The organism is Rhodoferax ferrireducens, from assembly GCF_003347515.1.
Taxonomy (GTDB): Bacteria; Pseudomonadota; Gammaproteobacteria; order Burkholderiales; family Burkholderiaceae_C; genus Rhodoferax.
The window spans coordinates 1-56,029 of the sequence record NZ_QEII01000303.1 but is presented as its reverse complement, the minus strand read 5'-3'; the positions used below and the strand labels follow the sequence as shown (position 1 = coordinate 56,029).

Annotated in this window: 54 protein-coding genes and 1 tRNA gene (1 of these 55 cut by a window edge); 39 read left to right on the top strand and 16 right to left on the bottom strand. The window is 58.0% G+C overall.

Annotated elements, in window-relative coordinates; translation table 11 throughout:
• The 4 genes in view from C5P05_RS23455 to C5P05_RS23440 are tightly spaced (at most 19 nt apart) and all read left to right on the top strand, a layout consistent with a single transcriptional unit that may run on beyond the window.
• Positions 1-911 carry the 3' portion of a PQQ-dependent catabolism-associated beta-propeller protein gene (locus C5P05_RS23455; protein ID WP_114972276.1) on the top strand. 76 nt of this gene lie to the left of the window's left edge, so only the last 911 of its 987 coding nucleotides appear in the window; the start codon falls outside the window, past its left edge; it ends in the stop codon at positions 909-911.
• 8 nt (positions 912-919) lie between these two features.
• Positions 920-2,110 (top strand): branched-chain amino acid ABC transporter substrate-binding protein, encoded by a 1,191-nt coding sequence (locus C5P05_RS23450; protein WP_114972275.1) that lies wholly within the window; start codon positions 920-922, stop codon positions 2,108-2,110.
• The gene (locus C5P05_RS23445) at positions 2,107-2,979 is read left to right on the top strand and encodes an ABC transporter permease (protein ID WP_114972274.1); all 873 of its coding nucleotides are present in this window, start codon (positions 2,107-2,109) and stop codon (positions 2,977-2,979) included. The genes C5P05_RS23450 and C5P05_RS23445 overlap by 4 nt, the downstream gene beginning before the upstream one ends.
• A 19-nt stretch (positions 2,980-2,998) precedes the next feature.
• Positions 2,999-4,000, top strand: coding sequence for a tripartite tricarboxylate transporter substrate binding protein (locus C5P05_RS23440; protein ID WP_114972273.1), 1,002 nt, complete (start codon positions 2,999-3,001; stop codon positions 3,998-4,000).
• Positions 4,001-4,081: 81 nt separating this feature from the next.
• On the opposite strand, the gene C5P05_RS23435 is transcribed toward C5P05_RS23440, so the two are convergent.
• A complete protein-coding gene (locus tag C5P05_RS23435) occupies positions 4,082-5,821 on the bottom strand; it encodes a PQQ-dependent methanol/ethanol family dehydrogenase (protein ID WP_114972272.1) in 1,740 nt (579 codons plus the stop codon).
• Between the two features lie 462 nt (positions 5,822-6,283).
• Here C5P05_RS23435 and C5P05_RS23430 point away from each other — a divergent pair, with 462 nt between their 5' ends.
• From C5P05_RS23430 to pqqE, 9 genes are all read left to right on the top strand, one after another.
• A complete protein-coding gene (locus C5P05_RS23430) occupies positions 6,284-8,359 on the top strand; it encodes a TonB-dependent receptor family protein (RefSeq protein ID WP_198674840.1) in 2,076 nt (691 codons plus the stop codon).
• 44 nt (positions 8,360-8,403) lie between these two features.
• On the top strand, positions 8,404-8,781 hold the full coding sequence (locus tag C5P05_RS23425) for a c-type cytochrome (RefSeq protein ID WP_114972384.1): 378 nt from the start codon (positions 8,404-8,406) through the stop codon (positions 8,779-8,781).
• Between the two features lie 41 nt (positions 8,782-8,822).
• Complete coding sequence (locus C5P05_RS23420) at positions 8,823-10,967, top strand: 4Fe-4S binding protein (RefSeq protein WP_114972270.1); 2,145 nt, start codon at positions 8,823-8,825, stop codon at positions 10,965-10,967.
• On the top strand, positions 10,967-11,956 hold the full coding sequence (locus C5P05_RS23415; protein WP_114972269.1) for an FAD:protein FMN transferase: 990 nt from the start codon (positions 10,967-10,969) through the stop codon (positions 11,954-11,956). The genes C5P05_RS23420 and C5P05_RS23415 overlap by 1 nt, the downstream gene beginning before the upstream one ends.
• Positions 11,957-12,236: 280 nt before the next feature.
• Positions 12,237-12,311: a pyrroloquinoline quinone precursor peptide PqqA gene (gene pqqA, locus C5P05_RS23410; RefSeq protein ID WP_068167214.1), complete on the top strand. Its 75-nt coding sequence runs from the start codon at positions 12,237-12,239 to the stop codon at positions 12,309-12,311.
• 64 nt (positions 12,312-12,375) lie between these two features.
• Positions 12,376-13,308, top strand: coding sequence for a pyrroloquinoline quinone biosynthesis protein PqqB (gene pqqB / locus C5P05_RS23405; RefSeq protein ID WP_114972268.1), 933 nt, complete (start codon positions 12,376-12,378; stop codon positions 13,306-13,308).
• On the top strand, positions 13,301-14,011 hold the full coding sequence (pqqC, locus tag C5P05_RS23400; RefSeq protein WP_198674839.1) for a pyrroloquinoline-quinone synthase PqqC: 711 nt from the start codon (positions 13,301-13,303) through the stop codon (positions 14,009-14,011). The genes pqqB and pqqC overlap by 8 nt, the downstream gene beginning before the upstream one ends.
• A 29-nt stretch (positions 14,012-14,040) precedes the next feature.
• The gene (gene pqqD / locus C5P05_RS23395) at positions 14,041-14,337 is read left to right on the top strand and encodes a pyrroloquinoline quinone biosynthesis peptide chaperone PqqD (protein WP_114972266.1); all 297 of its coding nucleotides are present in this window, start codon (positions 14,041-14,043) and stop codon (positions 14,335-14,337) included.
• Positions 14,338-14,339: 2 nt separating this feature from the next.
• Positions 14,340-15,527, top strand: coding sequence for a pyrroloquinoline quinone biosynthesis protein PqqE (gene pqqE, locus C5P05_RS23390; protein WP_114972265.1), 1,188 nt, complete (start codon positions 14,340-14,342; stop codon positions 15,525-15,527).
• On the opposite strand, the gene C5P05_RS23385 is transcribed toward pqqE, so the two are convergent.
• Together C5P05_RS23385 and C5P05_RS23380 are read right to left on the bottom strand one after the other, a co-directional pair.
• Positions 15,493-16,431, bottom strand: a complete 939-nt coding sequence (locus C5P05_RS23385; protein WP_114972264.1) for an alpha/beta fold hydrolase — start codon at positions 16,429-16,431, stop codon at positions 15,493-15,495. The genes pqqE and C5P05_RS23385 overlap by 35 nt on opposite strands.
• A 4-nt stretch (positions 16,432-16,435) precedes the next feature.
• Positions 16,436-16,918, bottom strand: coding sequence for a hypothetical protein (locus C5P05_RS23380; RefSeq protein ID WP_157979439.1), 483 nt, complete (start codon positions 16,916-16,918; stop codon positions 16,436-16,438).
• 591 nt (positions 16,919-17,509) lie between these two features.
• Here C5P05_RS23380 and C5P05_RS23375 point away from each other — a divergent pair.
• Positions 17,510-18,235 carry a DUF4395 domain-containing protein gene (locus C5P05_RS23375; protein WP_114972262.1) on the top strand — a complete coding sequence of 242 codons (726 nt, stop codon included), beginning with the start codon at positions 17,510-17,512 and terminating at the stop codon, positions 18,233-18,235.
• Between the two features lie 263 nt (positions 18,236-18,498).
• Positions 18,499-19,185: a class I SAM-dependent methyltransferase gene (locus C5P05_RS23370; RefSeq protein ID WP_332871364.1), complete on the top strand. Its 687-nt coding sequence runs from the start codon at positions 18,499-18,501 to the stop codon at positions 19,183-19,185.
• A gap of 285 nt (positions 19,186-19,470) precedes the next feature.
• Here C5P05_RS23370 and C5P05_RS23365 read toward each other — a convergent pair whose 3' ends face one another.
• From C5P05_RS23365 to C5P05_RS23345, 5 genes are read right to left on the bottom strand one after another with little or no spacing between them, the layout of a single operon-like run.
• The gene (locus C5P05_RS23365; protein ID WP_332871363.1) at positions 19,471-22,935 is read right to left on the bottom strand and encodes a DEAD/DEAH box helicase; all 3,465 of its coding nucleotides are present in this window, start codon (positions 22,933-22,935) and stop codon (positions 19,471-19,473) included.
• Positions 22,936-22,991: 56 nt separating this feature from the next.
• Entirely contained in the window at positions 22,992-24,005 is a 1,014-nt protein-coding gene (lipA, locus tag C5P05_RS23360; RefSeq protein WP_114972260.1) for a lipoyl synthase, read from the bottom strand.
• 26 nt (positions 24,006-24,031) lie between these two features.
• A complete protein-coding gene (gene lipB, locus C5P05_RS23355; protein WP_114972259.1) occupies positions 24,032-24,724 on the bottom strand; it encodes a lipoyl(octanoyl) transferase LipB in 693 nt (230 codons plus the stop codon).
• Between the two features lie 6 nt (positions 24,725-24,730).
• Positions 24,731-25,021, bottom strand: a complete 291-nt coding sequence (locus tag C5P05_RS23350; protein WP_114972258.1) for a YbeD family protein — start codon at positions 25,019-25,021, stop codon at positions 24,731-24,733.
• Positions 25,022-25,060: 39 nt separating this feature from the next.
• Positions 25,061-25,987, bottom strand: a complete 927-nt coding sequence (locus tag C5P05_RS23345; protein ID WP_114972257.1) for a D-amino acid aminotransferase — start codon at positions 25,985-25,987, stop codon at positions 25,061-25,063.
• A gap of 199 nt (positions 25,988-26,186) precedes the next feature.
• On the opposite strand from C5P05_RS23345, the gene C5P05_RS23340 reads away from it, so the two are divergent.
• The 9 genes from C5P05_RS23340 (at position 26,187) to C5P05_RS23300 (ending at position 33,277) form a co-directional block, all read left to right on the top strand.
• Complete coding sequence (locus tag C5P05_RS23340; RefSeq protein ID WP_332871362.1) at positions 26,187-26,576, top strand: ATP synthase subunit I; 390 nt, start codon at positions 26,187-26,189, stop codon at positions 26,574-26,576.
• 25 nt (positions 26,577-26,601) lie between these two features.
• Complete coding sequence (gene atpB, locus C5P05_RS23335; protein ID WP_114972382.1) at positions 26,602-27,486, top strand: F0F1 ATP synthase subunit A; 885 nt, start codon at positions 26,602-26,604, stop codon at positions 27,484-27,486.
• A 74-nt stretch (positions 27,487-27,560) separates the two neighbouring features.
• Positions 27,561-27,824 (top strand): F0F1 ATP synthase subunit C, encoded by a 264-nt coding sequence (atpE, locus tag C5P05_RS23330; RefSeq protein ID WP_114972255.1) that lies wholly within the window; start codon positions 27,561-27,563, stop codon positions 27,822-27,824.
• 36 nt (positions 27,825-27,860) lie between these two features.
• Positions 27,861-28,331 carry a F0F1 ATP synthase subunit B gene (locus C5P05_RS23325; protein WP_114972254.1) on the top strand — a complete coding sequence of 157 codons (471 nt, stop codon included), beginning with the start codon at positions 27,861-27,863 and terminating at the stop codon, positions 28,329-28,331.
• A gap of 10 nt (positions 28,332-28,341) precedes the next feature.
• Positions 28,342-28,872, top strand: a complete 531-nt coding sequence (locus tag C5P05_RS23320) for a F0F1 ATP synthase subunit delta (RefSeq protein ID WP_114972253.1) — start codon at positions 28,342-28,344, stop codon at positions 28,870-28,872.
• A 49-nt stretch (positions 28,873-28,921) separates the two neighbouring features.
• Positions 28,922-30,475, top strand: coding sequence for a F0F1 ATP synthase subunit alpha (gene atpA / locus C5P05_RS23315; RefSeq protein ID WP_114972252.1), 1,554 nt, complete (start codon positions 28,922-28,924; stop codon positions 30,473-30,475).
• A gap of 29 nt (positions 30,476-30,504) precedes the next feature.
• Positions 30,505-31,395, top strand: a complete 891-nt coding sequence (gene atpG, locus C5P05_RS23310) for a F0F1 ATP synthase subunit gamma (RefSeq protein ID WP_114972251.1) — start codon at positions 30,505-30,507, stop codon at positions 31,393-31,395.
• 50 nt (positions 31,396-31,445) lie between these two features.
• Positions 31,446-32,849 carry a F0F1 ATP synthase subunit beta gene (atpD, locus tag C5P05_RS23305; RefSeq protein ID WP_114972250.1) on the top strand — a complete coding sequence of 468 codons (1,404 nt, stop codon included), beginning with the start codon at positions 31,446-31,448 and terminating at the stop codon, positions 32,847-32,849.
• Between the two features lie 11 nt (positions 32,850-32,860).
• Positions 32,861-33,277 carry a F0F1 ATP synthase subunit epsilon gene (locus C5P05_RS23300; protein WP_114972249.1) on the top strand — a complete coding sequence of 139 codons (417 nt, stop codon included), beginning with the start codon at positions 32,861-32,863 and terminating at the stop codon, positions 33,275-33,277.
• A 127-nt stretch (positions 33,278-33,404) separates the two neighbouring features.
• Here C5P05_RS23300 and C5P05_RS23295 read toward each other — a convergent pair whose 3' ends face one another.
• From C5P05_RS23295 to C5P05_RS23285, 3 genes are read right to left on the bottom strand one after another with little or no spacing between them, the layout of a single operon-like run.
• Positions 33,405-33,926 carry a TPM domain-containing protein gene (locus C5P05_RS23295; protein ID WP_114972248.1) on the bottom strand — a complete coding sequence of 174 codons (522 nt, stop codon included), beginning with the start codon at positions 33,924-33,926 and terminating at the stop codon, positions 33,405-33,407.
• Positions 33,926-34,852 (bottom strand): TPM domain-containing protein, encoded by a 927-nt coding sequence (locus tag C5P05_RS23290; protein ID WP_420130770.1) that lies wholly within the window; start codon positions 34,850-34,852, stop codon positions 33,926-33,928. The genes C5P05_RS23295 and C5P05_RS23290 overlap by 1 nt, the downstream gene beginning before the upstream one ends.
• A 22-nt stretch (positions 34,853-34,874) precedes the next feature.
• The gene (locus tag C5P05_RS23285; RefSeq protein WP_114972247.1) at positions 34,875-35,462 is read right to left on the bottom strand and encodes a LemA family protein; all 588 of its coding nucleotides are present in this window, start codon (positions 35,460-35,462) and stop codon (positions 34,875-34,877) included.
• Positions 35,463-35,602: 140 nt separating this feature from the next.
• On the opposite strand from C5P05_RS23285, the gene C5P05_RS23280 reads away from it, so the two are divergent.
• The 3 genes from C5P05_RS23280 to C5P05_RS23270 are packed head-to-tail and all read left to right on the top strand — an operon-like array spanning position 35,603 to position 37,622.
• Positions 35,603-36,052, top strand: coding sequence for a YybH family protein (locus C5P05_RS23280; protein ID WP_114972246.1), 450 nt, complete (start codon positions 35,603-35,605; stop codon positions 36,050-36,052).
• Positions 36,053-36,094: 42 nt separating this feature from the next.
• Positions 36,095-37,066 (top strand): YheT family hydrolase, encoded by a 972-nt coding sequence (locus C5P05_RS23275; protein ID WP_114972245.1) that lies wholly within the window; start codon positions 36,095-36,097, stop codon positions 37,064-37,066.
• Between the two features lie 16 nt (positions 37,067-37,082).
• Positions 37,083-37,622, top strand: coding sequence for a DUF2946 family protein (locus tag C5P05_RS23270; protein WP_114972244.1), 540 nt, complete (start codon positions 37,083-37,085; stop codon positions 37,620-37,622).
• Between the two features lie 92 nt (positions 37,623-37,714).
• Here the strand turns inward: C5P05_RS23270 and C5P05_RS23265 are convergent, their stop codons facing one another.
• The gene (locus tag C5P05_RS23265) at positions 37,715-38,257 is read right to left on the bottom strand and encodes a c-type cytochrome (protein WP_114972243.1); all 543 of its coding nucleotides are present in this window, start codon (positions 38,255-38,257) and stop codon (positions 37,715-37,717) included.
• Between the two features lie 88 nt (positions 38,258-38,345).
• Between C5P05_RS23265 and C5P05_RS23260 the strand changes: the two genes are divergently transcribed.
• From C5P05_RS23260 to C5P05_RS23235, 5 genes are all read left to right on the top strand, one after another.
• Positions 38,346-38,421, top strand: a tRNA-Arg gene (locus tag C5P05_RS23260).
• Between the two features lie 177 nt (positions 38,422-38,598).
• Positions 38,599-39,825: a tyrosine-type recombinase/integrase gene (locus C5P05_RS23255; RefSeq protein ID WP_114972242.1), complete on the top strand. Its 1,227-nt coding sequence runs from the start codon at positions 38,599-38,601 to the stop codon at positions 39,823-39,825.
• Positions 39,826-40,088: 263 nt separating this feature from the next.
• A complete protein-coding gene (locus C5P05_RS33820; RefSeq protein WP_157979438.1) occupies positions 40,089-41,120 on the top strand; it encodes a hypothetical protein in 1,032 nt (343 codons plus the stop codon).
• A 387-nt stretch (positions 41,121-41,507) separates the two neighbouring features.
• On the top strand, positions 41,508-43,034 hold the full coding sequence (locus tag C5P05_RS23240) for an AAA family ATPase (protein WP_114972240.1): 1,527 nt from the start codon (positions 41,508-41,510) through the stop codon (positions 43,032-43,034).
• A 316-nt stretch (positions 43,035-43,350) separates the two neighbouring features.
• Positions 43,351-44,496, top strand: a complete 1,146-nt coding sequence (locus tag C5P05_RS23235) for a YagK/YfjJ domain-containing protein (RefSeq protein WP_114972239.1) — start codon at positions 43,351-43,353, stop codon at positions 44,494-44,496.
• A 108-nt stretch (positions 44,497-44,604) separates the two neighbouring features.
• On the opposite strand, the gene hsdR is transcribed toward C5P05_RS23235, so the two are convergent.
• The 4 genes from hsdR to C5P05_RS23215 form a co-directional block, all read right to left on the bottom strand.
• Complete coding sequence (gene hsdR / locus C5P05_RS23230) at positions 44,605-46,974, bottom strand: EcoAI/FtnUII family type I restriction enzme subunit R (RefSeq protein ID WP_114972238.1); 2,370 nt, start codon at positions 46,972-46,974, stop codon at positions 44,605-44,607.
• Between the two features lie 15 nt (positions 46,975-46,989).
• Entirely contained in the window at positions 46,990-48,072 is a 1,083-nt protein-coding gene (locus C5P05_RS23225; RefSeq protein ID WP_114972237.1) for a hypothetical protein, read from the bottom strand.
• A gap of 34 nt (positions 48,073-48,106) precedes the next feature.
• Positions 48,107-49,300, bottom strand: coding sequence for a restriction endonuclease subunit S (locus C5P05_RS23220; RefSeq protein ID WP_114972236.1), 1,194 nt, complete (start codon positions 49,298-49,300; stop codon positions 48,107-48,109).
• A gap of 109 nt (positions 49,301-49,409) precedes the next feature.
• Complete coding sequence (locus tag C5P05_RS23215; RefSeq protein ID WP_114972235.1) at positions 49,410-50,864, bottom strand: N-6 DNA methylase; 1,455 nt, start codon at positions 50,862-50,864, stop codon at positions 49,410-49,412.
• Between the two features lie 151 nt (positions 50,865-51,015).
• Between C5P05_RS23215 and C5P05_RS23210 the strand changes: the two genes are divergently transcribed.
• The 7 genes from C5P05_RS23210 (at position 51,016) to C5P05_RS23185 (ending at position 55,820) form a co-directional block, all read left to right on the top strand.
• Positions 51,016-51,399 carry a hypothetical protein gene (locus C5P05_RS23210; protein ID WP_114972234.1) on the top strand — a complete coding sequence of 128 codons (384 nt, stop codon included), beginning with the start codon at positions 51,016-51,018 and terminating at the stop codon, positions 51,397-51,399.
• Entirely contained in the window at positions 51,396-52,478 is a 1,083-nt protein-coding gene (locus C5P05_RS23205) for an ATP-binding protein (protein ID WP_114972233.1), read from the top strand. Before C5P05_RS23210 ends, C5P05_RS23205 begins: the two co-directional genes overlap by 4 nt.
• A 27-nt stretch (positions 52,479-52,505) precedes the next feature.
• Positions 52,506-53,057, top strand: a complete 552-nt coding sequence (locus C5P05_RS23200; protein ID WP_114972232.1) for a winged helix-turn-helix domain-containing protein — start codon at positions 52,506-52,508, stop codon at positions 53,055-53,057.
• A 124-nt stretch (positions 53,058-53,181) separates the two neighbouring features.
• Positions 53,182-53,478 carry a multiubiquitin domain-containing protein gene (locus C5P05_RS23195; RefSeq protein ID WP_114972231.1) on the top strand — a complete coding sequence of 99 codons (297 nt, stop codon included), beginning with the start codon at positions 53,182-53,184 and terminating at the stop codon, positions 53,476-53,478.
• The gene (locus tag C5P05_RS23190) at positions 53,453-54,628 is read left to right on the top strand and encodes a ThiF family adenylyltransferase (protein WP_114972230.1); all 1,176 of its coding nucleotides are present in this window, start codon (positions 53,453-53,455) and stop codon (positions 54,626-54,628) included. Before C5P05_RS23195 ends, C5P05_RS23190 begins: the two co-directional genes overlap by 26 nt.
• Positions 54,625-55,020, top strand: a complete 396-nt coding sequence (locus C5P05_RS35330; RefSeq protein WP_420130769.1) for a DUF6527 family protein — start codon at positions 54,625-54,627, stop codon at positions 55,018-55,020. Before C5P05_RS23190 ends, C5P05_RS35330 begins: the two co-directional genes overlap by 4 nt.
• A 131-nt stretch (positions 55,021-55,151) precedes the next feature.
• Entirely contained in the window at positions 55,152-55,820 is a 669-nt protein-coding gene (locus C5P05_RS23185; RefSeq protein WP_114972229.1) for a hypothetical protein, read from the top strand.
• The last annotated feature ends 209 nt before the right edge of the window (positions 55,821-56,029 follow it).

The following is a 56,029-nucleotide window of genomic DNA, read 5'->3' as shown; positions in this document are numbered from 1 at the left end:
ACGCGCAAAGCCTGGCCTGGGTGTCCAGTGAGAAAAGCAATTCCATCGCACTGGTGGATTTGGCTCAGGGCAAGGTGACGGGCACGGTGCCCACCTGCAAGCGTCCGCGTCACATGCAGCTCAGTCCTGATCGCAAACAGTTGCTGGTGGCCTGCAGTGACTCCAATGCCGCCGACGTGATTGACCTGGCCACGCGCAAGTCGGTGCGTCGCGTTCCGATGGGCGACGCCCCTGAAATCTTTGACATGTCACCCGACGGCAAGACCTTCTTTGTATCCAATGAAGACGATGCCGAACTGAGCTTCGTCAATGCGAGCGACGGCAAGATAACCGGCCAGGTCAAGGTCGGGCAGGAGCCCGAAGGCGTCAAGGTTTCGTCGGACGGTTCGACTGTATTTGTGACCTCAGAAGTCGCCAACATGGTTCATGTGGTGGATGTCGCCAGCAAAACCATCAAGAAAAACATTGCCGTTGGCAAACGTCCGCGCCGGTTTGCCATCACGCCCAACGGACTGGAGTTGTGGGTCACAAATGAGCTGGGTGCAAGCGTGAGCGTAATTTCGCTCAAGGACTACAGCGTGATTGCAACCATCGCGCTGAAGCTCAAGGGCGCACGTTCGACCGACATCACGCCCGTGGGCCTGCTCATGACCAAGGACGGCAAGCGGGCCTACGTCACCATGGGCCGGGCCAACCATATTGCTTTCATCGATGTCGCAAGTCGTCAGATAACGGACCAGGTTCTTGTGGGCAAGCGCCCCTGGAGTCTGGCGCTGAGCGCGGATGAATCGAAGCTCTATGTGGTCAACGGCCTGTCCGACGACATGACGGTGATCGATACCGGCAAGGCCAAGGCCCTGGTCAGTGTGCCGGTGGGGCGTGTGCCGCATACTGTGGTGTTGACGGATTGAAGCGCTCAATGGCTTTTTCGTCGCCTGATCAATTGACCGGATCAGCCGGCCGCCTCCTGGCGGCCAGCGTATTGACGCTGGCCGGAGCCATCGCGCAGGCGGCGAGCTGGAATGTGACCTTGCTGGAAGAGCAGAACTCCCCCGCACTTGAAAGACAACGCCTGGATCGCGCTTATCTGGGCCACCCGGGAGGCCCCGCTGCCGACGGCTGGACGCAGGCGCTGGACGATGCCCGGTTCGAGCTTGAGGCGGCCCGCACGCAGATCAACTGGAAGGCCCAAAGCGTGGCCACTCTTGAATCCGCGCGCGCGGCAGCCCAGCAGGCCGAGAAGGCCGGTCACCAAGCCCTCGTGGTGAACTTGCCGGCGAGCTGGGTCAATGCCATCGCGGCGGCTGTCAAAGTACCGGTTATCAATGTCGGCTCGGGCGCTGACAGTCTGCGCGAAGCGCAATGCCGGCGTAACCTCTTGCACACCTTGCCCAGCGATCGCATGCGCGCCGACGCGCTGTCGCAGACGCTGGTGTCGCGTAAATGGTCCCAGGTGTTGGTGCTGGCCGGACCGTCCGACGATGACCGGGCCAGGGCCGCCACGGTACAGGCCAGCCTGCGCCGCTATGGACTCAAGGTGGTGGTTGAGCGACCCTTCAAACTGTCAACCGATCCTCGCGAACGTGAGCTGGCCAATCCGAAATTGCTTACTGGCGGCGTCAGCTATGACGTCGTCTGGGTGGTCGACGCCGATGGCGAATTCGCCCGCACACTGCCCTACAACACCATGGCCGCCAGACCGGTCGTCGGCGACGCCGGTCTGGTGGCACTGGGCTGGCATGCACAATTTGAACGCTATGGCGCACCCCAGGTCTCACGGCGCATGGCCAAGACCTTTAAACGCGCCATGACCCAGCAAGACTGGGCCAGCTGGATGGCTGGCAAGGCCATCAGCCTGGCGGCGACCGGCCTCAACAAGGCCGGAGGCGCCGAGCTGCTGGCGGCGCTGAACCAGCTGAGTCTGGACGGCTCCAAAGGCGTGTCCATGCAATTCAGGCCCTGGGATGGCCAGTTGCAGCAGACCATGCTGCTCACCGATGGGCAGGGCGTGATCGGCACCGCGCCCGTGGACGGCGTTCTTCACCCGCGCAACGCGCTCGATACCCTGGGGACGGACAGCACGGAAAAACGCTGCCCGAACCGCCCATGAAAACCGCGCCACCGTCCTCGGACCAGCCACCTCGCGCCATGGTGGGGTGGCAGCATGCGCTGCTCGCGCTGCAGGCCATCGTGGGACGCGAGCTGTTCAAGTTTTCGCGCCAATACGGCCGTCTGTTGTCGGCACTGGTCCGGCCCCTGCTGTGGTTGGTCGTTTTCGCAGCCGGCTTTCGCAATGTCTTTGGCGTGGCCGTGGTCGATCCTTATGACACCTACATCACCTACGACGAGTACATTGCGCCGGGTCTGATCGGCATGGTGTTGCTGTTCAACGGCATGCAATCCTCACTCGCCATGGTGTATGACCGCGAGATGGGGCTGATGCGGCTGCTGCTGACGGCACCGCTGCCGCGCTGGTGGGTGCTGGCCTGCAAGCTCATCGCCACGACGGTGCTCTCGCTGATTCAGGTGCTGGCATTCCTCATCGTCGCCGCCCTGCTGGGCACGCAGCTGCCGCTGCTGGGCACGCAGCTGGCGCATTTTCTGTTGGCGCTGATCTGCGGCGCCTTGATGTTGGGCTCGATTGGCCTGCTGCTGAGCGTGCATATTCGCCAACTGGAGAATTTTGCCGGCACCATGAACTTTGTCATTTTCCCCATGTACTTCATCTCCACCGCGCTGTACCCGCTGTGGAAGCTGCAGGAGTCGGGCGCCGAGTGGGTGTACCAGCTGGCAGGCCTGAACCCCTTCAGTTTTGCGATTGAGTGGATGCGTTTTGCCCTCTACGGCAAGGACCCCGGCAGTGCGCCCTGGGTGGTCTTGGGCACCTTGCTGCTGTGCTTTGGCCTGGCGTGCTGGGGCTACGACCCGCAGCGTGGCTTTGGCGCCCTGGCAAAGCGCGGTCCGGGCGGTGCGCAATGATGACAACGGAATCTAAAGAATGAAAACGGGAAACACATCCAATCGACGCCAGTGCCTGGGCACCTTGGCAGGCATGTTCGGTCTGGGCGTCACGATGTCGGCGATGTCGAGCGTGGCGGAAGAGCCGCCTTATCCGCAACGCCCCATCACACTGGTTGTGCCATGGCCTGCGGGGGGCTCCACGGATATTTCAATGCGCATCCTGGCCGAGGAGGCCGGCAAATACTTGCACCAGCCCGTGGTGGTGGAAAACCGTCCTGGCGCCGGCGGAACCATGGCCATGTCCACCCTGCAGACGGCCAAGCCCGACGGCTACACGCTGGCGCAAATGCCGCAGCCCGTGTTTCGCATCGTGCACACGCAGAATGTGTTGTGGGACCCCATTCGCGACACCACCCCCATTCTTCAGATATCAGGCTACACCTTTGGCATCGTCGTGCCGGCAGGCAGCGCGTTCCGCTCGGTGGCGGACCTGCTGAACTGGGGCCGCGCTCACCCGGGTGAGCTGACGGTCGGCTCCAATGGGATTGGGACGACGCCGCACACGGCCATGCAAGAACTGATGGATCGACAGGGCATCACCTATGTGCATGTGCCCTACAAGGGGACCGTCGAGCAAATGGTGGCGGTGGCCTCGGGTCAGTTGATGGTGGGGGTCAATTCAACCGGTTTTGCGCCCTATGTGGAGTCAGGCAAGCTGCGGCTGCTGGCCACCTTCGGCGAGGGCCGCAGCAAACGATGGCCCGAGACCCCGACCATGAAGGAGTTGGGCCTGGGCGTGGTTGCCATGTCACCCTACGGCATCGTCGGGCCACGCGGGCTTTCTGCGTCGGTTGTCCGCACCTTGCATGAAGCCTTCAAGGCCGCCATGCACGAGCCGAGTCATCGCAAGGAAATTGCTAAATACGACCAGGAACTCAACTACCTGGGGCCTGAGGAGTATGGCCGCTTCATGCGCGAAACCTATGCCGCCGAGAAACGCTCGGTCGAACGACTCGGTCAAACCCGCGTACCCAATTGATCCGTACGAACCGGCCGCTTCGGCGGTCTGTAAAAAGCAGAATGCCGCCCGAAGGCGGCATTCTTCAGTTCAAACCGGTACTTATTTCACGAGCTTGAACACCCACACCGAACCACCCTGTTCGAGGAAGCTGACCTTCTTGGCGACGTCGCCACCCCACAGCGGAACGGCGCCGCCCCAACCGGACACAACGGCGACATACTGCTCGCCATCAATATCGTAAGTGACGGGAGGCGCTACAACGCCAGAGCCAGTCTGGAATTCCCAGACGACCTTGCCGGTCGTCGCATCAGCCGCCTTTAGGAAGCCCTCAGGCGTGCCCCAAAACACCAGGTTGCCAGCGGTCGTCAGCACACCACCCCACAGCGGCGCATTGTTGGGTACTTCCCATACGATCTTGCCAGTTTTCGGATTCACAGCGCGCAGTGCGCCGATAGGGCCTTCGCCCGGCGTCTTGATGGTGAAGCCGGCGCCCATGTATGCCGCACCTTTTTTGTAGGTCACAGGCTCGTTCCAGATGTCCATACCCCATTCATTGGACGGTACATAAAACAGCTTGGTGGCGGGGCTGTAAGCCATCGGCATCTGGTTCTTGCCGCCCAGGAAACTTGGCGCGGTAAACACAGACTTGCCTTTGCTATGGTCGGCACTGGCGGTGGGGTCCCCCGCGCGGTTCTCGGCCACAAAGTTGGGACGGCCTGTTTTCAGGTCAATGCCCGTGGCCCAGGTGATTTTCTTGACGAACGGAAAGGCATTGAGAAGCTTGCCGGTTTCGGCGTCGTTCACATAGAAAAAGCCATTGCGGTCAGCCTTGCCGCCCACGCGTTTGCCGTCCATGTCGAAGGTCACGAACTCGTTTGCGCCATCGAAATCCCAAGCATCGTTGGGCGTGTTCTGGTAGTGCCACTTGATCTGGCCTGTCTTGATATCAATCGCCACAGTGGAGCAGGAGAACAGGTTGTCGCCTTTGCGCAAATGGCTGTTCCACGGCGCCGGGTTGCCGGTGCCGAAATACGCCAGTCCGGTCTTGGCGTCGTAAGTGCCGCCCAGCCAGGTGGTTGCGCCACCGGTTTTCCACAGATCGCCGGCCCAGGATTTGTTCAAAGTGCCCGAGATCCCGTTCTCTTTTTTGTTGCCATCCGCGTCATAGGTGTAACCCATGTGGCCTTCCACGGTGGGACGGCTCCATACCAGCTGGCCGGTCTTGGGGTTGCGCGCCTCAACGCGTCCGACCACGCCAAACTCGCCGCCGGAAATGCCGGTCAACAGCAAGCCACCTGCAATCAGTGGTGCCGCGGAAGCGGATGCGCCCGAAGCGTAGTCTTCAATTTTTTCCTTCCAGACGACATCACCGGTGGTCTGGTCGAGGGCCACAATCTGCGCATCCAGCGTCATGAAAATGACCAGGTTGTCGAACAGCGCCGCGCCGCGGTTGATCACGTCACAGCAGGGCATGATGCCTTCGGGCAGACGGTGCTCATATTTCCACAGCTTGGCACCGGTCTTGATGTCGAGTGCAAAAATTCGGGAGTAGGAACCCGTCACGAACATCTTGCCGTTGTGAATCACGGGCTGTGATTCCTGGCCACGCTGTTTTTCTCCACCAAAAGAGAAGCTCCAGGCCGGTACCAATTTTTTGATGCTCTGGGCGTTGACCTGTTTGAGCGGCGAGAAGCGCTGGCCCTGGCTCCCCATACCCCACGAGAGAACGTCTTTGGTTTCGCCCGCGTCGTCGTCAATCATCTTCTGCGTGACAACGGCTTGAGCCGTCCCTGCCGCAAATCCGAAAGCCATCAGGGTGGCCAATAATTTCAAGCGCATGTGTGTCTCCTTGTTGTGTCAATACTGAAACGGGGTTGAAGGAATTTGAAACTCCAAGCCATCGGATTGCAAAGATCGTGCCGATCTATCTCGCGACTCTTAACCAAGCTTAAGTTTCCTGCGCCAACCCACATCGAGACTGCATTTCGCGTTTGTCGTATTCGCGTTAACCCTGCAGACTGTGTCAATCGTGAACACGTGTTCTGAACACAAGTGGCACGCGAACAGGAACAACGCCCGCACGCCTGTCCCAAGGTGATCCATGCGCACGAAGAAGCCTGACTCCGGGTAGAGGAATGCCACGCCAGCGTCCTATTTGATTTGGCCTGAATATTGCTGTGAAAAGGAAGATTGCCGTCTTCTTCAATTTGAATGGCAGTCAGGAGTAGTCCTATTCAGTGGGTATGTGATCAAGTGATTGATCGAGAAAGTGATATGCGTCAAGTCAGTAAGAAAAAGCAAATGGCTTTGCTTGTCAAAACAACGTTCACGCTGGCCGTGACCTCCGCCGGTCATGCGGGGCTGCATGCCCAGACCCTGGCGGATGTCGTGGTGTCCGCCTCGCGTGCCGAGCAACGCAGCTTTGATGCGCCGGCCGCCATCCAGTCGATCGATCGGGACACGATCGAGAATGCCGGCCCTCAAGTCAACCTGTCGGAGTCGCTGAACCGGGTGCCCGGCCTGACGATTCTGAACCGGCAAAACTACGCGCAGGATCTGCAGGTGTCCATCCGCGGCTTTGGTGCCCGCTCGGCTTTCGGCATCCGCGGCATCCGCTTGCTGGTGGACGGCATTCCCGCCACCACGCCGGACGGCCAGGGCCAAGGCTCCTCCATCAGCCTGACCTCCACCGATCGCATCGAAGTGTTGCGCGGCCCGCTGGCGCAGCTGTACGGCAACTCGGCCGGCGGCGTGATCCAGGCCTTCACGCGAGACGCACCCGCACAGCCGGAATTCGACGCGCAGTACTACACCGGCTCCTTCGGCCTGCGCCGCGCCGACTGGCAATACGCCGGGCGTGTCGGTGACTACGGTCTGGTGGCCGACTACAGCACCTTTGACACCGATGGCTACCGCGACCATAGCAAGACCGAGCGCAAACAGTTCAATGGAAAACTGAGCTTTGACGCCGGCGAGAAAACCCACGTGAACGTGGTGTTCAACCAGTTCGACATGCCCCTGGCACAAGACCCGCTTGGGCTTACCGCCGCGCAGGTGGCTGCCAATCCGGCGCAGGCGGGGAACAACGCCGTCAGCCGTGGTGTGCGCAAGGTCGTGCTGCAGAATCAGCTCGGCAGCTCGCTGGTCCACACCATTGACAGCGATCGCTCCGTGACGGCTCGCCTTTACTATGGCACGCGGGACAATCTTCAATACCAGAGCCTGGGCGCAACCGGCGCCTGGGTAGGACTGGCGCGGGCCTACTATGGCACCGGCCTGCAGTACAACGCACAGACCCACATCAGCGGCACACCGGTGATATGGGTGGCGGGCTACGAGTTTGACCGTTCCCGGGAAACGCGCCAGGGCGGCGTTGCGGCATTGGGCGAGAAAAGGTCCACCACCCGCAACGAGGACAACCAGGCCGAAAACAGCGATCTGTTTGTCCAGGCGACCGCCTTGATGTCGGACAAGATCTCGGTGGTGGCCGGTCTGCGCTACAGCACCGTCCGCTTCACGAGCGATGACAATTACCTGAGCGATGGCGACGGTTCCGGCGCGACGCGCTACCAGGCCGGCAGCCCGGTGCTGGGGCTCACCTACCACCCCACGGACAGCCTCAACCTGTATGCCAATTACGGCAAGGGTTTCGAGAGCCCGACCCTGGCCGAGGTGGCCTACAGTGGCGGTGGCACGCCGGGCTTCAACAGCACCTTGAATGCTTCCAGCAGCCAGCATTACGAGCTGGGTGCGAAGTGGGCGCCAGGTCCTCAATCCCGGCTGGATTTCACGTTGTTCCAGATCGATTCAAGCGATGAGTTGGTGGTGGCCAGCAGCAACGGCGGAAACTCCACGTTCAAGAACGCGCCCGGGACCCGACGAACCGGCTGGGAGCTCTCCGGCAGCACCTTGTTGACACCGCATGTGCGAGCCACCTTGGCGGCCTCGCGGATTGACGCGAGCTTCTCGCAGACCTTCACCAGTGGTAGCACCACGGTGGCGTCCGGCAACAAGATTCCCGGCATTCCCCAGAGCTTTCTTTTCTCGGAACTGTTGTGGACGGGCCAGCCTATGACCGGCAGCAAAAAAGACAGGGGTTTGGGCACCCAGGCCGGTCTTGAGTTCACCCAGGCCGGCCGGCTGTATGCCAACGACACCAATACCGCATCGGCCGATGGTTACTACACCGTGAATTTGAAGGCCAGTCACGGCTGGGCCGTGGGCGCCGGCAGCCTGACGGCCTATGCCCGCATCGACAACCTGAGCGACGAGCGCTATGTCGGCTCGGTGATTGTCAACCAGGCCTTGTCCCAGTTCTATGAGCCGGCGCCGGGTCGGAACTGGACGCTAGGAATGCGCCTGGTCTTGCCGCTGTGAATGAGCAGGGCCTACATTTTTTTCATCAATCGGAGAACATCACCATGATCCATCGCACTCTACTCGCAGGCCTCACCGGCCTTGTCATGCTCACTTCGGTCTCTGCCATGGCAGACCAGGCCAACGATGAGAAAGCCAAGAAGATGGCATCCAATGCCGGTTGCTTCACCTGCCACACCTTGAAGCACCTGGACGCCAAGGATGGCAGCAAGCCCGTCGGCCCGGCGTGGGAAGACGTTGCTGTTCAGTACAAAGGCAAGCCCGGCGCCGCTGAATTCCTGACCCGCATCGTCCTGGAAGGCTCCAACCCCTACGCCAGCCACTGGAAGAACAAGGCTGCCGGCATCGCCATGCCGCCCAACGCGGTGGCCATCTCGGAAGGCGATGCCCGCCAGCTGGTGTTCTGGATTCTTTCCCATTAGCCAGCAAGCGCATCGCCCCCAGTCCGAGGCCGCCTGTATCAATGCGCCTTTCAATTGACTTCTGCAAGGTCATCGCATTGTGGGTGGCTGCACTGCTGGTCTGCGGGCCGGCCCATGCGGGCGTGATGACACGGGAGTCGATGTTGAAGGCCTTCCCGTCGCCCTTGATCGTCGGCGAGAAAGAGCAGGGGGTTCCGGTCTGGCCGCTCCTGAAGCAGGATGGCACGGCGACCCCCATCGTTGCCTATGTTTTCGAGTCGATCGATCTGGCACCGATTCCCGGCTTTTCGGGAACACCGTTCAATCTGCTGGTCATGCTCAGTGCCAAAGGCGAATTCATGAACGTCAAGGTGCTGTCGCAACACGAGCCGGTGTTTCTGGACGGCCTGGGCGAAGGGCCGATGCTGCGCTTCGTGGAGCAGTACCAGGGTCTCTCGCTGATGCAGAACATCAAGATCGGCTCCAACCTGAACAGTGCCAATAAAGTTGGCAGCGCCAACGTCTACATCGATGGCGTGTCGAAAGCCACGGCCTCGGTGCGCATTCTCAATCAGAGCCTGCTGTCATCAGCGCTCAAGGTGGCGCGGGCCAAACTGGGCTACGCCGAAGGTCGTGACCCCGACTTGGTGGCGCGCATCAAACCCGATGTGTTCGCACCCATGGACTGGGAGGCCCTGGTCAACGCCGGTCTCATCACCAGGAAGACGTTCCGGAACCGGGACATTGATCAGGCCTTTGTCGGCACCGTGGGAGAGGGGCTGGACGCCGAGGCCAGACTGGCGCCGGACGCGAATTTCATCGACCTCTATGTCGCTTACCTGAACGTTCCGTCGGTCGGGCGTAACCTCATGACACCAGACGCCTGGCAATATCTGCAGCGACGCCTGGAGCCGGGCGAGCAGGCCTTGCTGGTGCTCGGCAGTGGTCGTTATTCCCTATTGGGCGAGGACTTTGTCCGCGGCGCCGTGCCGGACCGCGTGACCCTGCACCAGCAGAGCTTGCCGCTGGAAATCCGCGACCTCGATCTCGACACCCGCCTGAAGCTGCCGCCGCCCCTGCGAGCCGCGCCGTGGCGGGTGTTTCGCGTGATTGCACCGGCGGGGCTGGACCCGGCCCAGGCGCTGGATTTCGAGCTGCACGTCACGCGCAGCAAGGGCATGATTTATCCCGAACGCGTGCGAAAGAGCTTTGCCTTCGGCGCGCAGTTGCCTGAGCCCTATTTCGAAGCGGCGAGCGCCGACAACAAGACCTGGCACTCGATCTGGACCGGGCGCCGCGGCGAATTGGTGGTGCTGGTCCTGGCGCTCGCGGCGCTGACGTGGGCCTTGCGCCAACAGATCGGGCTGTCTCACAGCCCACGCCGACTGGCTTATTTCCGCACCGGCTATCTCCTGTTCACCCTCGGCTTCATCGGCTGGTACGCCCAGGGCCAGTTGTCCATCGTCAACATCACGGCGCTGCTGCAGGCTGTGATTGCCGGGCGCAGTTTGAGCTTCTTTCTTTATGACCCGATGACGGTGCTGTTGTGGGCTTTCGTCATCGTCACTTTTTTCCTTTGGGGTCGTGGCACCTTCTGTGGCTGGCTCTGCCCGTTCGGCGCCCTTCAGGAGCTGGTGAGCAAGCTGGCCTGGCGCCTGGGCATCCGTCCGATGCAGGTTCCGGACCGCGTCGACGCCAGGCTCAAACGGGTCAAGTACGCCGTGCTGGCCGGCATTCTGGTGCTTGCCTGTTTTTCCGTGCCCTGGACGGACCGCGTGGTGGAAGTCGAACCATTCAAAACCAGCATCACCCTGGTGTTCGACCGGGCCTGGCCTTTTGTGGTGTGGGCGGGCGTCATGGTGTTGCTCAGTGCTTTTGTTTACAAGAGCTACTGCCGTTACCTGTGCCCCTTGGGTGCGGGCATGGCCCTGCTGGGGCGCTTGCGCCGCATCGACTGGCTACCGCGACGCAGCGAGTGCGGGCAACCGTGCCAGCGCTGCCGCAACGATTGCAGCTACCAGGCAATCGACAAAAAAGGCGCGATCGACTATGACGAATGCTTCCAGTGTCTGGACTGTGTCGCCATCTACCAGAGCGAGCAGCTGTGCGTGCCCCTGATCGCCAAAAGCCGCAAATCGAATCGCCCGCCTGTCATTCCTATCGTGCCGGTACGTGAAGCCCGTCCCGCGGTTCAAGGAGAGTTCTGATGAAGCGTCGTGTCTTCCTGCAAACCAGCTTGGGCGTGGCCGCCGCCCATGCGGTCGGCGCGACATCCCGAGCGGGCGCTGCGCTGCCATGGCATGAGCGCACCCTGACCGGACTGGGAACGGTGTTGTCCTTGCGCGTGGCCCATGCCGAGGGCGCGCGGGCCGAACGGGCGCTGGATGCGGCGGTGAGCACCGTCCGCCATGTCGAAGCCCACATGAGCTTGTTCGACCCGGGCAGCGCGATCAGCCGACTCAACCGGGATGGCGTGTTGACTTCCCCCCACCCGGATCTGGTCAAGATTTTCCAGCTCGCGCAAACCGTTTCCGCGCGCAGCGCAGGCGCGTTCGACGTAACCGTGCAACCGCTGTGGAGTGTCTTTGAAACCGCCCGGCGCCAGGGCACCCTGCCGTCGGCCACGGCCGTGGCGAAGGCCCGTGCCGCCGTCGGCTGGCAAGGGCTGGAAATTTCAAACGACCAGATCCGCCTGCGCCGGCCCGGCATGGGCGTGACCCTCAACGGCATCGCCCAGGGCTTCGCTGCCGATCTGGTGCGAGCCCAACTGCAGGCCCACGGCATGCGCCAGGCGCTGGTCAATACCGGGGAGTGGACGGCCTTGGGACGCCCCGAACCGCAACGTGACTGGTTGCTGGGGATCGCCGATCCGCGCCATGAACAGATGCTTCTGACCCGGCTGGCGATGGACGGGCGCAGCATGGCCACCTCCGCAGACAACGAATGCACTTTCAGCCCGGACCGGCGACACCACCATATTTTTGATCCACACACGGGCTATTCGCCGAGCGAACTGGCGGGCGTCACCGTCGCGGCGCCCAGTTGCGCCCTGGCCGATGCGTTGACCAAAGTCATGTTCGTCGCCGGCTTCCATGGCGCCTTGCGTTTGGCGCGGGCGTGGCAGGTGGACGTGCTGGTGGTGGACAAGGCCGGGCATTGGCAGGCAACGCCCGGGCTGCAATTGAAAGCGGCCTGACTTGGGTTTGCACGCTCCGTATTAACCCGGTGTTCGATGTCTCAGGATTGAACACTGCTCTCCCAGAGCGGATGGCAGGCGAAGGCCGTTCACGAGCGTGACCTTGTCCAAAGGGGGCGCAAGGTGCCTGGACGTCCTGAATTCCTGGTGGGGGCGTCGATTTCAGCGGGTACTTGCTATGGCCCAAAAATTGCTGTTGAATAACAGACCGTATTCCTTTTTCTTTCATTCAATTCGGGAATGCGGTTTGATTCACTTAACCACGACAAGGAGCACTCTCATGCAATGGACCACACCCGCTTTCACCGATCTGCGTTTCGGTTTTGAAATCACGATGTACATCGCCAACCGATGATTCGACTGAGCGAGGCCTGCACCCTGGGCGCAAGCCTCGCTCTTCCTAATCCAAGATTGACTATATGCACATACGCGTTTTGGGGTCGGCCGCCGGCGGCGGCTTTCCCCAATGGAATTGCAATTGCAGCAACTGTGCTGCGGTGCGCCAAGGTGACCCGGCGTTGACAGCGCGCACCCAGTCTTCGATTGCGGTGTCACGCAACGGCCAGGACTGGTTGCTGGTCAATGCTTCCCCCGATATTCTGGCCCAGGTGCGCGCCATGCCCGAGCTGCAACCGGCACGGGCTTTGCGCGACAGTGGCATCGTTGCAGTCCTGCTCATGGACGCGCAAATCGACCATGTCACCGGTTTGCTGATGCTGCGTGAACGCCGCACGGCGCTCCCCCTGTACGCCACGCCCCAGGTGCTGGACGAGCTCAACACCAGCCTGCCCCTGGTTCGCGTGCTGTCGCACTATGCGGGTGTGGAGGCGCACCTGCTCTCGCTGACCGAGCCTGACTTCGCGGTGCCCGGGCTGGAGGACATCCGGTTTACCGTGATACCCCTGTCCAGCAACGCGCCACCGTTTTCGCCGCGCCGGGATGCCCCGCTGCCGGGCGACAACATCGGCGTGGTGATTGAAGACATCCAAAGCGGCCAGCGCCTGCTTTATGCCCCGGGACTGGGCCGCATGGAGCCGGCCGTGGCGCAGGCCATGGCCACGGCCGATGTGGTGCTGGTCGACGGGACCTGCTGGCGCAACGACGAAATGCAGGCCCTGGGGCTGTCGGACAAAACGGCCGCGGACATGGGTCACCTGGCCCAGTCCGGACCGGGCGGCATGATCGAAGTGCTGGCGGCCCTGCCCAAGCGCACCCGAAAAATTCTCATCCACATCAACAACACCAACCCCATTCTGCGCAGCGATTCACCCGAGCGTGCGGCCCTGACGGCGGCCGGCATCGAGGTGGCCTGGGATGGCATGGCAATTACCCTTGGAAGTTCAAATGGCTGATCACACCCTGGCTTGGGACCACGCAGAGTTCGAAAATCGCCTGCGCGACAAAGGCACGGCCTATCACATCCACCATGCGTTCAACGTGCGACTCAACAGCGGTGAATGCTCGCCTGAGCAGGTGCGCGGCTGGGTCGCCAACCGCTTCTATTACCAGTGGTGCATACCGATCAAGGACGCCGCCGTCATGTCCAACATGCCGGACCGGGCGCACCGCCGGCTCTGGATTCAGCGCATGCTGGACCACGATGGGCACGACGATTTTCAGGGGGCCAATGCCGGCGGCATGGAAGCCTGGACCCGACTGGGGGAGGCGGTGGGCATTGCCCGCGATGATTTGTGGTCGCTCAAGGCCGTGGTGCCCGGCGTTCGCTTTGCCTGCGATGCCTATGTCAATTTCGCGCGCCACGCCCCATGGCAAGAAGGCGTGTGTTCATCGCTCACGGAAATGTTTGCACCGCAGATCCACAAGGATCGTCTGGTCACCTGGCCGGTTCATTACCCCTGGATCGAGTCCAGCGGGCTGGACTACTTCCGCAGCCGCATCCCGCTGGCCTCGCGCGACGTGGAGCATGGCCTGAAGGTCACGCTGGAACATTTCACCACCCGCGCGCAACAACAGCGCGCGCTTGATATTCTTCAATTCAAACTGGACCTTCTGTGGTCCATGCTTGACGCGATAGAGAAGGCCTACCCGGCATGAGCCCGGTCTGAAACCTGTTGGAGACTCTGATGGACGTACCGCCCCCGACCCAAGAACTCCCCGTGCCCTCCGGCGCGGCGCGGCCGAAGCTCAACCGGATGTTTCGCCTCCAGTGGGAAGAAGTGCAGCAGGCCCATGTGCTGCTGTATCCCGAGGGCATGGTGCAACTGAACGCATCGGCCGCCGAAATCATCCGGCGCTGCGATGGGCAGACCACGGTGGATGTGCTGGTAGCGGATCTTGAAGCGGCGTTCCAGCAGCCAGGCCTTCGCAGCCAGATCGAGCAGCTGCTGGCGCAGGCCTATGCGCGCCGTTGGCTGGTCTAGCCATGATGCCGATCCAAGCCCCTGATGCGGCGATCGTCAACGCCGTCAAGCCGCCGTTTTGGTTGCTGGCCGAGCTGACCTACCGCTGCCCGCTGCACTGCGTGTTTTGTTACAACCCGACGCAGCACGCCGCCGTGCAGGACGAGCTGAGCACCGATGAATGGATCCGGGTGATGCGCGAAGCGCGCGCCATGGGTGCCGCGCAACTGGGCTTTTCCGGCGGTGAACCCCTGGTGCGCGACGACCTTGAAGTGCTGGTCCAAGAGGCCCACCGCCTGGGCTTCTACACCAACCTGCTGACCTCGGGCGTGGGGCTGACGGAGCCGCGCATCAAGGCCCTCAAGGAAGCCGGGCTGGACCACATCCAACTCTCCTTCCAGGACTCCACGCGCGAACTCAACGATTTTTTGAGCAGCACCAAAACCTTCGAGCTCAAGCGCCGGGTCGCCGCCCTCATCAAGGCCTATGACTACCCGATGGTCATGAACGTCGTGCTGCACCGGCACAACCTGCCGCATGTGGGCACCATCATTGACCTGGCGCTGGAGATTGGCGCGGAGTACCTGGAGCTGGCCAACACCCAGTACTACGGCTGGGCCATGCTCAACCGTGACCATCTGTTGCCCACGCACGAGCAACTGCGCGAGGCCGAAGCCGTGGTGAACGACTACCGCACGCGCATCGGCTCCCAATGCCAATTGCTGTTCGTGGTGCCTGACTACTTTGAAGAGCGGCCCAAGGCCTGCATGAACGGCTGGGGCAGCGTCTTCCTGACGATTGCGCCCGACGGCCTGGCCTTGCCCTGCCATAACGCGCGGGACTTGCCGGGGCTGAAATTTCCCTCGGTGCGTGAGCAGTCGATTGCCGACATCTGGCACATCAGCCCCGGCTTTAACGCCTTTCGTGGCGAGACTTGGATGAAGGACCCCTGCCGCACCTGCGACGAGCGGCACAAGGACTTTGGCGGCTGTCGCTGCCAGGCCTATTTGCTGACGGGCGACGCCGCCGCCGCCGATCCGGTTTGTTCCAAGTCACCCGATCATGAAAAAGTGGTGTCGATTGTGCGGGCTGCTGCGGTGCGGACGGCGGACGAGCCTGCCCGTAGCGCCGACTGGCAACCCCTCGTCTTTCGCACGGACCGGAACTCGCGCGCGCTCAGCGCCGCGCTGACGCTGCCGGATATTGGCTGAAGCGTCCGGTCCTGGCGAAACGGTCCAGGGCTGCGCGCATGGCCTGCGCCATGGCCGGGTGAAACGGATCATGACCGGCGCCGTCCACTGTGAGCCAGCCACTGCCTGCCAGCCATTCCTGCACGCGTCGCGCGTGGACTGGTGAACACACCTGGTCTTCCCGGCCGTGCAAAAACTGGATTGGCAAATCCGACAGTTCGGGCGCATCCCGGCCCAGACTTGCTTCATTCAACCAGCATTCATGCTGCAGGTACCAGGCTTGCACGCGGTAGCGGTCACACAAGGCGTCCAGCTGCGCCGCAGAGGGCTCGGACAGACCTTGCCCGGCGTCTTGAGCCGGGGCCGAGGCCGGCGCGGAGCGGGAGGACTCCCACTCCCACCACGCACGCGCGGCCGCATGCCGTTCTGATACCGAGGCATCCTCCAGCTGCGACGCCCATTGCCGCCACGGCCGACCCGCAAAAAACGCTTCGATGTGCGATGCCGCAGGCCAAAAAAAACCGCGCAGCAACAAGCCCGTGACCTGCGCCCGATGTCGGGTGGCGTAGGCCAGGCCCAGCGTGGCGCCCCAGGAGCCGCCGACCAGCAGCCACTGCGCCACGCCCAGCGCGTGACGCAGGCGTTCCATGTCCGCCAGCAGGTGCGCCGTGGTGTTGTGGCGGCATTCCCCGCGCGGCGTGCTGCGGCCGCAGCCGCGCTGGTCAAAGGCAATGATGCGAAATTGTTCGGGGTCGAAAAAAGAGCGCAGGCGCTCGCTAAAGCCCGAGCCGGGCCCGCCGTGCAAGACCAACGCCACCGGGCCGTCTTGTCGGCCCCACTGCTCGTAATAGAGGCGGTGACCGTCACAGGCCGGCAGCCAGCCCTGGTCCCAGGCCGGGGGTGAAGAAGGTGAGCGCGAGTTCATGCCGTCAATGGACTGGCCTCAGACTCAGGGCTTCATAGCGGGGGTACAGATGCGCCACATGCGCGTGAATTCGGTCGCAAATGCGGCCCAGCCAGGTCAGGTACTCGCGGGTCTGCTGCAGGGCCGACGCGTTGGCGCGCACCGGCCCATGGCTTGGCACGACCTGGCGCAGCCGGTTCCCCGGCAGCACGGCACGCAAATCGGCTTCCAGCTGGCCGAGGCTGTCAAGCCATTGCGGGATGTTGGCATGCGGGGTGGTGGGAATGCGCTCGGCAAAGGCCAGGCTGCCGACAAAAGCCACGCCGCTGTCCAGATCCAGTAACACCAGATCCGAGCCCGTGTGTCCCCGGTAAGGGTCAGCGGCACTAGTGACCGGCAAGTTGGCGACCAGGGGGCTGACCGCCGGCGGCGTCTGCGCCCAAGCGGCCAATGGCCCGAGCCCGGCCATAAGCCCGGCGAACAAAGAGATGAACTGGCGTTGTGTCATGCGGGAACAATCAAAGCACTATCCACGGGAATAAGCAAGTGACGTGCCGCCGACTCAGCCCGCCTTGCGGGGTCCGCCGCGTTGCCGCCCCTGCTGGTGTTTGGCGGTGACTACAACATGATCCGCCACGGTGTGACGGTTCAGTCGTGGAAGCAGATCGACCTAGAAAATTGAGTGCAGCGCTTATGTAATCTGCGCAAGTAGCCAGCAAATAAATAGTGAATCCAATTTCTCTGAAATGCATATTCACCGCAAATCAGGCGAGTGGATTAGTTTTTTTAAGGGCTGGGAGACGTCGGAAACGGGCGTAGCTCACGGTGTGGGCTAGTGGCCCGCGAAGGACTATTCCCTTTCAGGTGATTCACCTGGGTGTTGAGCCATTGGGTTCCGATACATGTATATTAGCGGGAACTAATTTATTCGGCTGTGGTCACATTGCGGGATGTGATGCCGCCGGGTTAACGGGTCCGCCGCCCTCTCTTCAGATGTAGCTGGATTGGGTTCATTGGTCTTTGCGGACATTTAATTGGAAAAAGCGGTTGGACAAATCGCAGCTCACCCAGCTCCCTTTCAAGCTCAAAGCAATACGACATGCCAGCAAATAGAACGTTCGGAAATATTGTGGAAGTTTTCAGAAAACTGTGGTTTCTTGACCCGCGCTCAGACACGCTCTTCATCAACGATATTGCAGTTCGCATTCGTGCCGGCTTGCTGCTAATTATTCCCTTGTACATGGGTTTTACGTTGTACGAGGCCATTTATGGATCTCATTGGATCGTCACTGGTAATGCGATCAAGGATACGTTCGATACGGATTTTGACGGCCACACTCTTTACAGCGTCGAAGCCATCCGGCGTACCTTGGATTATTCGAAGCAGACGATGCTGCTTTGCTTCGCACTGTTCGAAATGCTTTCGGGAATGTTCGCCTTCACCGCCCGATTTTCCCCCACCGTTCTAATCAGCAGCTTTCTTGCCAAAGGTCGTGCGCCCGTTTGGAAGCCCCTGACACCTAAGCGTTTCGCCTGGTCCATCGGTGCCAGCTTTATCTCGGTGTGCCTGGTCTTTTTCAATCCGGAGGTGTTTGCCGGCTGGGTCAACTGGGCGCTGGCGCATGAGGTGCTCCCGACCACCCAAAACTACCTGCCCAAATGGATTCCTCTGGTTCTCGTGTGGGTGTGCGTCGGGTTTATGTGGATGGAAACAGTGCTGGGGTTTTGCGTTGGCTGCAAAGTTCATTCCCTGCTGGTCAAAGTCGGCCTGATGAGAGATGAGTGTGAGGCTTGCAACAACCTGACCTGGAATGCCAAGGCCTGAGATGCTCACTTTCAAGATTGGCAAAACCGCATGCCCCTTCAAGCTCGACATTCAGATTAAGAAACGTTCAGGTTTTCAGGAAATAACCTTTCTTGTCGATCTGCGCTAGATCGGAGGAGAACAACTTGGGCTTCCCCCGTTTCCGGGACGGTTGGCTGCGGTCGTCCAGGAAATGGGCAGAAGTCTTCTCTTCGTTGGCGTAGATCTTTAGTGTCTCTTGCCATATTGGATTAATCTATTTTGAAGGACTGGACTCGATGAGCATGCCGCTGATAATCGACGAACTTGATTTCCTGCAATCGCTGGTCGGCCTGGATCAGCACCCGCGGATCATCGAATTGGGCTGCGGTGCCGCACAACTGTCGCGCCAGTTACTAGCTCGGTGCCCAGCCTGCGAAGTAACCGGGCTGGATGTGGACGAACGTCAAAACGCCAAGAACCTGCTCAATCCGCAGGGGCGGCTGAACTTCGTGCAGGCCGGTGCGCAATCGATCCCGTTTGAGGCAGCGCGTTTCGACCTGGCGCTGATGCTGAAGTCTTTGCATCATGTGCCTCTGGATCAGTTGAGCCAGGCGCTGGCGGAGGTGCGCCGTGTACTGCGACCCAAAGGTCTCCTTTATGTTTCGGAGCCCGTGTTTGCCGGAGCGCTGAATGAGGTGATGCGCCTGTTCCACGACGAGGAGGTTGTGCGTGCTGCAGCCTTGCGCGGGGTGCAGGAAGCGGTGTCTTCGGGCGCTTGGGATCAGATAGCCGAGATGTTCTTCGACATGCCGGTGCACTACCGCGATTTTGCGGAGTTCGAGCAGCGCATGATCGGCGTAACGTTTGTCAATCATCGGCTTGATGCCACCACTTTGCAGGCGGTGCGTGCGCGCTTTGAAGCGCACATGAGGGCAGACGGGGCACACTTTGTGCGACCCATGCGTGTCAACTTGCTACGTAAGCGCTAAGCAGATTTCAGGCTGCAATCGGGAACTGAAAGCGGAAGTCCGCTTCATACGGCAGGAGCGGTCATCGCGACGTACCCCACTGAGTGAGCGCCATGGAGCCACCAGTTCGAGAATCTCTACAGCCGCAGACAGTCTTTATGTTGTCCTTCATCCGCGCCCTTTTCACCCCTCCAGCGGCAGCCTGTCGACACACCAAAGCCCAGCCGGTGCAGGCAGGGCGGATCAGTGGAGCGTTTTGTAAATAAAATCCGCCTCTAGCCCCCGTGTAATAAGCGCAAGCAGCTATCAAATAGAGAGTGGCTTCAGCAGTTCCGCCAGATCGCCTTCGCTGAACAGCGGCTGCTTGCGCGCGGTGGCGCCGCTGTACATGCTCTCGCTCAGCGCCGCCTTGCGTTCCTGCAAGGCCAGAATGCGCTCCTCGATCGTGCCCTGCGCCACCATCTTGTAGACAAACACGCTTTGCGTCTGGCCGATGCGGTGGGCGCGGTCGGTGGCTTGGGCCTCGACGGCCGGGTTCCACCATGGGTCGTAGTGGATCACGGTGTCGGCCTGCGGCAGGTTCAGACCGACGCCGCCGGCTTTCAGGCTGATCAGGAACAGCGGCACCTGGCCGCTGGTGAACTGCTCGATCAGGGCATCGCGCTTCTGGCTCTGGCCGGTCAGCTTGACCCAGGGGAGATTGCGTTTTTTCAGCTCGGCCTCGATCAGGGTGAGCATGCTGGTGAACTGCGAGAACAGCAGGATGCGGCGGCCTTCCGCCAGCATCTCGGGCAGCATTTCCATCAGCTGCTCTAGCTTGGCCGAAGTCTTGACTGTTTTCGCCGCCTCCAGCTTCAGCAGCTGCGGGTCGCAGCAGACCTGGCGCAGCTTCAGCAGCGCGTCCAGGATGGTGATTTGCGATTTGGCCAGGCCCTTGGTGGTCAGGGCCTCGCGCACGGTTTTTTCCATGCCGAGGCGAATGGTTTCGTACAGGTCGGCCTGCTTGCCCGACAGCTCGACGCGCATCACGGTCTCCACCTTGGGCGGCAGTTCGTTCGCCACCACGGCCTTGGTGCGGCGCAGCATGAAGGGTGTGATGCGGGCGCGCAGCTGGGTCAGGCGATCCGGGTCGCCCTGCTTCTCGATGGGGGTGCGAAACAATTCCTTGAAGCGGGTCTGGCTGCCCAGAAAACCCGGCATCAAGAAGTGGAACAGGCTCCAGATTTCGCCCAGGTGGTTTTCCATCGGCGTGCCCGATAGACACAGGCGATGCCGGGTCTGCAGCTGACCCACCACCTGTGCGGCGTGGGTGCTGGCGTTCTTGATGTTTTGCGCCTCGTCCAGCACCACCAGATGCCACTGGGCCTCCAGCCAGCGTTCGCGGTCGCGTTGCAGCAGCGAGTAGGGCGCAATCACGACATCAAACTGGCCCATGCTGTCGGCCACGGCGTGGCGTTCCTTGCCGTGCAGCACCAGGCAGCGCAGCTGCGGGCAGAAGCGCTCGGTCTCGCGCTGCCAGTTGCCCATCAGGCTGACCGGCGCGATGATCAGGGCCGGGTGCGTCAGGCGGCCGGCATCTTTTTCGATCTGGATGTGGACCAGGGTTTGCAGGGTTTTGCCCAGACCCATGTCGTCCGCCAGAATGCCGCCCAGGCTGTGTTCGCGCAAAAACTGCAGCCAATTCACGCCTTGTTGCTGATACGGGCGCAGGCTGGCTTGCACGCTGGCGGGCACCGGCACCTCGGGCAATTCGCTGTGGCCGCTGAGCTGTTGCACCATGTCGCGCAGCGCCTGCGCGCCTTCCCACACCGCGCCTTCGCCCAGGGCGGCGCCGGTGCGCAGCGCATCCAGCCGCGAGAGTTTCAGGCTGTCGCCGGTGAAGTCATGGGATCGGTCACCGACCAGGTCCAAGAGCGCGGCCATCCAGGGTTTGAGGGCATCCGTGGGCAGGCGGATAAAGCCTTTGCCCTGCAGCGACGGCAGGTAGACAAAGGGCGGAATTGTCGGCAGGCCGGTGTCCGGGTCCAGCGGGCTGGCGGCGGCGGCGGCGATCAGCTCCGGTAGCCAGGGCAGGATGTTGTGGCGCTGGCCGTTGATCTCCATGCCCAGCGACAGGTCAAACCACGGCGAGGTGGCGCCTTCATCCCCGTCTTCGCCTTCGGGCCGCAGCTGCACGTCGAGCGTGTCGGCGTGGGTGATCCAGTCTTTCAGCGCGTCGTCCAGCGTCACCTCAAAACCGGCCTCGCGCAGCACCGAAAAGCCGTTGTCGGCCCAGTGCAGCCAGTCCTGCTGCGGGCCGTCGCCGGGGATGCCGAACAGGTCTTTGGTGGCGGACATCAGGCCCAGGTCATACAGGCGGGTGATAGCGTCGAGCTCGGCTTCGGCGTCGCGCTGCAGCAGCAAGCGACCGTCTTTACTCTCGATCAGCACCGTGCTGCCCTGGCCGGCCCACCAGCCGCGGTGTCCGGCGTAGTCAAAACACAAGCGGGCCTGGATCAGGCCCAGGTCCGGCGCGTCTTGCGGCGGCGTCAGAGACAGCTGCAGGCAGGCGGTGGGCGTGATACCTTGCAGGGTAGTCAGGGATTGCAGCACCGGCGGCAAGGGCAGCGCGCCCAGGCGCTGCACCAGCGCCGCCTGGTGTTTTTGCAGGGCCGAGGGTTTGAGCGGCGGGGCTTTCAGCAGCACTTCCAGTTGCGCCGCCGGGATGTTATCGGCCTGCACCGGGCCGCACAGGCCGAGCGTGGCGTCCAGGTACAGCGGGGGACTGTTCAGGCACAGCTTGGCGGACGAGTCGGCCAGTTTGGCGCGCAAGGACCAGCCGGGCTCGCTGGCTTGGGCGCTGCTGACCTCCTGCCATTCCCAGCGCAGCGCCTGCGCCGGACCCCATTGCACGGCGTTGCCGGGGCCGCCGTTGCCATCGTCCAGAAACAGGCGCCCGGTGCTGGCGGCCTGCTGCAGCACCATCAGTCCCGCCTGGCCGCCCGGAATGACGCTGGCGCTGAAAGAGTAGGTATAGCGGTAGGTGTCGGGCATGGCGCGCAGCAGTTGCAGCACTTGCCGGTCCACGTCCGTGGCCTGGTCGTACACCGCCTGGCCCTTGTAAGGCGCGGTTTTGACGGCCTTGGGTTTGGCCCAGCCGCCGGTGACCTTGCGGTAGGACACGACGGCTTCAATTTGCAGCCGGGGCGTCGGGCCGTGCGCGCCTATCACGGTGAGCAGATAGAGGAATTGCTCGGGCCGGGGATTGTCGGTTTCACTGCGCACGCCGCTGGCCTTGTCCAGCTCCTGCAGCCAGCGAAGCAACTCGCCCTCGGCCTGCACCCGGGCTTTTTCCTGGGCCTGGGCCAGCGCGGACTGGCGGGCGGCCTCGACTTGTTCCGGTGTAGGCGGGGCGAGTCGGCTGGTTGACGCGCCGTGGTGAGTCGCGCTGCCGCCGAGCAGGTGCAGGCCCTGGTAAGCGGCTTTCAGCATCAGCGCGACGCCGTGTTTGCACTGGCTGCCGACCGGGCATTCGCAGTCGCTGTCCCAGTAATCCACCTGGCCGTCCGGCATCAGCGCCATCTCGATCGACACCTCGTAGGGCTCGCGCAGGCTGCCCTGCACCTCGCCCAGCAGCAGCCAGTGGTCGTGCAGCGGCTCGATGTCCAGGCTCAGCACCTTCTGGCTGCGGTACAGCATCAGGCCGCGCGTCCAAGGGCCGGCCTCGGTCAGGGCCTGCAGCGATTGGGGTTGGAACCAGAGACCTGGAGCCAAGGGAGAATTTATAGTCAAATAAGGCTCCAGCCCTTATCTAATATGCGCAAGCAGCTATTGAAAGCGTAGCGTTTTTAGGCGATGGGCGTGCCCAGCGCGTGGCCGGCCTGCTGGTCGGCGTGGTAGCTGGAGCGCACCATGGCGCCGACGGCCGCATGCTTGAAGCCCATTGCGTAAGCCTCGGTTTCGAACATCTTGAAGGTGTCGGGGTGCACATAGCGTTTGACGGTCAGGTGCGACATCGAGGGCGCCAGGTACTGGCCGATGGTCAGCATCTCGATGTTGTGGGCGCGCATGTCACGCATGACTTCCAGCACTTCTTCGTCCGTCTCGCCCAGGCCGACCATGATGCCGCTCTTGGTGGGCACGTTCGGGTGCAGCGCCTTGAATTTCTTCAGCAGGTTCAAGGAGAACTGGTAGTCGCTGCCGGGGCGCGCTTCCTTGTACAGGCGCGGCGCGGTTTCCAGGTTGTGGTTCATCACGTCCGGCGGTGCGGCCTGCAAGATCTTGAGCGCGCGGTCGTCGCGGCCGCGGAAGTCGGGTACCAGCACCTCGATCTGGGTGCTGGGCGAGAGCTCGCGGATGCGCGTGATGCAATCGACAAAGTGCTGGGCGCCGCCGTCGCGCAAGTCGTCGCGGTCGACGCTGGTGATCACCACGTATTTGAGCTTGAGCTGGGCCACGGTCTTGGCCAGGTTTTCGGGCTCGTTCACATCCAGCGGGTCGGGCCGGCCGTGGCCGACATCGCAAAACGGGCAGCGCCGCGTGCACTTGTCGCCCATGATCATGAAGGTCGCCGTGCCCTTGCCGAAGCACTCACCGATATTGGGACAGGACGCTTCCTCGCACACCGTGACCAGCTTGTTACTCCGCAGCACGTCCTTGATTTCATAAAAGCGGGTGGTCGGCGAGCCGGCCTTGACGCGAATCCACTCGGGCTTTTTCAGCACCTCGCCCTGCACCACCTTGACCGGGATGCGCGACAGCTTGGCCGCCGCCTTCTGTTTGACCAAGGGGTCGTAGCCGGCTTGCGGCTGGGCATCGCGCACCGTGGGATTGGCGGCTAGATCGTCGTGGCTGTGGCTCATGGTGCGTAGCTTCTTGTAGGGCGGCGTCAGGGCGCCAGGTAGTTTGCGAGCTTGTGGCTCAGGACGTCGGCCGCTTCAGTCCAGCCGACGGAGACACCAATTGTAGAAAGGTCTACCGTTTGCAGCCCGGAGTAGCCGCAAGGGTTGATGCGCGAGAAGGGTTCCAGGTCCATCGCCACATTCAGCGCCACGCCGTGGTAGGTGCAGTTGCGGCTGACTTTGATGCCCAAAGCGGCGATTTTGCCCAGGCCAGTGAAGTCAGGACTCGTGGCTGAATGATGGTCCTTGCTGGGGCGCTGGGGCAGCATGGCGTGCGAACCCGGATCCTCCAGGCGCACGTAAATGCCGGGCGCACCGCCGACGCGATGCCCCGTGACGCCAAAAGCGGCCAGCGTGCGGATGACGGCCTCCTCGATGCGGTACACATATTCCTTGACGAAATAGCCGGCGCGCTTGAGGTCGAGCAGCGGATACGCCACCACCTGGCCGGGGCCGTGGTAGGTGACCTGGCCACCTCGGTTGGTTTGCACCACCGGAATATCGGCCGGGTTGAAAATATGTTCCGCTTTACCGGCCAGCCCCTGTGTATAAACCGGTGGATGCTCGCAAATCCATAGCGCATCAGGCGTCTCAGCCGTGCGCGTGGCGGTGAAGGCCTGCATGGCTTCATAAGTCGGCAGGTAGTCGACCCGGCCGAGGTTTTGGGTTGCAAGGCCCACGGCGGTTTACAGAACGACCTTCACCATCGGGTGCGTCGATAGCGTCCGGTACAGCTCATCGAGCTGCTCGCGGCTGGTGGCGGTGACGGTAATGGTCACGCCCAGGTACTTGCCGCCCTTGCTCTCGCGCAACTCGATCGTGCTGGCATCGAACGTGGGATCGAACTGGTGGGCGATCATGGAGATGGCATGCACCAGACCATCGACCTTGACGCCCATGACCTTGATGGGAAACTGCGAAGGGTACTCAATGAGCGACTCATTGCGCGGGATGTCGGGATTGATGGGTGTAGACACGGGCGTTAAAAGTAGTAAGAGTGAATGAGGCGGGCGGTGTCAAGGCAGGAGAGCGTCTGCGGAGCCCAGATCGGCGGGTGCAAGCCGCGTCTGCTCTTTGGCCTGCTGGTAAGCCGCATACAGCCGGGCGTAGACCGGACCGGGCTGGCCGTTACCGATGGGGCGGCCATCCAGCGTGGTGATGGCCAGCACTTCTTTGGTGGCGGACGACAGGAGCAACTCGTCCGCGTCCAAGACTTCGTCGCGGCTGATGCGGCGCAATTCAAAGCTGATGCCTTGGGCGCGACAGAGGTCTTCTATCAGGCCGTAGCGAATGCCTTCCAGCACCAATTTATCCTTGGGCGGACCCATCACCTTGCCGTTTTTGACGACCCAGACATTGCTGGCCGCGGCTTCGCTCAAAAAGCCATCACGAAACATGACGGTCTCCAGCGCTCCGGCGTCAAAACTGATCTGTCGGGCAAACACAGCGCCCAACAAGCTCGTGCTTTTGATATGCGCTTTCTCCCAGCGGAAGTCGTCCGCCGTCACGCAAGCCACGCCCTGGCGACGCTGGGCCGCGTTGGGGAGCTTCATTACATTGGCCATGACGAACACGGTCGGCGTGATGTCCGTGGGCATGACGTGGTCACGCATGGCCACACCACGGGTGACCTGGATGTACACCAATTGGTCTGTGCTCTGGATGCTGGCGCCCGTGGCGTGGGCGTACGAGGCGACTAGTTTAAGAGCCAGCTCCGCCCATTGGGCATGCGTCATCGGATTGCCAATGCGCAGCTCGGCCAAGCTGCGGTCGAGCCGTTCCATGTGCTGCGCAAACCGGAACAACTGACCTCCATACACCGGCACGACTTCATACACGCCGTCACCAAAAATGAAGCCACGATCCATGACGCTGACCTTGGCGTTGGGGAGTTCGGTGAACTCGCCGTTGAGGTAGCAGGGCAGGGGTGGGAGTGAGTGCATATGTGAATTATCGCCGGGCAGGGCTAAAAGCCACGGGTTTCTACGTATAATCTGAGGCTTTGCGGCATCCGTCGCCCGTACCTCACGTGTAACCTGCGTGTAATTTGAGATGTCGATAATTACGCCTGTTTCCGAATTTGACTCAGATGAGTCCGAAGAGCTGGAGTTCAAGCGGCTGAGTGCCGAAGAGGCGCAGGCCTTGCGAGAACTTCACCCGTCGGTATCACCTTGGCGGATCGTGAGTTTGCAGTTTGCGGTGGGTGTCCTGGTGGCTTTGGCGGCCTGGGGGTTCACCGGCAAGCCGAGCATGGGTTGGTCTGCCGCTTACGGTGCGCTGGCGGTGGTGATCCCCGCTGTGCTGTTTGCGCGAGGTCTGATGAGTCAGTTCTCGTCCATGAATGCGGCGACCGCTGGTTTTGGTTTTTTTGTATGGGAAGCGGTGAAGATTGCCGCGAGTGTCGGGATGCTTTTTGCCGCCCCGCAGTTGGTTGCAGATCTGGACTGGTTGGCAATGCTGATTGGTCTGATCGTGACCCTGAAGGTTTATTGGGTGGCGCTGTTAATGCGTCCGAAACGAAAAACAAAGTAAAGAGTTAACAATGTCCGCAGAAGCCATGTCCGCAGAAGCCAGTGCTCCGACAGCTAGTGAATATATTGTTCACCACTTGACGCATTGGCAAAACAAGCCACAGACCGAAATCGTAGATTTCTCCGTCTTCAATATCGATTCATTGTTCTTCTCGATTCTGCTGGGTGTGCTGGGTTGCTTCTTCCTCTGGAAGGCAGCGCGCACTGCAACATCCGGTGCCCCGGGCCGTTTCCAGGCTGCGGTTGAAATCCTGATTGAAATGGTGGACGGCCAGGCCAAGGCCATTGTTCACAATGCCAAGAGCCGCAAGCTGGTCGCTCCCTTGGCGCTGACCGTGTTTGTGTGGATTTTCCTGCTCAACGCGATGGACTTGCTGCCGCTGGATTTGTTGCCAACAATCTGGGGCTGGATCTATGGCGCAGCTGGCCACGATCCGCATCACGCTTACCTGCGTGTGGTGCCCACCGCCGACCTGTCGGTGACCATGGGTCTGTCGGTTTCCGTTTTGTTCATCTGTCTTTTCTACAACATCAAGATCAAGGGTGTGGGCGGTTGGGCGCATGAGCTGGTGTCCGCACCGTTCGGCACCAGCAAGAATCCGATTTTTGCCGTCATTCTGGGTGTGATCAACATCGCTGAACAGCTGATCTCCTTCGTGGCCAAGACCGTTTCGCATGGCATGCGACTGTTTGGCAATATGTATGCGGGCGAGTTGGTGTTCATGCTGATTGCCTTGCTGGGTGGTTCGTGGGCTTTCTCTGCAGAGCCTGGGAGCCTGATGCTTTTGTTGCTGCACGTGGTGGCGGGTTGGGCGTGGGCCGTGTTCCACATCATCATCATCTTGTTGCAGGCATTTGTGTTCATGATGTTGACCTTGGTCTACATCGGGCAGGCGCACGACGCGCATTGATTTTGCGCATTAATTTGCGCTCTGATTTTCGGTTTGTTTTTGTTTTTATCTTTTTAGTTTATTAGGAGTGAATCATGGAAGTTATTAGTTTTGCTGCGTTGGCTGCTGGTCTGATCATTGGTCTGGGCGCTTTGGGTGCTTGTATCGGTATCGGCATCATGGGTAGCAAGTACCTTGAAGCAGCTGCACGTCAGCCAGAACTCATGGGCGAACTGCAAACCAAGATGTTCGTGTTGGCTGGTCTGATTGACGCCGCGTTCATTATCGGTACCGGTATTGCTCTGTGGTTCGCAACTGCCAACCCATTCCTCGCTCAAATCGCACGTTTGGTTAAGTAAACCTTTCCTGCAACATCTCGTTGAAGGAGATTTACTGTGAACATTAATGGAACTCTGGTAGCGCAAGCCATCGTCTTCGCATTGCTGGTGCTGTTCACGATGAAATTCGTGTGGCCGCCCATTGCGACTGCATTGGATGAACGTGCCAGCAAAATCGCCGACGGCCTCGCGGCCGCCGACAAAGCCAAGTCCGAGCTTTCCTCCGCCAACAAGCGCGTGGAAGCCGAATTGGCCAAGTCGCGGACTGAGACCACGGCCCGCCTGGCGGATGCCGAGCGTCGTGGTCAGGCCATCGTTGAAGAAGCCAAATTGAAGGCAACCGAGGAAGGCAACAAGATCATTGCTGCTGCCAAGGTTGAAGCGGAACAGCAAACCGTCAAGGCGCGCGAGGCACTGCGTGAGCAAGTGGCTGCGCTGGCGGTCAAGGGTGCCGAGCAGATTCTCCGCAAGGAAGTCAATGCCGGTATTCATGCTGATTTGCTTGGCCGTCTGAAGACTGAGCTGTAAGAGGACAATCATGGCTGAACTTGCCACCATTGCCCGCCCTTACGCCGAAGCCTTGTTCAAGGCTTCGTCATCAGACTTGAATGGTGCGGCTGTCTGGGTTGAAGAGTTGAAGGAAATTGCGGGAAATCCGCAATTGGTTCAATATTCTGACAATCCCAACGTGACAGCTGACCAGGTGTTTGATGTGATTGCCGGTGTGGCCCGCGTGGCTTTGCCGGAGATGGCCAAGAACTTCTTGCGCACCGTGATTGAAAACGGTCGCTTGAATGCTTTGCCAGAAATTGCCGAGCAGTTTCGCGTGTTGAAGAACGCTCAAAGCGGCTCGGCCGACGCGGTGGTCTACAGCGCGTTCGCCATTGACAGCGCCGCCCTGGCTGATCTGGCCGTTACGCTTGAAAAACGATTCGCTCGCAAGCTCAACGTGTCCGTCGAATTGCAGCCCGAGTTGATCGGTGGCATTCGTGTGGTGGTGGGTGATGAGGTTCTTGACTCTTCTGTCAAAGCCCGTCTTGAACAAATGAAAATGGCCTTGACGGCTTGAGGCGCAAGCCTCTCGCTGTCAGCCCAATTAACGAAAGAAGGAAAGAGTCATGCAACTCAATCCCGCAGAAATTTCTGAACTGATCAAGAGCCGTATTGAAGGCCTGTCAGCCAGCGCCAACATTCGCAATCAGGGTACGGTCGTGTCCGTGACTGACGGCATTTGCCGCATTCATGGCCTGTCGGACGTGATGCAGGGCGAAATGCTCGAATTCCCCGCTGACGCCGATGGTCAACCCAGCTACGGCTTGGCGCTGAATCTTGAGCGCGACTCCGTGGGTTCCGTGATTCTGGGTGCTTACGAGCACATTTCCGAAGGCGACATTGTCAAGTGCACGGGTCGTATTCTGGAAGTGCCCGTCGGCCCTGAGCTCAAAGGCCGTGTGGTCAATGCGCTGGGTCAGCCGATTGACGGCAAGGGTCCGATCAACGCCAAGATGACCGATGTGATCGAAAAGGTTGCACCTGGGGTGATTGCACGTAAATCGGTGGACCAGCCGATGCAAACCGGCCTGAAGTCGATTGACTCCATGGTTCCGGTCGGTCGCGGTCAGCGCGAACTGATCATTGGTGACCGTCAGACCGGCAAAACTGCCGTGGCCATTGACGCGATCATCAACCAGAAGGGTCAGAACATGACCTGCGTTTACGTCGCGATTGGCCAAAAAGCCTCTTCCGTCAAGAACGTGGTGCGTGCCTTGGAGCAAGCCGGCGCCATGGAATACACCATTGTGGTGGCTGCTACGGCTTCCGAGTCGGCCGCCATGCAATACGTTAGCGCTTACTCCGGTTGCACGATGGGTGAATATTTCCGCGACCGTGGCGAAGACGCACTGATTGTGTATGACGATCTGTCCAAGCAGGCCGTGGCCTACCGTCAGGTGTCCTTGTTGCTGCGCCGCCCACCAGGCCGTGAAGCCTACCCCGGCGATGTGTTCTATCTCCACAGCCGTCTGCTGGAGCGTGCCGCTCGTGTCAATGAGAAGTATGTTGAAGACTTCACCAAAGGCGCTGTGACGGGTAAGACCGGTTCATTGACCGCATTGCCGATCATTGAAACGCAAGCCGGGGACGTGTCCGCCTTTGTGCCGACCAACGTGATTTCGATTACCGATGGCCAGATTTTCCTGGAAACCTCATTGTTCAATGCCGGTATCCGTCCTGCGATCAACGCTGGTATCTCGGTGTCCCGCGTCGGTGGTGCAGCCCAGACCAAGCTGATCAAGAACTTGTCCGGTGGTATCCGTACCGACTTGGCTCAGTACCGTGAATTGGCTGCGTTCGCGCAGTTCGCGTCTGACCTGGACGAAGCCACCCGCAAGCAGTTGGATCGCGGCGCCCGTGTGACCGAGTTGCTCAAGCAAGCGCAGTACAGCCCGCAGCCCATCAGCATGATGGCGGCCACGTTGTTTGCGGTGAACAAAGGCTTCATGGACGATATCGAAGTCAAGAAGGTCTTGGCATTCGAGCACGGTTTGCATGCTTATCTCAAAGACAAGCACGCTGCGTTGCTGGCCAAGCTGGAAGCCGCCAAGGCCATGGACAAAGATGCTGAAGCTGAAATGACAGCAGCAGCAACGGCGTTCAAGAAGTCTTTTGCTTGATTTGCATCTGACGGCACAAGGAGTCATTCATGGCAGCAGGTAAGGAAATACGCGGCAAGATCAAATCGGTGGAGAACACCAAGAAGATCACCAAAGCCATGGAAATGGTGGCGGCCAGCAAAATGCGCAAGGCGCAGGAGCGCATGCGCGCCGCCCGCCCTTACAGCGAAAAGATCCGCAACATTGCGGCCAATCTCGGTCACGCCAATCCTGAGTACGTGCACGCTTTCATGAAGACCAACGACGCCAAGTCGGCGGGCATGATTGTGGTGTCCACGGACAAAGGCTTGTGCGGTGGCATGAACACCAACGTACTGCGCGGTGTCACCAACAAGCTGCGCGAGTTGCAGGCGGTGGGTGTCTCGACGCAGGCGGTGGCGATCGGCAACAAAGGTTTGGGTTTCCTGAACCGCATCGGTGCCAAGGTGGTCTCGCATGCGACGCAACTGGGCGACACGCCGCATCTGGACAAGCTGATTGGTCCGGTCAAGGTGCTGCTGGATGCTTATGCCAAAGGCGAGGTGAATTCGGTGTACCTGTGTTACACCCGCTTCATCAACACCATGAAGCAGGAGCCTGTGGTGCAGCAATTGCTGCCTTTGTCGGCCAGCGTGATGCAGGCCGAGGCGCAAGCCAGCGAAGCGACGACCGGCACCAAGCATGGTTGGGATTACATCTATGAACCCGATGCGCAGACCGTGATTGACGATTTGCTGGTCCGCTACGTGGAAGCACTTGTGTACCAGGCTGTGGCCGAGAACATGGCATCCGAGCAATCGGCGCGCATGGTGGCCATGAAGTCAGCGACAGATAACGCCGGCAGCGTGATTGCCGAGCTCAAGCTGATCTACAACAAGACGCGTCAAGCAGCGATTACGAAAGAACTTTCGGAAATCGTCGCGGGTGCAGCAGCGGTGTGACCATGCGGTCACCTGCAGCGGTTTAAACGAATTTATTTTTGGAGCAAAAAATGGCTCAAGTCCAAGGCAAGATTGTTCAGTGTATCGGTGCGGTGGTCGACGTGGAGTTTCCGCGTGACAAGATGCCCAAGATTTATGACGCGCTCAAGATGGATGGCTCCACTTTGACCCTCGAAGTGCAGCAGCAGCTGGGTGACGGCATCGTCCGCACCATTGCGCTCGGTTCTTCTGACGGTCTGCGCCGCGGCATGGTTGTACAAAACACCGCGCAAACCATCATGGTGCCGGTGGGCAAAGCGACTTTGGGTCGCATCATGGACGTGCTGGGTGCTCCTATTGACGAGCGCGGCCCGGTTAATTCCGAACTGACGGCCTCCATTCACCGCAAGGCGCCGTCTTACGACGAACTGAATCCGTCCCAAGAGCTGCTGGAAACCGGCATCAAGGTGATTGACTTGATTTGCCCGTTCGCCAAGGGCGGCAAGGTGGGTCTGTTCGGCGGTGCTGGCGTTGGCAAGACCGTGAACATGATGGAACTCATCAACAACATCGCCAAGGCGCACAGCGGCTTGTCCGTGTTCGCCGGTGTGGGTGAGCGGACCCGTGAAGGTAACGACTTCTATCACGAGATGGCCGACTCTGGCGTGGTGAACCTCGAGAACCTCGAAGAGTCCAAAGTGGCCATGGTGTACGGCCAGATGAATGAGCCCCCAGGCAACCGTCTGCGCGTCGCCCTGACGGGTCTGACCATTGCCGAGTCCTTCCGTGACGAAGGCAAAGACGTGCTGTTCTTTGTGGACAACATTTACCGCTTTACTTTGGCCGGTACCGAAGTGTCGGCGCTGTTGGGTCGTATGCCTTCCGCTGTGGGCTATCAGCCTACGCTGGCGGAAGAAATGGGCCGTTTGCAAGAACGTATCACTTCCACCAAAGTGGGTTCCATCACGTCCATCCAGGCCGTTTACGTCCCTGCCGATGACTTGACCGATCCATCACCTGCGACTACCTTTGCCCACTTGGATTCCACCGTGGTGCTGAGCCGTGACATCGCTTCGCTGGGTATTTACCCCGCAGTGGACCCGCTGGATTCCACCAGCCGCCAGCTGGATCCGCTGGTTGTGGGCCAAGACCATTACGAAACCGCCCGCGCCGTGCAAGGTACGCTGCAGCGCTACAAAGAACTGCGCGACATCATTGCGATTTTGGGCATGGACGAGTTGGCGCCGGAAGACAAACTGGCCGTGGCACGTGCTCGCAAGATCCAACGTTTCCTGTCCCAGCCCTTCCACGTGGCTGAAGTGTTCACCGGCTCGCCTGGCAAGTACGTCAGCCTGGCCGAGACGATTCGCGGCTTCAAGATGATTGTGGCCGGCGAGTGCGATCACCTGCCAGAGCAAGCGTTCTACATGGTTGGCACGATCGACGAAGCGTTCGAAAAAGCCAAGAAGGTCTAAGGATCGTCAATATGAACACCATCCACGTTGATGTGGTCAGTGCCGAAGAGTCCATCTTCTCTGGCGAGGCGCGTTTTGTGGCCTTGCCCGGTGAAGCCGGCGAACTCGGCATTTACCCGCGCCACACACCGCTGATCACGCGCATCAAGGCGGGTTCGGTGCGTATTGAAAAGGCCGACGGCAGCGAAGAGTTCATCTTTGTGGCCGGTGGCATTCTGGAAGTTCAGCCCAACTGCGTCACGGTGTTGACTGACACCGCCATTCGCGGCAAGGATCTGGACGACGAGAAAGCCAATGCCGCCAAGGCGCTTGCTGAAGAAGCGCTCAAGAATGCCAAGGGCGAGCTTGATATCGCCCGTGCGCAGTCTGAACTGTTCGTGATGGCAGCGCAGATTGCAGCGCTGCGCAAGTACCGCCAGAAGAAGTAAATCGGAAATCAGCGGCTCTGCGGCCGTTGAAGAACCGAGCACTTTCAAAGCCCTGTTCTGCGAGGATCAGGGCTTTTGTCGTTCCGGGGTCAGGCGGCTCAACCTAACGCTGACGCCCGCACTGGCCTCAAGCCAGCTCCGGCGAATCAGGCAGTTCATTCGGGTTGCGCTGTCCCGCCGACAGCGGGAAGTGCTGTACCAGCAGGGCTGACACTTCTTCCAATGCCTGGGTCAGTCCGTCCTCAAAATGGCCGTGCTGAAAGGCGCTGCGCATGCGGGAGACCATGTCCTGCCAGAGTTGCGGCTCGACCACGTCGTTGAGTCCCCGATCCGCGACGATCTCAATGGCGTGCTCGGCCAGCAGCAGGTAAATCAGGACGCCATTGTTGTTGGCCGTATCCCAGACGCCCAGTTGGCTGAACACGGCCAAGGCCCGCTGCCGGATGATTTCTTGAATGGGGGCATCGCGCCACAGATAGCCTGGCGGCAGGGCTGCCTCGACAAAAATACGAACTTCGCCCGAATGACGTTGCTCGCTGGCCGCCACCCGCTCTTGTAGCCGCTGCTGCATGTCCGGTGGGATGGCGCGTCGGGTGCTGGACGCATCCAGCCAGCGATGTTTCAGAACTCTTTGGATACGGCTCAGCATCACCATTTCCCCGAGGCGCCGCCGCCGCCAAAGTCGCCGCCACCGCCCGAGCTAAAGCCACCGCCTCCACCTCCCCCGCCGCCGAAGCCTCCGCCCCAGCCGCCACCGGAACCCCGCCCAGAGCCGAAACCTGTGCCGAGATTGCGCGCGGCACTTGAAAACAGGGCGAATAAAAGGGCCACGAAAGCCGCCACGCCAGCGATCAACAGGCTGGAGGTAACGACCAGCGCAAGCGCACCGACCGCGCCGCCCGTGGCCAAGGCGCCGAGTTTGGGCCCCAGAATGCTGCGCGCCACCCCGGCCACCACGGGAACGGCAATGAACGCAAAGATGAGGAGATCCATCCACTCAAAACCGGCCTTGCCACCGCCGGATTCCGCAGCCGGCGCAGGCAAGGCCTCGCCGGAGATTAGTTTGAATATTTGGTCGACGCCCGCGTTCAGGCCGCCTGCGAAGTCGCCCTGCCGGAAACGCGGTGTGATGGCCTGCTCGATGACGCGTTTGGCTGCCAAGTCGGGAATGGCGCCCTCCAGCGTTTTCGCGACTTCAATCCGGATGCTTCGGTCATTCTTGGCCACCACCAACAGCAATCCGTCGCCGATTTCCTTGCGCCCGATTTTCCAGGTGTTGGCCACCCGGTTGGCGTAGCTGACAATGTCCTCGGGTTGTGTCGTGGGCACCAGCAACACCACGACTTGCGCGCCGCGGCTTTGCTCAAAGGCGTTCAGCTTGCTTTCGAGTGCCAGCAGCTGTTGTGCGTCCAGCGTACCTGTGCTGTCCATGACATGGGCGTTCAGCGCCGGAACCGCCAACTGTGCAATCGCCGGTGAGAGGGTCAAAAATAGGCCAAAAACCAAAGCGCTCAACGAACAAAGCAAAGCAAGCACGCGATCCGGCGACCCTTGCTGCACAAGCATTTTTTTCATGGCAAGCGCACGCGCAGGCAAGTTACTTCTTGTTGAAGTCAACCACAGGCGGGGTGGAGATGCTCGCCTCGTTTTGCACCGCGAACGTGGGTTTGGGCGGGTAGCTGAACACCATGGCCGTTAGGTTGGTCGGGAAGCTGCGCGCCAGCACGTTGTAGGCCTGCACCGCCTGGATGTAGCGGTTGCGGGCGACAGTCACGCGGTTTTCAGTACCTTCCAGCTGCACGCGAAGGTCTGAAAAACCCTGGTTGGCTTTCAGGCTGGGGTATTGTTCCGATACCGCCATCAATCGACTCAAGGCCGAACCGAGTTCGCCCTGAGCCGCCTGAAACCGCTGAAAGGCCTCGGGGTTGTTCAGCGTCTCCGGCGTCACCTGGATTGACGTTGCCTTGGCCCGGGCCTCAATCACTTTGGTCAGCGTTTCCTGCTCGAACGCGGCTTCACCTTTCACCGTGGCCACAATATTGGGCACCAGGTCAGCGCGGCGCTGATACTGGTTGAGCACTTCGCTCCAGGCGGACTTGGTTTGTTCATCGAGGCGTTGAAAATCGTTGTAGCCGCAACCGGTTAGTCCGAATGCGGTCATGAGGATCAGAAACCAGCGTGTCATAGAGATTCTCCAACTTGGGGCGCAACGGTAGCATAAATGTGAGCAGCGGCTATTGAGTTGACGCCCGCAAACGTGTGGTTTCGCATCTACGCTGGTTGAAATCGCGGCAAAATCGACCTTATCAATTAACCCGCACCAGAATGTCCAAAGCAAAACAACGGGCCGCCACCGTCGGTGGATCGGCCGATGACATTGAAGCTGCCTTTTACGAGGCCTTGCAGACGGCTGACCTGGAAAAACTCATGGCCTGCTGGGCGGACGAAGATGAGATTGTCTGTGTTCACCCGGGTGGACCCCGTTTGGTTGGTGTAGGTGCCATCCGCGCCGCATTTGAAGCCATGTTTTCCCAGGGCAGTATCCAGGCCTGGCCGGAGGGTGTGCGCAGAATCGAGTCGCTCGCCAGCAGCGTGCATAACGTGCGCGAGCGCATCGACGTACTGACCCAGGAGGGACCGCGCGAAGCCTATGTCATCGCCACCAACGTCTATCACAAGACGGCTCAGGGCTGGCGCATGGTGGCGCACCACGCGAGTCCGGGCTCGGAGCGGGAGGTGCCGGAAATCAATGAGGCTCCCCATGTCTTGCATTGATTAAATAGGCCTCCAGCCCTTTATGAATAAGCGTATATGGCTATGAATTATATAGCGCCAACCTGGCTGCCGGGAGGCAATCTGCAAACCATCTGGCCAGCCCTGTACTCACGCCGGGTGTTCGGGCCCCGACCGCAATACCGGCGCGAACGCTGGACCACGCCGGATGACGATTTCATTGACGTCGACTGGTTGCAGGCGCCACCCAGCAGCACCTTGCTGGTGATGTTTCATGGGCTGGAGGGCTCGTCTGCCAGCCACTACGCCGAGGCCTTTGCGGACTTTGCCCGCACGCGTGGTTTTGCCTTTGCTGTGCCCCATTTTCGGGGTTGCAGTGGCGAACTGAACCATGGCCCGCGCGCATATCACTCGGGTGACTTCGAAGAGATCGGCTGGATACTGGCACGTTTGCGCCAGCAGCATAAGGGGGGCATCGTCGTTGTGGGCATTTCGCTGGGGGGCAATGCGCTTTTGCGCTGGGCCGAAGAAATGGGTGAACAGGCTGCCCGCGTGGTGGATGCCGTGGCCAGCGTATCCTCGCCCCTTGATCTGGCCGCCAGTGGCTGGGCCATTGGCCGCGGCTTTAACCGGTTGGTTTACACCCGCCGGTTCTTGAACACCATGAAGCCCAAGGCGCTGCAAAAATTACTCCAGCATCCGGGTCTGTTCAACGCAGAAGCTTTGCGCGCCGCCCGCGATCTGTACGAGTTTGACAATGTGTTCACTGCCCCCGTGCATGGCTTCAAGAGCACTGAAGATTACTGGTCGCGCGCATCCGCCAAGCCACATCTGCACCAGATCCGGATTCCCGCGCTGGTGGTCAACGCTCGCAACGACCCCTTTGTGCCGGCCTGGTCGCTGCCGCGCCAACGGGACGTGGGTAAACACGTGACCCTGTGGCAGCCTGCCCACGGGGGGCATGTTGGTTTCCCGAAAGGGCCGATCCCCGGTCATGTACGCTCCATGCCGGACGCCGTGGGCGGCTGGCTGGCAGCACAAATTCAAACACCTTGAATCAGGGAGTACTTTGATGGATGACATTGTTCGGCAGGCTTTGGCCAAATGGCCCAACGTGCCCGATTGCTACGGCTGGCTGGGCTTGGACGCGCGTGGTAACTGGTTCATGCGCGACGACCGTGTACAGGCCCAAGGTCCGTTTGCGGGGGGTACGGCGCAGAGCAAGGGCTCGCAGTTAAAGCATGAGAAGTTGATCGACTTCATTCAGCGCAACTACGAACCCGATGCGCAAGGCCAGTGGTACTTCCAGAATGGCCCGCAGCGCGTCTATGTGGAGCTGGAAGCCACGCCGCTGATCTGGCGCGTCGATGCGGACTTCTCGATTCAAGATCATGCGGGCAGAGCAGCGCGCGTGCAGCGCTGCCTGCTGGACGAGCAGGGGCGCCTGTATCTGGAGGCCGATACCGGATTGGGCCTGGTGCACACCATGGACATGAACCAGGCGGCCGACGCCGTCGAGCAAGGTTTGTGGGTTACGCAGGACGTGGTGGCCGCCGATTTGCCACAGCGCTTTAACTATGTTCCAAGTCCTGAATTGCTACAAAAAATATAGCTATATGCGCAGAGTTTCCGTGGGCTACAGGCCTAAATGGCAATAAAAAAGCCGGTCATCGACCGGCTTTTGCGTGGGTTGACTGCCCCGCCCTATTTTGTTGCCGAAGCGGCTTCAGCGGGTGCGGCAGGTGCTGTAGGCTCCGCCAGCTTGCCGCCGGCTGCATTCGCCATATAGACCACGGCCCGACCGATTTCCAGCTCGCTAAAATCGCCACCGCCCTGGGCTCCCATGGCATTCTTGCCTTTGACAGCCGAGTTCAACAGGGTTTCATAGCCCAATGGGATGCGGGGCGCCCAAGCGGCAGTGTCGCCCATCTTGGGTGCACCGACGAGCCCGGCGGTATGGCAGTTCGTGCATTGCGCCTTGAAGACTTCTTCCCCGCTCCTGGCTGGCCGATTGACGTCTCGAATCTCAATGGTGCCAACTTTCTGGATTCGGGCCGCCAGGGCCTTCTCCAGATTGACCGCGCCGGCGGCGGGTTTGTTGTCCGATGTGACGTAGAACACCAAGCCAATAATGACGAAGATGGGAACCACAAACGAGAAAAAGACGGTCAACAGCAGTTGCTTGGGGTTTTTGACGGGCCCGGTGTGGTCCTCGTCGTGAACAGTGGCGGGTGTGTTGTCGCTCATGGTGTCCTAAAAAATTGGGGCTTTGAAAGCAAGCCCTCGATTATAACGGGCGTGTCTGTGAAAACATCTACAATGCAGCCATCAGTTTGCGGCTGTAGCTCAGTGGATAGAGTATTGGCCTCCGAAGCCAAGGGTCGTGGGTTCGATCCCCGCCAGCCGCACCAATTAGTCGGTTCATAACGCCTCAAGAAATCTTAAAATCCGCTCTGGCTATAGCTAGAGTGGTTTTTTTTTGCCTCAAGTTGTCTCAAGGGGTAACATGCCATCACGGTACTTTCACGGTACTTTTAACGGTGCTTATAAGTACCGTTAAAAAAAGTACCGTTACAAGGGGGTTAAAGATGGCATTGGCAGACACATTCGTTAAACAGGTTAAGCACAGTGGTAAACCTGCCGGAGATAAGCATACCGATGGTGGTGGCATGTATCTTCTCGTGAAGGCAAGCGGCAAATACTGGCGAATGGACTACACGCATAGCAGTAAGCGAAAAACATTGGCGCTGGGTGTCTACCCTGCTATTTCCCTTGCTGCCGCAAGAAAACGTAGGGAGAAGGCGCGGGAGCAGTTGGCGCATGAAATAGACCCTGGCATAGCTAAACGCGAAGACAAGCAGGCCCAAGCGGACGCGGCAGCGAGCACCTTTGAGCTGGTGGCACTCAATTGGCTTTCAAAAACGGCAGCTAAGCGTAAAGATGTAACTCAAGAACGAATCACAACCCTGCTAAAGCATGACATCTTCCCATTCATTGGCAAGCTTCCCATCCACACCATAGGGCCGCGTGACGTATTGGACAAGGCCGTTCGCAAGATCGAAGCACGTGGGTCTATCGATACTGCTCACAGGGCTAAGCAAATCTGCGGGCAGATATTCCGGTATGCGGTGGCTATTGGACTGGCAGAGCGAGATGTAACCTCAGACCTACGTGGTGCTCTGGCAGAAATTCCAAAGTCCCACTTTTCTGCAATCACCGAGCCTAAGCAAGCCGGTGAATTGATGCGCTCAATATTCGACTACACCGGTCACCCAACCACAGTTGCCGCGCTCAAGCTATCCCCTTTGGTGTTTGTCAGACCCGGGGAACTACGGACCGCTGAGTGGGCTGAAATTGATTTGGTCGGGGCCGAATGGCGTATTCCAGGCGCTAAGATGAAAATGAAGATGGATCACATAGTTCCGCTGTCCACGCAAGCGGTGGAGATACTGTGCAGCGTTAAACGGATTTCTGGGCATGGTCGTTATGTATTCCCCAGTTTACGGACTGGTGAGCGGCCTATGAGTGATAACACTATCAACGCCGCTTTACGCGGTTTGGGGTATAGCAAAGAAGTTCACACTGCCCACGGGTTTAGGGCTATGGCACGCACCATCATGGATGAAGTGCTATATCAACGGGTTGACCTGATCGAACACCAACTAGCCCACGCGGTAAAAGACCCCAACGGACGGGCGTACAACCGGACGGCACACCTACCAGCAAGGCGGGTAATGATGCAGACATGGGCGGATTACTTGGACAAGCTGCGTATTGGCGCCGACGTGATCCAGCTACGGACAGCGACAACGTAAGCTAGCCCTAAGCCATGCCTCGCCCGAGAGGGGTGAAAACCGGAATAAACTAACCCGGCGGCGCAGATTCTCCATCAGATGGAGTAAGAGGCCATTAAATCAGAATGCGCCAACCGTTCACTCAAAACATTTCGGCTGATTATGAGAGAGTATTTTACCTTCTGCCGAAGTTAATAAAATGTAAATGGTCACTCTTGGAATAAAAACGATTTTTTGATCGCCAGAAATATGAAAACAACAACAGTAACTAGAGTAACCCGGCAATGAAATCCCAGATCGATTTTGAATATCGTTTCTTTTTAGAATTTCCAACTGCCAAATATTACGCAGGATCAGACGTTTTGCAAATAATGGCGAATGCCATTTACTGCAGTAATCTATCTGATCGCCGTTCCGAAAAACCTAAACCGTTTTATTCTGGCAAGTGGACAACAGACAACGTTTCCCCTGCAACTGATGGCGTCACCTCCGACAAACAAAGAGAAAAATCAGAATCAAATTTTTCCGAGGCCGAACATAACGCCCATCTTGCTCATCAAAACGAAGCTATACGCGGTCTTCAATTTTATTTGAGTGATCGCCTTCTAAAGGCAGTGATCAACGGAAAATTTGAATTGTGGGATGCATCAAACACAACAGTTTCCCCTCCTCCACGCGAACCCAAAACACAGCACACTGAAGTACATGATCCTTCACGGACGCTGCTGTCTGGTGACGCCATGGTGGATATTCTCGATGAGACAACCCTCTTAGTTCAAGACGTAGAACAGAACGCCAATTCTTTATTTCGACCCGCCATTAATCCGGTTCATCTTCCGTTAGACAGTAGCCGCACCATTGCTGCTTATAAAACAGCCTATTGGTGGGCAACAATGTCCACGATATCAAAGTCTGATTTAGTCCGATTTTGCAAGGACGAAAGAATCAAAGCTTGGTTCGAGGGCGAGGAATCTGCAATCAACGTCGTTGAAGAAGAACAGGCAATGGGCGTCAAGCCGAATGAACAATGTACAGCTCAAATCGGAATTCCAGGAAAACGTCCGAGAGTTGCAATTGGCAAGTTGGCTGTAGAAATTGCGTGGGAAAACGAGTGCGCAACCGGACGACGTGTTACCGCAAAAGAGGTCATTGCGACCTTGCAGCATTGGGTCGCTGAAAGAAGAAGCGGAAGCAATATCTTGAAAAAGTCGATACCCAATGGAGTCGAGTGGATTACGGTTAAGGGTGACGTGCGGAAGTATGGGGTGGATGCCTGCGCAAAGACGCTCGAAACATGGAACAGTAGCCGAGCCTAAGCAGAATGTGGCCCCGCTAAGCAGAGACTGGGCCCTCTAGGAAATACTGCCCCGATTAAAAAATTTAATACACATCAACCCGCTAGCCATCCCGGTATAGCGGTTTTTTGGAGTGTTAAATATGAAGACTTCTTCAGCCCAATCACTTGGAAAAATCCCAAGCGGAATCTGTCCCACGCTCAGTGGTTTTGACGAACTTCCCGATTCAGCGCATGTACCCGTCAATATAGTTTGCGTACTTTTTGGCTGTTCACCCGCCACAGCATGGCGGCGCGTTCGGTCGGGTGATCTGATCCCCCCTGTCAAATTTGGATCCAGGACCACACGTTGGAAAGTGGGCGATTTGCGCCGTTCACTTTTGGTGCAGGCTCCAGTCAGGGCGGCATCATGATCCTTCGTCCTCTAATACAGCACCCCACAGAACTCAAAAATCTTGCTGCGCTGAGTTCCAATGGAGTCCAACTGCTTCCCGCAGCCACAATCCAGCCACTCAACATCAATTGGACTTGGCATGGCTGGATTGCAGCCGGGAAATTCCACCTCCTGGTTGGTGCGCCGGGAACTGGCAAGACCACTCTGGCCATGCAAATCATCGCTACTATTTCAAACGGCGGTTTTGGCCAATACCTGTGGCCCGATCAATCCCCGACACCTGGCGGCAACGTGATCATTTGGTCCGGTGAAGACGGCATCCAGGATACGATCGTGCCGCGCCTGATTGCGGCCGGAGCCAACCTGAGCAAGGTCCACATCATCCATGGCACCGTTGAACATGGCAGAAGCCGTGCCTTTGACTTCATCAATGACCTTGAAAAACTGAAGAAAAAAATCGAAGAGATCGGTGGCGTCGTCATTATCGTCATTGACTCCATTGTGCAAATCGTTGCTGGCGACTCCAACAAAAATTCGGATGTCCGGCAAGCATTGGCGCCTCTCATTGAACTCGGGGAGAAGCACCAATGCGCCATCTTAGGGATCACCCACGTCAACAAAAACTCCAATGGAAAGGCGCCACTGGATCGTGTCACAGGTAGCCTGGCCTACGGTGCAGCGGCACGGATTGTTCTTTTCACCACCAAGATTCAATCTGGCGCCGATGATGATGCGCCGGGGCGTTGTGTCCTCGTTCGTGCCAAGTCCAACATCGGTCGCGACGATGGGGGTTTTGAATACCAAATCCAATCGGCTAGTTTTCAGTCGCAAGGACAAACATTCCACTCCTCCAAGGTTGTCTGGAATGAGACGCCGTTGCAAGGCTCGGCCAAAGACATCATTCGCTTTGCCGAAACGGGTGGTGTGACCGAGTCCTCGCCCGCGGTGGATGTGGCGGAACGCTTTTTGTTGGAGCAACTCGCTGGTGGTGGCTTGCCGTTTCCTGCGATTGAACAATTGGCCAAGGCGGCAGGCGTCTCGATGTCGGCCATCAAAAGGGCCAAGTCAACCCTCGGCATCCGCTCCGAAAAGCGGTGCGGCTCAGGCCAAGCAAATCCACCGAACGTTTGGTTCCTGCCAGAAACATCGAATGCCCAATTTTCCGTTTGCAATGGGATGAGCACTGCGGCGAATGCGTCATATGGTTCATTGCCACCGACTGGATATTCGCAAGGACCCACGCCCATGTCACATACTTTCAGTGAGTCAAAACCAGCTGAACCAGTTGCTTCAGTTGCTCCGGTTGCACAAGGAGCCGAACGCCAGTTCGACGAGGCACTTCTGCAATTCTGCAGTAAAGAGTGTCGTAAGCAAATTCATGCAGGGACTTATGACTGTGCTTTTGAAAAGCTGGACGCCATCGACCGGATCATTAATTCAGTAGTGCACGACTACGTTGATGACGGTTCGGACGACAACCCACGCATCGATCAATACCAGAATGCGCTGAAAAAAATAGACTGGAACTTCGGCAACATTTAGACGCAACATTGCGATGGTGTTGCTCAGCCAACCCCGCCGAATGGATTGAGGAGTGATGGCGGAATTGCCGTCCTCCTGAGCACCATTTTTCTATGCCATTTCAAATTTCCATCTGAAATCTGCAGACTTTGTATAGATCTGCAGACTTTGTACTGAAACACCTAACTTTGTATACCCGAAATTACTTTCAGGTGTAGCGCTGCAATCAGGTTTCAGAAAAAAGTGATGGCAAGTCGTACGCTTCTGAGTGTGATGAATATTGGTTAATTAATGTTATTAAAGAAGAGATCTATAGTGATCTTTAGGAAAGCAAGCTATGAGTAAAAACGACAACGACGACGACAACAGCATCGACATCTCGATGCATGACATGTATAACGGCATTGACGCAGACGCGAACATGTCTGAGTTCGAAAAGGATGGACAGACCGTTACGGTCTTGGGCGCTGACTATGGAAACCTACGCTTCGAGATTGAAGAGTTTGTGAGCGCGATTGTTTCAAGTAAAGAACTGGGGTTCACTGTTGTTCACTGTGACGGTCAAAGGCCAACCGTCAAACCGCTTGCGCTGAGCAAGTACTTCACCGGCATCAAGGCCTTCATGGGTGCCTACCTGCCCAATTGCGAGTTCAGCGAAAACGTGAACGTGTTCTTTGAAGCTTGCGATGCAATGGGTTTTGACCACGAGCAACTGACTTGCAGGCCGCTGTCCGCCTACCCCCATCGCCGTAAGATTGAAGCAGAGCTGTTCAATGACTTGATCGTTCTGATTCGCACCACCTGCAAGAGTAAGAAGTTTAAAGATCAAGCCTACTCGCGGGTATACAACGCGACCAGAAACTTCCGGAGTACTCAGGTCTACATTGATCGCTTGTTTAAACGGCATTCACGACTGATGGTGATGCGTTTGGATTTGGAATACCTGAAGAATCATGTCTCAAAGCTCTCCATTGGTGATGCACAGAAAGATTTAAAACACTTCTTTAACAATATGCGTAGCAACAAGCTCTTTGCGCCTTTGCTGGGCTACATCTGGAGGCGAGAGTGGGGGGTGGAGCGAGGTATACATTTTCATGTCGTCCTCTTTTACGATGGATCTTTAGCCCATAAAGATGAATATATCGCATCGCAAATTGGTGATTACTGGAAAGATCGAATCACGGCGGGCAAAGGTATGCACTTCAATTGCAATCGAGACAAGCGGAATCGGTACAAACGCTTGGGCATTGGAATGATTCACGCTGCGGATGTTGATAAGCGTAAAAACCTTCTTGAGGCCGTCAAGTACCTGACCAAGAAAGAAGTCATATTCGGTCTCAAGGAAGATGGTGGTTTCAGGGCATTCGGCAAGGGCAACATGCCAAGCGAAAGAACTGATGGCCCAGGCAGGCCCAGAACGGTCGGTGTGCCTGCATCGGACTCAGATACTGATGAACCAGGTACCCCTACCGATAATGACTAAAAAATGGTAGTCAGTTGATGGCAGCCGTAGCAATGCGGTTGTCATCATTCAGCTCGACCACAATGCAAATCTTCCAATGCGAAAGGGTTGGTTCGCTACCCTCAATAGTCAATTCGGCCGCTCTTCGTACAGGTACTTCTGAAAGCCCGCAAACATCGTCCGAATCTGCGCGGTGCCCCCCAAATCCGCGACCGCATCCGAAATCGCATTGTTGTACTTGAGCCGCAGCAACGGAGTCAGCTTGTCAGCGTCCAGCTCGTCCACACCCTGCGTCACATACTGAGCCAGCACAAAATCCAGAAACACCTGCTGGCGATTGTTGAAGTGCTGGTGGGTCTCGGTTTTCGCCATGTCGGCACGCTGAGTGCGTGATTCCGGTGCCGCTGCAAACGCCACATAGGCCAGTACGTCAAACAAGTCGCTGTTTTCAGCCTCGATGGCCTTTTGCATCTCGGCCAGCGGCTCCCTACTGAAGCCCTTGTCAGCCAAGCCAACCAGCAGGGCCTTGCGCGTGTCGGGTGAACTCCACAGGGTGCGCAGCTCGTCTTCGTTCTTGAAGAACTCCGGCAACACGCCGTAGAGGTTTTCCAGGAACTGTGCCGCCGACATCGGCGTGCCATCAGCACTCCAGAACGTGGTGGCCATCATGTTTTGAATCAGCCGCGCCTTGCCGTCGGCCAGCTTCACTTCCAACTTGACAGGGCGTGGTGGTGGCTCCGGCAGCGTGCCAAGTCCCGGTGGTTCGGGATCAGAGTTGCCACCAACCCCACCGCCGCTGGTGGGTTCCGGCTCGGCCGGTTCGCCGTCCCACTCCGGGTCACTGAAGTGGTGGTGCGCCCGCACAAAGTCATAGATAGTGAAAAAGTCCTTACCGTCAAACAGACGGGTGCCACGGCCGATGATCTGCTTGAACTCGATCATCGAACCGATAGGTCGCATCAGCACGATGTTGCGCACATTGCGTGCATCGACCCCGGTGGACAGCTTTTGCGATGTGGTCAGGATCGTCGGGATGGTCTTCTCGTTGTCCTGGAAGGCGCGCAAGGCCTCATCGCCGCGTGCACCATCATCGGCCGTGACCCGTGTGCAATACATCGGGTCGGCGCTGGTTTTCATCTGGTTGATCAGGTCGCGCACCATCAATGCATGGGCCTGGGTGGCGCAGAAGACGATGGTTTTCTCGCGCTGGTCGATCATGCCCATCAGCAGCTTGACCCGGTAGGCCTCGCGCTCGGGAATCACGATGACGCGGTTGAAGTCGCTCTCCACGTAGCGTTTGCCCGCCACCACTTCGCCCGCCACCACCGCGTCATCCGGGGTGTAAGTGTAGTCATCAATAGTGGTGGCGATCTGCTTGACCTTGAACGGGGTCAAGAAACCGTCGTTGATACCTTCCTTGAGCGAATACACATAGACCGGGTCGCCAAAATAAGCGTAGGTGTTGGCATTGATCGTGCGCTTGGGCGTGGCGGTCAGGCCCAGTTGCACGGCGGGGGCAAAGTAGTCCAGGATGGCGCGCCAGTTGCCTTCGTCGTTGGCCCCGCCGCGGTGGCACTCGTCCACCACGATGAAGTCAAAGAAGTCCGGCGGGTACTCGCCAAAATACGGCGACGACTGACCATCTTTTTCCGGCCCGCTCATGAAGGTCTGGAAGATGGTGAAAAAGATGCTCCCGTTCTTCGGCACGCGCCCGGTGCGCTTGATCTCATCGGGGGCGATCCGCACCAAAGAGCCGGGCGAGGTGTTCTCGAATGCTGAAAATGCGTTGTAGGCTTGGTCTGCCAGATTGTTGCGATCGGCCAGAAACAGCACACGCGGTCGGCGGGTGGGCTCGGTGCCCGCTTGCCAGTCTTTCAGGTTCCAGCGGCTTTGAAACAGCTTCCAGGCCAACTGGAAAGCAATGAAGGTCTTGCCGGTGCCCGTCGCCAGCGTCAGCAGAATGCGGTCGCGCCCGGCGGCGATGGCTTCCAGCACGCGGGTGATGGCGATGTCCTGGTAATAGCGCCCCTGCCAGGTTCCGCCCTGATCCTCAAACGGGATGGCGGCAAAGCGGTCGCGCCAGGCGGCGCTGGCCAAATCGGCCTCGGCAAAGGTCAGGGCCCACAACTCGTCCGGACTGGGGTACTGCGCCAGATCGCCCTCGATGCCGATGGCCATGTCGATGCCGTAAATCTTCTGGCCATTAGTGGCATAGGCAAAGCGCACGGCCAACTTGGTAGCGTAACTCTTGGTCTGCCCTACGCCTTCGGTGTAGGGCTTGTCCCAGGCTTTGGCCTCGATCGTGGCCAATTTGGTGTTGCGGTAAACCAGCACATAGTCGGCAATTTCGGCCCTGGCCCGCTTACCGCCGCCCAACAGGCGCCCCGGCGTGATCTCGCACTGCTTTTCACGCAGGATACGCGAGCCTTCGACCACGCCCCAGCCTGCGGCCCTCAGCGCGGGGTCAATGTGGTCGGCACGGGTTTCGGCTTCGTTCATGGGTGGACAGTGACTTTAATCTCTAGACGACGTTGCAGCATCTGCGACCGAAACCCTTTGGAGGTATGCACCTATCCACTCTTCGTCTAACTCCAGGCGAACCTGCCTGCGGATTCCGCCGATTAGCCCGGACACGCTGATGAACGAAAAGTGGGACATTTTTACATTGGCAATAGTGGCCTTGTCTCCCTCGGCAGCCTTTACCAACTCGGCAATTTCCTCGGGCAAGTCAAACTCAAGACGAAACCAGTTCTCGTCGTTCGAACTCAAGTTAAGCGGCACGAAAGACCATGAAGTCGATTCCCTGCCATATACCCGGCACTTCAAAACGTCCGTGGTTGCGAACAGATTTTGCGGAAGTGGTTTGGGCGACAACAGGTGCATTGGCCACTTACCTTGGAGCATTCCAAAGTAAGAGCCTTTGATACCCCGTATCGGCTCGATCAACCTAGAGTTCAAGTAATTCAGTCCCGCAACACTAAACGGAATCTCAGATGGAAGAGTGTCTCTGGCCAGCAAGGCTCTTACGTACATGCGCGCTTTTTGCCCAACTTCCTTCGCACTGCGGGACTTCGGATCAAAGTGCTCCTCGGTCAAGTCACGTAAGCCCTCAACGGCGGGCTTAAAGAGTGCAACTCGCTCATACTGGATGAGAAAAATTTGATGCGCAACGGCGTATTGGGTAGCGCCCCGTGAGTAGCCACTGGTTGAAAATATGGCGGATTGGTAGTTGTACCTTTGCGTCTTTATGTGCAACGTTGAACCTACTGCGGAAAGGGATTTAACGTTGAAATAGTTTTCCGATATATCCTTTAGTACGCCCACAGCATTTCGCACCACATCAATGCCAATGCGCCTATGTTCCGCGTAGCACTTCGCTTCAACAAGCAGTCTCAGCGGGTACATGAACGCAGGGCTGTGATCCAAGAGGGCAGCCGCATCGATTTGATGCCACTCCCCCCGACCTTCAAGTTCAAGCCCTGAATGCCCGCCTTGTGTGCCTTCATCTCCTACTATGAGTGGCGAATAGCCAACCAATTTCAGCAAATGAAGAACCAGCTCTTCGAGAATCGCGCCTTTGATTGCAACGAGTACCATGCTTCCTCCTGATTATCGAATGCTCTTTTTCTGGCTACAGCGCGCCGGTGAAGGCGCGGTGCAGTAGGGACTTTTTCAGGTCGTCGAGGGCGGTGAGCTTCTGCAGATAGATGGATTCGAGGCGCTGGGTTTCTTCAGTAACTGCCCCAATCGTCTCCACAATCCGAGATTGCAGCGAAATGCTTGGTATTGCGCCAACGTTAAGGGCTCGAATGTCTTTCATATTCACATGTTGAACAGTAGCGCCGCGAGAATGACCGAGAAGTGTTTTTTGCATTTCAGGGCAAAGTAACAGCAATGCTAAAAATTCCGGAACGAACACAGAACGCTTAGGTCGTATCAGCACGGTTCGCTGTCCAAGACAAACCCTAAGATTGGGAGGAACTACACCTACATTCCCAGCGGGCGCCTCTCTTGCAAAAATTAGGTCACCTGCACGCGGTTCAGCTCGGCGAGTCCATTCTGTGTAAGTGGCTTCTGAAACACGATACACACCATCGAGCAACAGATTGCCTTTACCGATATTCGGCGTGCGAATTGATGGAATACCTTCTGCTTGCGTCGGCGCCGTCTTGTGCTCACAATCAACTATCAGTTCGCAGAGGGAAGAAAGCGGTTCTTTGGCCTCTTGCCACCCATCCCCCCGCTGAGTAAACACCGATTGCAGGTGACTCTCAAAGATGGTCCGCGCATTCTGCAGGTTCTTCTCGGCATTGGCCTTGGCGGTGGCGATGCCGTCAAAGGCGTCGTCGAGGAGGTTGACGATGCGTTGCTGTTCTGTCAATGAAGGAAACGGGACCTCAAAGTCACGAACTTTTCCCAAACTCAAATTCTTTTGACGAACCCCGCGTCGCCGTCCAAGAAGCTCTTCTTTAATCGAATTAAGTGCATGAAAGACGAACCGAATATCAATCTGATCATTTGGCTTTACACCTGCAATAGCCTGATTGAATGCAGCTGCCCTATCCAGGATCGACATTTTTAATGCTGCAGTGTCGTACATGCCGATCAACAGTGATCCAGCTGGAAATAACTTCGCATTCGACTTCTCCAGTCCAGCTACTGAAATGGTTCGTTCTGGATCAGTCGTAAATGTGTTGTTCAATTCACCAGACGAGTACCACGGGACACCACCGTGCCATAGCTGCTTGTTTGAGATCAGCGGTGTTCCACCGCTTTGAACATCAGCAATTTCTCCCAATCTAACTTCCTTCCACCCCACCTTCATACGCCACCCTCCAGCGCTTGCACCACCTGTCGCTGCTGCGAAGGATCTAAGAAAACTCGCCCCCTAGCCCCCGTAGAACCTGCGCACGAAGCTATTAATTCAATAGCAATCACAACAACTCCCGAATCGTTGCTAGCACCTCGGCGGCTTCAAGATCCAGCGCGGCGATCTCGTCCATGATGTCCAGCGGGCTGCGGTGCGCCACCACCTCGCCACCCGTCGGATTCTTGACCGAGAGGTCAAACGTGCTGGCGTTGACTGCTGAAACGTCCAGCGACCAGCTCTGCGCGCTGTCGGCAAAGGTCTTTTGCGCCGTGATGAACTGGGTCAGGTCAGCATCATTAAGCGGATTGGTCTTGCCCATGTTGCGGCCGACGTCGAGCTGGTAGTACCAGACTTTGCGCGTGGGCGCGCCTTTCTCAAAGAACAGCACCACAGTTTTGACGCCTGCGCCCTGAAACGTGCCACCGGGGCAGTCCAGCACGGTGTGCAGATTGCAGCTCTCCAGCAGCAGCTTGCGCAGGCTCACCGAGGCGTTGTCGGTGTTGCTCAAAAAAGTGTTCTTGATGACGATGGCGGCACGGCCACCAGCCTTTAGCGACTTGATGAAGTGCTGCAAAAACAAAAAGGCCGTCTCGCCGGTCTTGATGGGAAAGTTCTGCTGCACCTCTTTACGCTCTTTGCCGCCAAATGGCGGGTTGGCCAGGATCACATCAAAGCGGTCTTTGTCCTGAATGTCGGAAATGTTCTCGGACAGCGTGTTGGCGTGGACGATGTTCGGGGCCTCGATGCCGTGAAGGATCATGTTCATGATCGCAATGACGTAGGCCAGGCTCTTTTTCTCTTTGCCATAGAAGGTGCGGGTTTGCAGCGTCTTCTGGTCGGAGGTGGTCAGGTTGGGCTGGCTTTGAAGATAGTCAAAGGCTTCGCACAGGAAGCCGGCGGAGCCGCAGGCACCGTCGTAAATGCGCTCGCCAATCTTGGGGGCGACAACCTGGATCATGGCGCGGATCAGTGGGCGCGGCGTGTAGTACTCGCCGCCATTGCGTCCGGCGTTGCCCATGTTTTTGATCTTGGCTTCGTACAGGTGCGACAGTTCGTGTTTTTCAGTCTGTGACCGAAAGCGCAGTTCGTCCACCAACTCGATCACATCGCGCAGGTTGTAGCCGCTCTGAATGCGATTCTTGATCTCGCCGAACACCTCGCCGATTTTGTATTCGATGGTCTGCGGCCCACTGGCGCGCTGCTTGAAGCCGTGCAGGTAGGCAAACAGCTTGTTGTTGACGAAGTCGCGCAGGTCGTCGCCGGTCATGGCGGTGTTGTGGTCGAGTTTGCCGTCTGGCCCCTTGGGCGTGGCCCAGGAGTCCCATCGGTAGGGCTTGTCGATGATGAAGCTGTAGGTCTTGCCGTCCAGCTCAGCTTCCAGGGCCTTGTCGGCCTCCAGCGCGTCCAGGTATTTCAGGAATAGCAGCCAGGAGGATTGCTCGGTGTAGTCCAGTTCGCTGGTGCAGCCTGCATCTTTGTGCAGGATGTCGTCGATATTCTTGAAAGTTTGCTCAAACATTGGAAGTCTTGTTCTGTCCCTCAGTGCGAAAAGCCGCACGGGGTAGGTTAACCGAACTTCATTAGGGCGAAGAAGTGGCAATAACGCTTAAAGACTGGGATCACCCATCCGGCAGACCACGAGGCAGTTCACGCAGTGTGGCATCCACACCATGTTGGACCAAGCCCGGCTCTATACGGCCCTGGTGCGCAGCCGCTGGGGCGTGGTGCTGGAGCGCACCGTGCGCGAGCTGCAGGGCACGCCGTGCATTGACCTGGAGCAGGTGCAGCAGCCGAGGCAGGAAATTGCCTGCGCGCGGTCGTTTTGTCACGCTGTGACGGAGTTTGTGGACCTGAGCAAAGCCGTGACCGAGTTCGCGAGCCGGGTCGCGGTCAAATTGCGCCAGCAAGGGAGTCTGGCCGGACAAATTGTGGTCTTCAAGAGAGAGCGTTTATGTCGTCATCTCACGACAAGTATCTTTTGCAGCAAGTACTGGTGCGAGTTAACTGCTGCAACACCAAATACACTGTACCCAAGGAGCCCCCGTACAGAATGATTCTAAAAAGAATACAGACGATTCTCGAACAGACGCCTGATCAAAAGGCCAAAGATATTGCCAATCACCTTCGGGCAGACAAGACTGAGATCAACCGCGTATTGCACGATTATCCGGACATATTTGTCAAGGATGCGGATGCATTTACTTGGTCGCTGGCTGTATTACGCATTGACTTGGGGAGCAACCGGTGGCTCACGGCACAGTCTTTTGAGGAGTCTCTCCTTGCTGCTGGATCGCCACTTGATTCGACCTGTATCCGAGTTATGTTTGTTGTCGGGGAGAGGTGTAGTATTTTGCTGGAGGCCTTAGCTCGGCTACTTGCGATTTGCAATCAACTCGTTGATGCTGGCAAGTCTGTTTCAATTGACTTCCGGCCATCCCAAGGGACGCTGACCTATTTTGACCGAATTGGCTTCATCAACCTTTTGCGAGACAAGGTAAAGATCTTGCCAAAGCGTCCCCGTATTTCTGCCGCGTCAACTTACGAAGGAAATAATTACGGTGTAGTTGAGTTGAAAGAAATCGACGCCGGAAGTCCTGATGACAATATCCCCGTTTTACTTGGGAAAGGCTTCGTATCTTGCACAGGAGCTAAGTACGATATTGCGGCCCATACTGTCATCTCGGAACTCTATGGCAATGTCAAAGAACATTCAGGCACCACATCAGCCGGTTTTGCAGGACTCCAGAACTACGCTGGAGGCAAGTCACGGCATATTCAGACCGTAATTTCAGATGGTGGTCGCGGGATTGTGGGGACTCTGATGCCTATTTTGAAACGAAAGTACCCAGAAGTGGCGGCTAAGATTAGCAATTCTTCGCTTGATCAACGCGTAGCCTTGCTGCAAGAGGTTTTTTCTGCGGGGGGTCTTAGTCGAGTGAACGATCCCGGTCGCGGGCTTGGGCTTTGCGGATCTCGTGATTACGCACGGAAATACAACGGGGTCATTTCTGTAAGGCAGGAAACCCTCGAATTGCAAATTAGGCACGATGGCGAAAGCGTGCAGTTTTCCCACACTTTGAACTTGAGCAGGATTGCGGGAACGCACATCTGTTTCGACTTCTTTCTTGACTAAGCCTACAATTCTCATTAAATTATCAAGATGAATCAGAAATCCGTCATCATAAAGTTGCGTACTTTGACAAAGAATGCACGCCCTTTTGGCAACAGCGAGGGGAAAGATGTGTTCCGAGCGCTGATGGACTTCGTCGAACAAAACGTTACTGTGCATGTATTTGGCGTCTCCCTCGACGGCATTGAAGCGACAGACGCTTCTTTTCCACGCGAAAGTGTCATTTCAGTAGCGAAGCAGCTCAGAGGTGAGAAGGGCTTCTACTTAGCCGATCTAACCAATCGAGATTTGATTGACAACTGGAACTATGCAGCACAGGCGAAAGAGCAACCGCTTGTGATTTGGAGCAACGGCTCCTTTGAGATCATTGGGCCTGTGCTGTCGAAGTCCACTCGTGAGCTTGTTGAGTACGTTCTTGTAAAAGGACCAGCGCTGGCAACCCAAGTCGCCAACGATCTTGGGTTGTCAGTACCAAACGCCAGTACCCGTCTCAAGAACCTAGTCTTGGACGGCTATATCCGCCGCACCGAAGACGTCGCTGAATCCGGGGGCATTGAATACAAATACTCAGCCATAAAATAATCTGGTTAAACAGCTTGCATTAAGCAGATTTATTCTGCTACACTGCAACTGTTCCTGAGATGCGTTGCTTCGTGCGCCGTTAAACAGGATCATTTAACCAGACTTAAACCAAGGAATATTCGACATGAGTACCAATGATCAAGCGCACCAACCGCCTGTTGATTCAACGCCCAAACATCCGGGCAAGGACGTCACCATCTATCTCAACGGAACGCCGAAGACGGTTCAGAAGGAACGCCTGACGTTCGAAGAAATCGTAGCGTTGGCATTCGACAACCCGCCATCTGGCGACGGCGTCCAGTTCACCGTCCAATATTCGCGCGGCCACTCCGACAATTCGAAGGGGAGCCTAGTGGAGGGACAGTCGGTTCAAGTGAAAGAAGGGATGGAATTCGATGTCACGCCAACTAATCGCTCGTAGTCCCGACCTTCAGCAGCTCCTGAACGAAGGGTTTGACCTGGAAGTCCGGGCTGGACACCTGCTGATCAAGGATGTCCCCTACGTCAATTCGAACCGGGAAATCAAACGTGGGGTTTTGATCTCGACGCTAGAGCTGAATGGCGATATGACCGTACCGCCCGCTAATCACGTTGCGATGTGGACTGGAGAACACCCATGCCATCACGACGGGCGCATTATTTCTGCAATTACGAACCCGAGTACAGGCCATGATCTTGGAAGCGATATCCGAGCCGACTTCACATTCTCGGCAAAGGCAGCCTATCGCGATTACCACCACAAAGTGGCCACCTATATTGGCCGCATTACTGGTGAAGCGAAGGTCATCGATCCGACTGTGAGCGCCAATACATTTCCGGTCTTCGAGACAGAGGAAGGGGAATCTATTTTCCGATACCTCGACACTGCGACCAGCCGGGTTGGCATTGGTGTTATGAATGAGCGGCTGTCCGCGCTGAAAATCGCAATCATTGGTCTGGGCGGAACAGGAGCATACGTTTTTGATTTCGTCGCCAAGACGTGCGTCAAGGAAATTCACCTCTATGACGGCGACGTTTTCTCTCAACACAATGCCTTCCGATCTCCAGGAGCGGCGTCCATTGAAGAACTGCAAGGCAAGCCACTAAAGGCCACCTATTTTGCTGGAATTTACGCCAAGATGCGCCGAGGGATTGAGCCCCATGAGGTGTTCGCGGATGAAAATACGACCGCGCTTCGGCACATGGATTTTGTATTTCTGTGCCTTGACCGTGGCGCAGCTAAGAAGGCAATTATCAAGTCCTTGGTGGAGTGGGGTATCCCGTTCGTTGATGTTGGAATGGGCATTCTCCGAGCGCAGGACAGTCTGACCGGTCTTATGCGCGTCTCTTGCTTCGGCCCGGGCGTTGACATGGCGGTGCTTGAGCGAATTGATTACTCGGATGGGGAACTGCCGGAGAATGAATATTCGACAAACATCCAGATCGTGGAGCTCAATGCGCTCAACGCCGCCTTGGCCGTCGTAATGTGGAAGAAGCGATATGCGATTTATCGCGATTCGTCACGGGCAAGTTCATTTAGTTACTCCATTGCCGCGAATGAAATGGCCAACGATGACAAGGACGCTGCATGAGCCGGCTGCTGAGCCTGCGTCATCGATATGTGGAGTACATGCCAGAACAGTTGGATCAAGGCGTACTCTACATATCCAAGCGATTTCGAACAGCGTCTCACTTGTGCTGCTGTGGCTGCGGCTTGAAGGTGGTTACGCCTTTAAACCCGGCAAAATGGTCCCTGATCGACCATGGCGCTTGTGTTTCATTGTCACCGTCAATTGGGAACTGGAATTTCCCCTGCCGTTCGCACTATCTGATAATCAGGAATTGTGTGCGGTGGGCAGAATCGTTTAGCGATAGAAGGATTTCAACGGTAAAACAAAGAGACCGGATTGACGTTGCGCGACTGGCTGTTGGCAAGAGCGTATTCACTCAAGCCGCAGACGCATTCAAACGGTGGTTTACATAGGTAGCCATGCAGCCTAACCAATCAGTCGAGGGGGACCGCCCACAAGCTGCGCTTGTAGGGTCCCTTCGCGGCTTTGCCGCTATGGCGGCCCCTCACGTCAAACGCTAGACCTCTCCGGAAACATTGATGACATGTCCAACGATATCCAAATTATTCTCACATTCACAGCCCTTGCGCTAATGACGCTAATCGTTATTGGGTACACAGGACTCAAACTTGCGGAAAAAAATGGACCAGACGTACGTGTCGTCTGGTACCTTTTTTCTCTAGCCGCTGTTGCAACATGCATAGTCGCCGACTGGGCTAGTAGCATTGGAGCAATCGATAACCAAGGAGTGTATAGAGGAGAACTTGGAGCAGCAGTCAACGCGTTCCTCAAGTTCATGTTGGACCTTGAAACCGACTTGAAGATATTTTCTGCAATACTGGCAATGGTCTTACTTCCACAGATCACCAGCTACGTCCTGAGTGGACTCTTTGGTTGCGCATCCGCTCCAATTTTTGTCAACGGAACTATTCGCTTCTTCATTTGGAGCATCGTCAAGTCGTTTGTGGTCGCGGCAGGAATTGTTCTATCTGTTGCACTCTTTGGGTATTTCAATCGCTGGAACGGTTGGAGTTCAAAAGGCACTGCAGCAATGTTAAGTATGTCGAGTTTTCTTCTCATGATGGCATTCTCAATGCTCTACCTTTACCGTGATGCCCATGCCACAGTAGCGAAACCATCGACAAAGCAGTTTACGAAATTCCATCAAATGGTCGCCCACATCCATGGCTGGTTAACTCGTAGAGTATCTTAAAGGGGCGCATGTGGCCGAATTTCTCGGTCGAGTCGAGAGACCAGCTTCCGACTGGCTTCGCCTGCCTCCAGACGGCCCCTTATCGTAAGCGTCTGCTGAAGGCATATTGAATCGATGACCAATCGAAACGATAGTGTGCATCATGAAGATCGTGCACACCAGTTCGAACGAGGTCGATAGCCCTCGCCCCACAAGACGTTATTACAGCC

What these genes read in the sequence shown, in the direction of transcription:
- C5P05_RS23435 (WP_114972272.1), bottom strand. Translation starts at nt 5,821, where the DNA reads ATGCGCTTGAAATTATTGGCCACCCTGATGGCTTTCGGATTTGCGGCA.
- C5P05_RS23295 (WP_114972248.1), bottom strand. Translation starts at nt 33,926, where the DNA reads ATGCTGAGCCGTATCCAAAGAGTTCTGAAACATCGCTGGCTGGATGCG.
- C5P05_RS23445 (WP_114972274.1), top strand. Translation starts at nt 2,107, where the DNA reads ATGAAAACCGCGCCACCGTCCTCGGACCAGCCACCTCGCGCCATGGTG.
- C5P05_RS23205 (WP_114972233.1), top strand. Translation starts at nt 51,396, where the DNA reads ATGATTCTAAAAAGAATACAGACGATTCTCGAACAGACGCCTGATCAA.
- atpE (WP_114972255.1), top strand. Translation starts at nt 27,561, where the DNA reads ATGGAAGTTATTAGTTTTGCTGCGTTGGCTGCTGGTCTGATCATTGGT.
- C5P05_RS23255 (WP_114972242.1), top strand. Translation starts at nt 38,599, where the DNA reads ATGGCATTGGCAGACACATTCGTTAAACAGGTTAAGCACAGTGGTAAA.
- C5P05_RS23385 (WP_114972264.1), bottom strand. Translation starts at nt 16,431, where the DNA reads ATGAACTCGCGCTCACCTTCTTCACCCCCGGCCTGGGACCAGGGCTGG.
- C5P05_RS23270 (WP_114972244.1), top strand. Translation starts at nt 37,083, where the DNA reads ATGGATGACATTGTTCGGCAGGCTTTGGCCAAATGGCCCAACGTGCCC.
- C5P05_RS23415 (WP_114972269.1), top strand. Translation starts at nt 10,967, where the DNA reads ATGAAGCGTCGTGTCTTCCTGCAAACCAGCTTGGGCGTGGCCGCCGCC.
- pqqD (WP_114972266.1), top strand. Translation starts at nt 14,041, where the DNA reads ATGGACGTACCGCCCCCGACCCAAGAACTCCCCGTGCCCTCCGGCGCG.
- C5P05_RS23240 (WP_114972240.1), top strand. Translation starts at nt 41,508, where the DNA reads ATGATCCTTCGTCCTCTAATACAGCACCCCACAGAACTCAAAAATCTT.
- C5P05_RS23430 (WP_198674840.1), top strand. Translation starts at nt 6,284, where the DNA reads ATGGCTTTGCTTGTCAAAACAACGTTCACGCTGGCCGTGACCTCCGCC.
- C5P05_RS23225 (WP_114972237.1), bottom strand. Translation starts at nt 48,072, where the DNA reads ATGGTACTCGTTGCAATCAAAGGCGCGATTCTCGAAGAGCTGGTTCTT.
- atpD (WP_114972250.1), top strand. Translation starts at nt 31,446, where the DNA reads ATGGCTCAAGTCCAAGGCAAGATTGTTCAGTGTATCGGTGCGGTGGTC.
- pqqB (WP_114972268.1), top strand. Translation starts at nt 12,376, where the DNA reads ATGCACATACGCGTTTTGGGGTCGGCCGCCGGCGGCGGCTTTCCCCAA.
- atpB (WP_114972382.1), top strand. Translation starts at nt 26,602, where the DNA reads ATGTCCGCAGAAGCCAGTGCTCCGACAGCTAGTGAATATATTGTTCAC.
- C5P05_RS23290 (WP_420130770.1), bottom strand. Translation starts at nt 34,852, where the DNA reads ATGAAAAAAATGCTTGTGCAGCAAGGGTCGCCGGATCGCGTGCTTGCT.
- C5P05_RS23320 (WP_114972253.1), top strand. Translation starts at nt 28,342, where the DNA reads ATGGCTGAACTTGCCACCATTGCCCGCCCTTACGCCGAAGCCTTGTTC.
- C5P05_RS23440 (WP_114972273.1), top strand. Translation starts at nt 2,999, where the DNA reads ATGAAAACGGGAAACACATCCAATCGACGCCAGTGCCTGGGCACCTTG.
- C5P05_RS23285 (WP_114972247.1), bottom strand. Translation starts at nt 35,462, where the DNA reads ATGACACGCTGGTTTCTGATCCTCATGACCGCATTCGGACTAACCGGT.
- C5P05_RS23300 (WP_114972249.1), top strand. Translation starts at nt 32,861, where the DNA reads ATGAACACCATCCACGTTGATGTGGTCAGTGCCGAAGAGTCCATCTTC.
- C5P05_RS23280 (WP_114972246.1), top strand. Translation starts at nt 35,603, where the DNA reads ATGTCCAAAGCAAAACAACGGGCCGCCACCGTCGGTGGATCGGCCGAT.
- pqqE (WP_114972265.1), top strand. Translation starts at nt 14,340, where the DNA reads ATGATGCCGATCCAAGCCCCTGATGCGGCGATCGTCAACGCCGTCAAG.
- C5P05_RS23215 (WP_114972235.1), bottom strand. Translation starts at nt 50,864, where the DNA reads ATGTTTGAGCAAACTTTCAAGAATATCGACGACATCCTGCACAAAGAT.
- C5P05_RS23375 (WP_114972262.1), top strand. Translation starts at nt 17,510, where the DNA reads ATGCCAGCAAATAGAACGTTCGGAAATATTGTGGAAGTTTTCAGAAAA.
- pqqC (WP_198674839.1), top strand. Translation starts at nt 13,301, where the DNA reads ATGGCTGATCACACCCTGGCTTGGGACCACGCAGAGTTCGAAAATCGC.
- atpG (WP_114972251.1), top strand. Translation starts at nt 30,505, where the DNA reads ATGGCAGCAGGTAAGGAAATACGCGGCAAGATCAAATCGGTGGAGAAC.
- C5P05_RS33820 (WP_157979438.1), top strand. Translation starts at nt 40,089, where the DNA reads ATGAAATCCCAGATCGATTTTGAATATCGTTTCTTTTTAGAATTTCCA.
- lipA (WP_114972260.1), bottom strand. Translation starts at nt 24,005, where the DNA reads ATGAGCCACAGCCACGACGATCTAGCCGCCAATCCCACGGTGCGCGAT.
- C5P05_RS23275 (WP_114972245.1), top strand. Translation starts at nt 36,095, where the DNA reads ATGAATTATATAGCGCCAACCTGGCTGCCGGGAGGCAATCTGCAAACC.
- C5P05_RS23195 (WP_114972231.1), top strand. Translation starts at nt 53,182, where the DNA reads ATGAGTACCAATGATCAAGCGCACCAACCGCCTGTTGATTCAACGCCC.
- hsdR (WP_114972238.1), bottom strand. Translation starts at nt 46,974, where the DNA reads ATGAACGAAGCCGAAACCCGTGCCGACCACATTGACCCCGCGCTGAGG.
- C5P05_RS23200 (WP_114972232.1), top strand. Translation starts at nt 52,506, where the DNA reads ATGAATCAGAAATCCGTCATCATAAAGTTGCGTACTTTGACAAAGAAT.
- C5P05_RS23220 (WP_114972236.1), bottom strand. Translation starts at nt 49,300, where the DNA reads ATGAAGGTGGGGTGGAAGGAAGTTAGATTGGGAGAAATTGCTGATGTT.
- C5P05_RS23380 (WP_157979439.1), bottom strand. Translation starts at nt 16,918, where the DNA reads ATGACACAACGCCAGTTCATCTCTTTGTTCGCCGGGCTTATGGCCGGG.
- C5P05_RS35330 (WP_420130769.1), top strand. Translation starts at nt 54,625, where the DNA reads ATGAGCCGGCTGCTGAGCCTGCGTCATCGATATGTGGAGTACATGCCA.
- C5P05_RS23190 (WP_114972230.1), top strand. Translation starts at nt 53,453, where the DNA reads ATGTCACGCCAACTAATCGCTCGTAGTCCCGACCTTCAGCAGCTCCTG.
- C5P05_RS23420 (WP_114972270.1), top strand. Translation starts at nt 8,823, where the DNA reads ATGCGCCTTTCAATTGACTTCTGCAAGGTCATCGCATTGTGGGTGGCT.
- C5P05_RS23370 (WP_332871364.1), top strand. Translation starts at nt 18,499, where the DNA reads ATGCCGCTGATAATCGACGAACTTGATTTCCTGCAATCGCTGGTCGGC.
- C5P05_RS23450 (WP_114972275.1), top strand. Translation starts at nt 920, where the DNA reads ATGGCTTTTTCGTCGCCTGATCAATTGACCGGATCAGCCGGCCGCCTC.
- C5P05_RS23235 (WP_114972239.1), top strand. Translation starts at nt 43,351, where the DNA reads ATGAGTAAAAACGACAACGACGACGACAACAGCATCGACATCTCGATG.
- C5P05_RS23345 (WP_114972257.1), bottom strand. Translation starts at nt 25,987, where the DNA reads ATGCACTCACTCCCACCCCTGCCCTGCTACCTCAACGGCGAGTTCACC.
- C5P05_RS23265 (WP_114972243.1), bottom strand. Translation starts at nt 38,257, where the DNA reads ATGAGCGACAACACACCCGCCACTGTTCACGACGAGGACCACACCGGG.
- C5P05_RS23425 (WP_114972384.1), top strand. Translation starts at nt 8,404, where the DNA reads ATGATCCATCGCACTCTACTCGCAGGCCTCACCGGCCTTGTCATGCTC.
- atpA (WP_114972252.1), top strand. Translation starts at nt 28,922, where the DNA reads ATGCAACTCAATCCCGCAGAAATTTCTGAACTGATCAAGAGCCGTATT.
- C5P05_RS23185 (WP_114972229.1), top strand. Translation starts at nt 55,152, where the DNA reads ATGTCCAACGATATCCAAATTATTCTCACATTCACAGCCCTTGCGCTA.
- C5P05_RS23210 (WP_114972234.1), top strand. Translation starts at nt 51,016, where the DNA reads ATGTTGGACCAAGCCCGGCTCTATACGGCCCTGGTGCGCAGCCGCTGG.